Genomic DNA, 57,671 nt, shown 5'->3' on the forward strand with positions numbered 1-57,671 from the left:
GTCTGCTGACCTGGATATCCGTTTGCACATACGCCCAGTCTGCCATGAGCCCCGAATTGCTCTGGAAACTTGGAAGAGTATCCTCAATAGGATTAAGTCATGACAAAAACTTTGTCATCTACCGCGTCGGAACCCCCGATATCGCCAGCGATAAGATCCCTAGAAAAACCTACCGGATACCGGTAAATGGCGGAACTGCCGAAGAACTCGCCAGTGCAGAGGGACTGACGCCCAATAAAAACCTGTCACCCGACGGCCGCTACCTGATCAGTAGCAGGGACATAAAAATAGACAAAGTATCGGGGGCAGATTTTTACCCCGACCTCAAACAGTCTAACGTACAGGTCTATAACGACCTGATGTACCGGCACTGGGATACCTGGGCTGACGGGACATTCAGCCACCTCTTCTACGCACCGGCAAACCGGCCGGAAGAAGCAAGAGACCTCATGCCTGGTGAACGCTGGGACTCGCCCCTGAAACCATTTGGCGGTGCGGAAGACTATACCTGGAGCCCCGATAGTAAACAAATTGTCTATTCGTGCGAGAAAAAGTCGGGAAAGGCATACGCAGTAAGTACAAACACTGATTTGTATGCATTTGATTTAGCCACCGGACAGACCAGAAACCTGACCGAAGGCATGAAGGGGTACGATTTACAGCCAGCGTTTGCCCCAGACGGAACCCTGGCCTGGCTGAGCATGAAACGAGATGGCTACGAAGCCGACAAACAAGATATCGTAGTGATGAAAAACGGCAGAAAAGCAAATCTCACCGCTTTCAGAGACGATCTGCATATAAATAGTTTTGCCTGGAGCGACGATGGTAAGTCCATTTTCTTCGTAGCGCCGATTGATGGTACAGAGCAACTTTTCGAACTCAAATATACCGGCACCAGCACGACCAAACCCCAAATCCGGCAAATCAGTTTCGGCGACCACGATGTTACCGGTATCATTGGCCAGCATAGCAACCAACTACTGATTACCCGGACGGATATGAACCATGCGGCGGAAATTTTTTCAGTAGATATCTCAACCGGGAACATGAAACAGTTAACCCATACCAATGACAGCCTATATGCCGGCATCGGACTTAGCAGGATAGAAAAAAGGTATGTAAAAACGACAGACGGGAAAAAGATGCTCGTCTGGGTGATCTACCCACCTGATTTTAATCCCGCCAAAAAATATCCCACCCTGCTCTACTGCCAGGGGGGGCCCCAGTCGGCACTTACCCAATACTATTCGTTCCGCTGGAACTTTCAATTGATGGCTGCCAATGGCTACATTATCGTTGCGCCAAACAGGCGTGGAATGCCCGGACATGGTACCAAATGGAATGAACAGATCAGCAGGGATTGGGGCGGGCAGGTGATGCAGGACTACCTCGCAGCAATTGACGATATCAGTAAAGAAAATTACGTGGATAAAACGCGGCTGGGTGCGGTTGGGGCCAGTTACGGAGGGTACTCCGTGTATTACCTGGCGGGTATTCATCAAAACCGGTTTAAAACTTTTATCGCTCACGACGGCGTATTTGATTTAAGAAGTATGTACGGGACCACTGAAGAACTGTGGTTTGTAAACTGGGACCTGGGTGGACCTTACTGGGACAAAAAGAATGCTGCAGCACAAAAGTCTTATGAAAAATTCAACCCTTCAAATCTTGTCGGTAACTGGCATACGCCCATCCTGATCTTCCAGGGAGGCCGCGATTACCGGGTTCCCCCCGGACAGGGATTGCAGGCATTTCAGGCGGCGCAGCTCAGAGGCATTAAAAGCCGGCTGGTCTATCTGCCCGATGAAAATCACTGGGTGCTGAAACCGCAGAACGCACTTGTCTGGCAGCGCGAGTTTTACAAATGGTTAAAAGAAACTTTGTAGCATCCGAAAAACCGGAGCAAGTCAGTTAATTTAAATATTCACTATATAGTGATTTTTATAGTTTGCGGCTTACGTAATTGCGCCACTTCTCAATGACCTGTTCCATATCTTCCGGCAGTGGGCTCTCAAAAAGTATTTCCTTCCCTGTGGAGGGGTGGACAAAACCAAGGGTCCGCGCGTGAAGCGCCTGGCGGGGGCATATAGCAAAACAATTTTCCACAAATTGTTTATACTTTGTGTAGACCGTACCTTTTACGATCTTATCTCCTCCGTAGAAATCATCGTTGAACAGCGGATGTCCGATATGCTTCATATGCACCCTGATCTGGTGGGTACGACCGGTTTCTAGGGTGCAGGCCACCAGGGTGACATAGCCGAACCGCTCCACCACCCGGTAATGGGTGATGGCTTCTTTACCGTGATCGCCTTCGGGATAGGCTTCAAACAGTTTCCTGTGCCGCAGGTTACGACCCACGTGCGCGATGATCGTCCCTTCATCCTCAACCATATCGCCCCAAACCAGGGCCAGGTAGTTTCTGTTGACCGTATGATCAAAAAACTGTTTTGCCAGGCTCCTCAGTGCCAGGTCGGTCTTCGCAAGTACCAGTAACCCGCTGGTATTCTTGTCGATCCGATGAACCAGCCCGAACCGCGGCAGGGACTCCTCACTGATCACGGCATTTTGTTGCTGTAAGTGGTAAGCTACACCGTTGAGCAGGGTGCCCGAATAGTTCCCGCTGCCCGGATGAACAACGATGCCGGCTGCTTTATTAATGACCAGGACATCCTCATCTTCATAAACAATATTCAGCGGGATGTTTTGGGGGATTATAGTTGATTCATCGGGTGAGGTATCTGTATAGACGATTATTTCCTGAACGCCTTTAACCTTGAAATTAGGTTTAACCTCCCGTCCGTCCACCAGCACCATTTTATTGTGAATGGCCTGCTGGATCTTATTGCGGGTGGCACCTTCAATCCTGTTCATCAGGTACTTATCGATACGGTAGGACTCCTGACCTTTGTCGGTCCTATAGACTACTTTCTGATACAGTTCCTCTTCATTGTCGGCTTGTTGCTCTTTAATGTCCTGGTCGCCCTTATTCATCATAACGATCTGAAGATTTATGCAAAGGTAAGGCATGATTCGGGGTATCGCCCCGGGGCGGGGGTTGTCCGTATTTCGTAATTGATTAATTTTGGCCGATATGGATCCTCAGGTTGTATTATTCAGGGATCTTGGCAGCCTCCGTTACAAAGAAGCCTGGGATTACCAGGAAAGCCTGCTTCAGCAAAACGTACAGGTCAAGATCAGGTTAAGGGAAGCGGAAGAATCGGGCATCGCATCAAACGGGCTCGAAGCGACAAAGCACTACCTGCTGTTTGTTGAACATCCGCCGGTTTACACCCTTGGCAAGAGCGGGCACATAGAAAATGTGCTATTGAGCGAAACAGCCCTTGCAAAACGGGGTATTGATTTTTACCGAATTAACCGCGGTGGTGATATTACCTATCACGGACCAGGTCAGGTTGTCGGCTATCCGATCTTTGACCTGGAAAAATTCTATACGGATATCGGTAAATACCTGCGAAATCTGGAAGAAGCCGTCATTCGGACCATTGCAGAATACGGGTTGAAAGGTGAACGGTCGCTTGGTGAAACCGGTGTTTGGCTGGACCCATCAATAAGAGGCAGGGAACGAAAGATCTGCGCCATCGGTGTGCGCACGAGCCGGTGGATCACCATGCATGGGTTTGCGCTGAATGTAAACACGAACCTGGATTATTTCAACTTCATTATTCCCTGCGGCATACAGGGCAAACAGGTTACTTCCCTTCAGAAAGAATTAGGCGCTGACATCGATATGGAAGAAGTAAAAGAAAAACTCAGGAGAAATTTCGAAATAGTATTTGGCATCAAACTCAGCAATGGCTGAGAGTTCCAGGCCCCGGATTAAAATTCCCTGGGGAGATACAATTTATTCTTTTCAACCAGGGTATTGTTCGCGTATAATTCAAAATTAATATACCCTGCCGAAAGGAAATAGGAACGATCGAGTTTAAAACGTCTTTCCTTAAATTTATTCAGCTCAAACAAGGGTTGCATATTATCACTGAAAAACTTGATCGTATATTGTTTGTTATCTGCAGGCAGTTCCACCCTGACATAACGGTCAGCCGAGGTAAACACATATTTCGAGGGTACAAATCCGGCGGGCAGGAAATTGGTTGGTTGATTTGTGGCTTTTTCCTCGACGCTATATGCATCTGCGAGCCCCAGAGAATCAATCGAAGGCCTTTTAGATTTCGTAAACACAAACTTCCCCTGGTCCATCAGGACGAATATTCGGTAGAACATGTTGTCAGACGGTGCGGTATTATCGGCAAAGCCATTTTGCTTCATATTCGGATCCGGCATAGAGACAATGGTTTTGAAGAAATTGACACTATCTGTAGACCGCTGAATATAGATTTGCTTGATAAGAGGATAGTTCTGTGTCCATGAGATTACTGTCCGGCTTCTGCCCTCTCCTACTTTGTAAACCGAAAAATCGGGCAGTTGCTCCTGGGCTGCTGCTGCTATGGAGAAGAAAATACCGGCCACTAAAAAAACTACGATTCTATTCATTCAAATACGGAATTAAGCCCGGCAAAGATAGTGGAGCGACCGGTTTATCCTTAAAACATTAACGTTCCTTTTCGCTGCGAACGGCTTCTCTGTAAACCGCCGTGAATAATCAGCAAATTTGATCCGGTTTAAAATAACCCCGGCGATTAAGGGCATTTACGCCATAAAGCAATTTGGCGGTGTATACAAAATCAGTGGGAATGCGGGTCCCCGCGTACAGTTCACTCATAACCCTGATGAACTCGTCGTTTTTCTTGGCATATCCGTCAAAATGAAACTCCTGTTTGCTGCGAACATGGATAGGGAATAGTTGGTTAATTTGTTTATTTTTGGAGCCTCAAACCAGAACATTTAAAAATTCAATTTTAGAAGCATGAACCCAACGTTAGTGATCCTCGCAGCCGGAATGGCTTCCCGTTATGGCAGTATGAAACAGGTTGAAGGATTTGGTCCTTCGGGAGAAACTATTATGGATTATTCGATAGCTGATGCCACCCGGGCAGGGTTTGGCAAGATCGTCTTTCTGATCAGGGAGCAGTTTGAGGAGAACTTCCGGAGCAAATTTGCAGAGAAACTAAATGGCAAAGTCAATTATGAGTTCGCGTTCCAGGAACTGGATATGTATCTCAATGGTCTGCAAATTCCTGAGGAAAGGACCAAGCCCTGGGGGACCGGACATGCCGTCCTTTGCAGCAGCAGCAAGGTACATGAACCCTTTGCCGTGATCAATGCTGATGATTTTTACGGATATGATGCTTTTAAAAGGGCAGCAGATTTTCTGAACAACGAATGCAATGAAAAAACTTACGCAGTGGTTGGATATAACTTGTTGAAAACGATGTCTGAGCACGGTACGGTAAACCGCGGACTTTGCACCCTGGATGGTAAAGGAGATCTGGCTGGTGTGGTTGAGAGAATCGGGATCGGGTTTGAGGGCGATAAAATTACGGTGCATGATGGTCTGGAACCTGTTGAGTTAAAACCGACCGATGTGGTATCGATGAATTTTTGGTGTTTCCACCCGTCGGCATTCGCTTTATATGAAAAGGATTTTAATGCGTTTATCAAGGAAAATCTGAATAAACCCAAAGCAGAGTTCCTGATCCCTGCAGTCGTGGATAATTTCATAAAATCGGATGGCGTGGTAAAAGTGCTGCCGACTTCTGCTCAGTGGTTTGGCGTTACATACAAAGAAGATGCACCCGCTGTCAGACAGCAGCTTCATGAACTGATTGCGGCCGGAGAATATCCTGAAAAACTCTGGAGTTAAAATAATCTGACCTCTGTCGACAAAAAATCCCGCAGGCTGCGGGATTTTTTGTTCAACTTCTGAGCGGAAGACGGGACTCGAACCCGCCACCTACAGCTTGGGAAGCTGTCGCTCTACCGGATGAGCTACTTCCGCATTTGGGCGCTCAAAAATAATCGAAAAATAATTACCGAGGTTTAAAATTCCGGCATCTGCTTACTTCAGGATTTCCTTCCATTCAAGGAATATTTACGTACTGAGGTAGGTTGGAACGTCGAAAACCTAAAAAATCTGCTTTCCGTTGTTGCGTTGCTGCTATTATACCCGTCTAATTATAAATAACGGGGTTCCGGATACCCAAATTAGCAGCAATGAAAGATACACTGTACGCAATACTTATTCTGACTCTCGCCACGTGGATGGGTTGCAATAAGGGGTCTGTGCAGAAAACGCCCGAAGCAGCAGCGGTAACGACCATCGGTATCGTACTCACTTCCTACCCTGGCCCCCGGCAGATCAGGATGATTTGTGACCGGCCCTTTGGTATCGTCATCAGTGAGAAAACTTCGAATTCCATTTTATTTATGGGCAAGATACTCAATCCATGATATTATCAAAAACCAATATACCTAAGCAAGAACACCCTGTGATGGCGAAAACCTCACGGGGTTTTTCTTTTTCACGCCGGTTCAACAGATTTTGAGGAAGGGCGTTTCCCTAATACTATCTAAAACAAAATTCAAAATATGAATCGTGGAATAATTCTTGCAAAAGGATTTGTAGTGCTTCGGGAGGGCCGGCACCCGGGAAGAAAGGGATTTTGGTTTATATTCGCAGTTTAAAAAATTACCTGTTTACATGACAATTTCGTATAAGTGGCTGAGTGAATACCTTCCGGAGACCGTTTCTCCCGAAAGGCTCGCGCATATCCTGACTTCGGTAGGGCTGGAAGTGGAAAGTACAGAACATTATGAAGAATTTAAGGGTGGATTAAAAGGTTTGATCATCGGCGAGGTCCTGACCGTAACGCAACACCCGAACGCCGATAAACTCAAACTAACCACGGTGAATATTGGGAGGAATGAACCGTTGCATATCGTTTGCGGCGCACCAAACGTGGCTTCGGGGCAAAAAGTAGTTGTGGCTCCTGTCGGAGCGACCATTTACCCGCTGAAACAGCCACCCATGACCATGAAACTCGCTAAAATCCGGGGTGAGGAAAGCGAAGGCATGATTTGCGCGGAAGATGAGATCGGCATGGGTGATTCTCACGAAGGTATTATGGTTCTTCCGCAGGATGCGAAGCCGGGCACCGCGGCAGGTGTATACTTCGATACATATAGCGATATTTTATTCGAGATTGGCCTTACGCCCAATCGCATGGATGCAATGAGCCACTGGGGTGTGGCCAGGGATATTTGCGCTTACCTGACCCACCACGACAAAAAAGAAATTAAGCCAAAGATTCCCGAAAACAGGGACTTCAAAGCGCCTAAAAACAAATTCCCGCTCAAGATCAGGGTGGAAAATACACGGGCCTGTCCAAGGTATAGCGGAATCTGTATAGGCCATGTTACCATTGCCCCTTCCCCGAGCTGGCTACAGCACAAACTTAAAGCCATTGGTCTGAAACCGATCAATAACCTGGTGGACCTCACCAATTTCATCCAGCATGAAACTGGTCAGCCACTGCACGCTTTCGACTTCGATGCGATCAGAGGCGGGGAAGTGATCGTGAAGAATCTGCCGGAGGGCACTACGTTCGTGACCCTGGATGAAAAAGAACGGAAGTTGAGTGCAGAGGATCTGATGATCTGCGATGCCGAGGGTGGTATGTGTATCGCCGGCGTATTCGGAGGTCTGAAAAGCGGCGTTACCCAGACAACGAAAAATATTTTCCTGGAGAGCGCCTTTTTTGATCCGATCTCTATCAGGAAAACCTCCTTCAGGCACGGCCTGAGAACGGATGCGGCCGGAAGGTTTGAAAAAGGTACCGATATTTCAGCCACCGTAACGGTATTGAAGAGAGCTGCAACGCTGATCCGCGAAATATGCGGCGGAGAACTGATCTCAGATATTTACGATATCTACCCCGATCCAGAACCTAAAAAAGAAGTGTTACTGAAATATCATTATTTAAAAAAATTAAGCGGCAAGAACTACCATCCTGATGCCGTAAAAAACATATTGAGTTCGCTTGGATTTACCATTGAAAAGGATGGGCTGGATTCGTTGCTGCTCGCGGTACCGTACCACAAACCCGATGTGGCCCTGGCGGCGGATGTAGTAGAAGAGATCTTAAGGATTGACGGGCTGGATAATGTTGAAATTCCCAGCACCATCTCTATTACCCCGGCAGTGGACAAAACCCTGGACCTACAGCGCCTTAAAGAGAAAGCGGCGAATTATCTCGCCGGGCTTGGGTTTTACGAAATTATGACCAACTCAATCACAAACAACGCCTATTTTGACGAGGGAGAATTAAAGGAAACCGTTAAAATGAAAAACAGCCTTAGTGCGGATCTGAATATTATGCGTCCGAACATGCTGGAAACAGGATTGGAAGTGATTGCATACAATCTCAACAGAAAAAACGAGGATCTGAAATTTTTTGAATTTGGTAAAACCTACCGGGTAACCAACAAAGGGAAGTTTGAAGAACCCAACCATCTGAGCCTGTATATGACTGGGCGGCTATTACCCGACTCCTGGAAATCTAAATCCAAGGCTGTGGATTTTTTCAGCCTTAAAGGAATCGTGGAAAAAGTGATGCAGTCGGTTGGAGCGGTAAACTTTAGCTATGGCGAAGTGCAATCAGGGCAGTTTGGCTATGGGCTCGCCCTGAAACTGGGAACCCAGGTTGTTGGTCAGATGGGTGAAGTGAGCCCGGCTGTCCAAAAGCGTTTTAATATTAAACAAACCGTATTCTTTGCAGATCTGCAATGGGATTTAATTATGAAAACAGCTAGTAAATTTAAGACAGTCTTTCAGGCTGTTCCCCGTTTCCCGTCTGTACACCGCGATATAGCGATGGTCGTGCCCAGGCAACTGAAATACCAGTTAGTGACCGACCTGGTGCAGAAACTCAATCTTAAAAAATTGCAATCTGTTCATCTTTTTGATATATTTGAGAGTGATAAAATTGGTAAAGACAAAAAATCACTGGCGGTTAATTTTACATTCAGAGATGAAGAAAAGACCCTTACAGACGTTGAAATAGATGGCTGGATGCAAAAGATCATGGAAACCCTGGAAAAAGATCTGGAAGTGGAGATCAGGAAGCAGTAATTACGGATAGCAATTCCGTGAAATGCGCTTTGATTTTATCATAATATCCATTTATTACAATGACTCCGGAAATTGAAGGCAAAATAGAAAAGGTGCTGGAAAAACTAGCCAGGCTTTCTAAGCAGCACGCGGTGGTGCAAAAAGAAAACAGATCTTTAAAAGCCGCACTTGAGGAGGCTAGGCTGCAGGTCAAAAAAACGGCAGATGGCGCAGAAGCACTCCAGCATCAACTGGACGCCAGGAAATATGTAGGCGAACAAATGAGCGATGGGGACAAGAAAGCGTTTGAAAAAAAGATCAATCTGTATATCCGTGAAATAGACAAGTGCATCGCGTTGTTAAGCGTATAATATTGGAAAAATGAAAGAGAATCTCATTCCTGTAAATATTTTCATCGGAGACAGGCACTTCAGGGTGAAAGTATCTCCCGCGGATGAATTTATCATGCGTCAGACTGTCAAAATTATCAACGACAAGATCACGGAATTTAAGAAAAGTTTCCCGGGTAAGGATATGCAGGATTATATTTCGATGGTACTCATCTGGTATGCTACGGAAGAAACCACACGTGGGCTTTCCATGCCCGATGAGAAACTGATGCTGGAGAAACTCAGTCAGATTGAGAATCATATTGACGCTGCGCTGACTCAGGCGTAGCAGCAGACCGGAAAGTGCATCCGCCGGAATATAACGAGAACCTATCCGCAGCTCTTAGGTTGGAAAGGTTGAATTCCGCGCATTATTCAAGGTAATAACTTGCGTTTCAAGTATGCTTCGCCTGTTAAATTCCTGATACTTTTTCCTTCGTCTTTTGTATCTTCGCCCCCGCACGGAAAATATCTTCCGTCAATAGTTTGATATTTAACGAATTGTGTAATCTTTTCTTGAAAAAGAAAACAAATGAACATTAATGGACCCCATAATAATTACTCTATTATCTGCTGTGGCGGCGCTGCTCGCCGGCATCATCGCAGGCAAATTCATCTTTGCGAAAAATACCCGTCAGCGCGTTGAAGAAGCCGAAAATCATGCCAAAAACATTATAAAAGATGCCGAATTAAGAGCAAGTACTATCCGGAAGGAAAGAGAACTGGAAGCCAAGGAAAAATTTGTCTCTTTAAAATCTGCGCATGACAGAGAAGTAAATGAGCGTAACCGCAAGTTGGCAGACGCCGAAAATCGCATCAAACAAAAAGAGCAATCCCTGAGTCAGAAAGAAGGGAACGCCGAAAAAGCTGTTCGTGAGAATGAGGCGATCAAGCAAAATCTCACCCTCCAGATGGAGGTGGTAAACAAGAAAAAGGCAGAATTGGAGAAACACCAGGAGGAACACGTAAGCCGCCTTGAAAAGATCGCTGGTCTCTCGGCTGAGGAAGCCAGGAATCAGATTATCGAAAGCCTGAAAAGTGAGGCCCAGACCAGGGCGCTCGGCTTACAGCAGGAAATTATAGATGAAGCAAAGCTTAAGGCAAACAAGGAAGCGAGAAAAATCATTATCCAGACAATTCAAAGAACGGCTGCTGAGCAGGCAATCGAAAACTCAATAACCGTTTTCAATCTGGAAAGTGATGAAGTAAAAGGGCAGATCATCGGGCGTGAAGGCCGCAATATCCGAGCGCTGGAAGCGGCAACCGGTGTGGATCTGATTGTTGATGACACCCCCGAAGCGATCCTGCTGTCCTGTTTCGACCCGCTTCGCCGTGAAATAGCACGATTGAGCCTGCAAAGACTGGTAGCTGATGGAAGGATCCATCCTGCCCGGATCGAGGAAGTGGTTGAAAAAACGCGCAGGCAGATCGAGGAGCAGGTGATGGAAATTGGGGAAAGGACCGTCATTGACCTCGGAATTTACGGGCTTCACAAAGAACTGGTACGAATGGTGGGAAGGATGCGCTATCGCTCCTCATACGGACAGAACCTGCTGATGCACAGCCGGGAAACAGCCAACCTTTGCGCAATCATGGCTGCCGAACTGGGTCTGAACCCCAAACTGGCCAAGAGAGCTGGTCTTTTACACGATATTGGAAAGGTTCCTGATGAAGAGAGCGAACTGAGCCATGCCCTGCTGGGCGCCAAGCTGGCTGAGAAATACGGTGAAAATCCGGCCGTGGTCAATGCCATCGCCGCGCACCATGATGAAGTGGAAATGCAATATGTCATTTCGCCGATCATCCAGGCTTGTGATGCCATCAGTGGCGCCAGACCAGGAGCCAGGAGAGAGATCATGCAGCAATACCTGCAGCGGATCAAAGACCTGGAGACCCTGGCCATGAGTTATCAGGGTGTGGAAAAAGCTTATGCCATCCAGGCGGGAAGAGAACTCAGGGTCATTGTTGAATCGGATAAAGTAAGCGATCAGGACAGCGATAAACTGTCTTTTGAAATTGCCCAGAAGATACAAACAGAAATGACTTTTCCCGGCCAGATCAAAGTCACCGTGATCCGGGAGAAGAGAGCCGTTAATGTAGCCCGATAAATACAATTGCGGAGCAAAAATGCAGGGTCCCTTATATTAACTGTGTAAAAATATTTTCTGTACTGAAAGATGGTTTTCTTGGTTGATAATCATTAATTGACTACCTTTGCAATCCCTTAAAATAAGAGTTATGAGCAGCGCTATAGATTATGTTCACGGGCAACTGACCCCATCGAAGACTTTCCCCGCTTTTAAAGCAGGCGACAATATTACCGTTAATTACAGAATTATTGAGGGTAACAAAGAAAGAATCCAGTCATTTAAGGGTGATGTGATCAAAAAACAAGGCAGCGGGAGCACAGCAACTTTCACTGTCCGGAAGATCTCGGACGGAGTAGGTGTTGAAAGGCTTTTTCCGTTTACGTCACCAAACTTAGATTCCATAGTACTGAATAAAGTGGGCCAGGTACGCAGAGCCAAACTCTTCTACCAAAGGGAGAGAAGCGGTAAGAGCGCACGTATCCGTGAAAAACGTATGGCGGTGACTGCACAAAAAGCGGCAACCACCAAGGCTTAAAATATTTGGATGAATGAAGGAGTTTCCCGCCCATTGTGGCGGGATTTTTTTTGACTAAGTGTATCGGGCAGGAATGCCAACGTGTTTTGGCGACAGATCCTGATGCTTGCAAAAATTGATAAGCGCCTGGCTTGAAGCGTCTCCGGTGCCGGGCAACATCTCCTATCCTGATGCCGGCAAAAGACTATGCGCGCCCCTGCACAGCCGGTTTCCCAGTCTGAAAAATTTATTTTAAAAACTATAAATTCCCAAATAAAATACTTGGTGTATATTTGAAGACTAATTTATACTTTATGACAAATCTGTACTTACTAGGCGCCTTGGGAACGAATGAGATTATCGTTATCCTGGTAATTGTTCTCCTACTGTTTGGAGGTCGTAAAATTCCTGAATTGATGAGAGGTTTAGGCAAGGGAGTTCGCGAGTTCAATGATGCAAAGGACAATGTGAAGAGAGAAATCGAGGAAAGCGCTAACAATCTTAGCAGCCAACCTAAAAACCCCGAACAATAGGTTCTTTCGATCCACTTTTAGGCCCAAAACGAAAACTTATTGGTAGCATTCCAGTCAATTGCCCAATTCCAGGACAGTCTGGCCATTGGAACGACAAGTTGTCTTGAGACGGTAGATTATTATTTAAAACAGATCGAGGCAAAAAAGCACTTGAATGCCTTCGTGGAAGTCTACGAGGCCGAAGCGCGTGACAGGGCAAAGGAATTAGATGCTGCCACCTCTCCAACCGGCAGGTTACATGGTGTGGTTGTTGCCATTAAAGATGTTATCAGCCATGCAGGACATGGCCTCACAGCAGCTTCGAACATACTGGAAGGTTTTGAGGCTATATTTTCTGCAACAGCCGTTGAAAAATTACTGAAGGAAGGAGCTATCATTATCGGGAGGCTCAACTGCGACGAGTTTGCCATGGGCTCAACCAATGAAAACTCCTGTTATGGAGCCGTGCTTAACGCCGCCGATGAGACTAGAGTTTCCGGCGGATCATCCGGCGGATCGGCTGTGGCTGTGCAAGCCGGAATGTGTATGGTCGCGTTGGGAAGCGATACGGGAGGCTCGGTGAGGCAACCCGCTGATTTTTGTGGCGTTGTCGGGTTCAAGCCGGGATATGGCCGTATTTCCAGGCACGGACTGATTGCTTATGCATCTTCTTTTGATACAATCGGAATCTTTTCAACGAATATTAAAGACACTGCGCTGGTACTGGAAGTCATCGCGGGACATGATGAATTCGATAGTACGGTGTCATCGCGCGAGATTCCTGCTTATTCGAAAAATCTGGAATCCGGCAAAAAATACGCAATCGCCTATTTTCCGGAAGCACTGGAGCACCCATCCCTCGATCCGGTTATTGGAAATGCGATCAAAGGCAGGCTAAATGAATGGCAGGATGCAGGGCATGTCGTGGAAGCTGTCCATTTTGATTTAATGGATTTTGTTGTGCCCGCCTATTATGTCCTGACCACAGCGGAGGCTTCCTCCAATCTGAACCGGTACGATGGCGTCAGGTACGGTCGACGAACCATGCAACCGGTTGATAATCCCGATGACTTCTATAAACTAAACCGGTCGGAAGGTTTTGGGAAAGAAGTAAAAAGAAGAATCCTGTTGGGGAATTTTGTGCTAAGCGCGGGATATTTCGACGCCTATTTTACCCGCGCGCAGAAAGTCAGGCGAATTTTAACAGATACGATTTATCAAATCTTTAAAACTTTTGATTTTATCTGCCTGCCAACTGCACCCTCTGTAGCATTTCCGGTGGGCGAAAAAACGAAAGACCCCGTTGCCATGTATATTGCTGATATTTATACAGTTATTGCCAACCTTACTGGAATACCGGCGATCTCCTTACCCCTCTTCATACACCCCGAAAACGGCATGCCTTTTGGACTTCAGCTGATGTCCGGAAAATACAATGAGTTATCTTTGTTGCGTTTTAGTCACAATAATACCATCAACCGGGCGTTATAAAAGGTTGTATTGGCTATCAGAAAGAAAATAGGATCAGGGATTGTTCCGACTGCAGCTCCCTCACCCGCAATCATGAGTATACAGAAACAAATATGATTTTTCGCGCAACTGAACATAAACATTCCATTTTGCTGTGCACGGCCATCGTGTTACATATGGGCGTTTATGCTCAGCTGGATATGGTGAGGCAGGAACCTCTGACAACATCGACCCTTCTCTCAGGCAATGAAGAGGTACATCAAAAAACAGTCATAGCTGATCCCAAACAGAATTTCAGAAACCTCTTTGTAAAGGCGCCGTCTGCCGGTTGGGGTGGAACTTCCTTTGCACTCCGTACTGAGCATCTGAATCCAAGAGCTATTAGTTTTGTCCAGGATTATATGGAGAAACATTCGGCCCATCTCAGGGAAATGCGATCCTGGGCCAAGCCCTATTTTGATATGATGGACGATGTATTGATGCAAAACGGTATCCCGAAAGAACTGAAATACCTGGCTGTCATCGAGTCTAACCTGCGGGCTACCGCGGTTTCCTGGGCTGGAGCCGTCGGTCCCTGGCAATTTATGCCCGGAACCGCGCGACTGAACGGTCTCCATGTTGGCAGTGGCGTGGATGAACGCATGGATTACCTGAAAAGCACAAAGGCTGCAAGCCGCTATCTGAACCAGTTGTATGACTTGTATGAAGACTGGCTGCTGGTAGTTGCCGCATATAACTGCGGTCCCGGAAGAGTAAACTCAGCCATTCAGAGAAGCGGCAGCACCGACTTTTGGAATCTTCAGATGTATTTACCCGCTGAAAGTCGCAATCACGTAAAAAAGTTCATAGCCACACATTATATTATGGAAGGCCAGGGCGGACCAACAACCATGACACGGGAACAGGCGCTGGCTTTGACTCCGGTACTGGATGCGGCAACTCACCAGGAGGTTAAGGTACAGACTGTCTCCGGCAGGTACAATTCAAAGGCGGTGGCAAAATATCTGGAAATGACTCAGGCTGAGTTTAACAAACTCAATCCGAATATGGACAGGATTCTGGCGGGCAATAAGACCTACCAGCTTAAATTGCCGGTGGATAAGGTAGACCTGTTCTATGCCAAAAAGAATGAAATGCTGAATGAGTCCATCAAAATGATCCTTGACCCGGGATATAGAAATTAATAAAATCCTCCAATTAAATTGGACTCGGACTGATTTCAAGCCGCAAATGTTTTAACAGCCAACAGCCAACTGATATTTGACGCTTTTCGTCTTGCTGGAAAGGTGCCTTATGCAGATAAATCCAAGGTTATTTTTATTATCAATGGCGATCCTGGCGAGTGCTCCAGCTTTGCATGCGCAAGGGAAGGATTCCGTGAAGTACCGGTCTGCTAAGGATTACATCAGAGAAAAAGAAGAAACGGACCCGAATATGCAGCGGCATCCGGATGACCGGATCATAAAACTCGACGAAAAATTCCTGCAAAAGGAGATGAATAAAAGTAGAGTCAGAAAAGATTGCGTCAGAAAGAAGAAACGATCTTATCCGGCTAGAAAGAAACCCTGATCCATTTTCAAAATTTACGGTTCCTGGCTTTTGTTAAAAATTCTGGAAAAATGAGACTCCAAATGTGCCCTCATACCTTCCCGGAATTGATCTGGGGTACCTTTTTCAAGGATATCCACGAGTTGGCGGTGGGAGACATATCTCTCTATTTTCGCGGGCGTTTTTACGAGATTGCTTGTATGTACATAGGTGAAGATAGGTAAGAGCAGACTCTGAAACTTCTTCAAGGTTTCATTTCCGGTGATCTCGTATAATTTTCCGTGAAAGGCGGTTTCGTAATCAGCCTGAAACATCTGGTGCTTGCTTTCTTCCGGTTCCTCTGCTACGATATCGCGAAGATACTCGATGTCTCCCGGCTGTTTCCGGTTGAAAAGCAGGTCAGCCATCCCTACTTCCAACACCAATCTCAATTCAAAGATTTCAAGGAGCGTTTCATCGCTAAGTATGTAGGGGTTCATACTTTTTGTCAGTGTACCAAAAATATCAGGATTCGTGATAACCGATCCTTTTTTCTTTTTCGATTCAATCAGCCCCATCATTCTCAGCCTAAGCAGGGCCTCCCTGACAACAGTCCTGCTCACTCCCAGTGCTTCAGCCAGTTCCAGTTCTTTAGGTATCGAGTCACCCACCTTGAGCTTTCTTTTGTGAAGCAGTTCAACCAGGTTTGCCTCAACCCTGTCCACAAGCGTGTGATTATCAATAGATTTAAAAAGGTTATTCAAGATAGATTTCGTTAAAAAGTATTACTTAATACAACCGTGTAAAATTAACACGTAAAGATTCCAAAAAAAAATAAAAAAAAACTTAAAAATTTTATAATAATCAAAAACATTCTCATACCTTCATTATGTCATACATAATATTTGTCATAAAAAAATCTGATTGTTATGCGCTCTTACACACTAAAATGGGGGTTGCTCGTCCTGAGTTTCCTCTTTTACTTAACTGCCTGGTCCCAGACTAAAGCCGTCACCGGTACAGTCCTGGACGAAACAACAGGCGCAGCCCTCTCCCACGCGACCGTTGAAGTAGCCGGCAAAAATATAGCCGTCGAGACCAGCGAATCAGGAGAGTTTACTATTTCAGCCGCACCGGGAGACCTTTTGCGGGCTTCTTATGCAGGTTACTCCCCTAAATCCGTCACGATCGGGACGTTAAACCAACTGGTCATTTCGCTGACAGCAGCTGCCTCCACCAAACTCGATGAAGTAGTCGTGGTGGGATATGGCACGCAGAAACGCCGCGAATTTGCCGGATCATCTGCATCGCTGAATCAACTCGCTACGAAATTTAATCCAAGCTCTAACATTGGAACCGCACTGCAGGGAGCGATCCCGGGAGTTTTGGTAAGGCAACAGACGGGTGCTCCGGGCAGCACACCTAATATCATTTTCAGAGGTGGTACCGGATTCGACGGATCGGGTAGCCCGATGGTGGTAATTGACGGAGTGATTGTCCCCTCCCTGTACGGTATTGATATGAACGATGTGGAAGATATTCAGGTACTTAAAGACGCTGCATCAACGGCTATTTATGGAGCAAGGGCCGCCAATGGTGTTATCCTGGTCACTACAAAAAGAGGAAAGAAAGGTAGGACACAGGTTCAATACTCCGTCAAGCAGACCTATAACTATTACCGGAGTATCGGTGACAATTACCTTGATGCCGCCGATTATATCAGGATGAACCGTCTCGGAATCCGCGCCCGCTACTTAGCCGATTCGCTCGTCGGCGGAAACTTTGCCAGCGATAAGGGCCAGCTCAATGGTGGCTGGGGCTGGGCATTCGGCTCTACATTTGGATCTGCCGGCGGCGGACTGTATACTACCCAGAAGGTAAATAATGCCAACCGAAAATATATCAGCGACCCGGCATGGAGGCTAATGATCGATCCAAATCCGTTTAACCCGGCAGTAATGGACAGCATTCTGTTCAAGGACTTGTCAGCCGTAGACAGAGAAAAGATGATCGTCCAAAATCAGCCTACTACCCAACATAGCCTGAGTTTCTCCGGTGCTAATGATCAGGGAAGTTTTGCCCTGAACCTGAATGCGCTGAAGGACAACGGTACCATCATCGGTTCCCAGTTAAAACGGCTGAACATGAACTTCAACGGAGGCTTGAATGTAGGCAAGAACCTCAAATTAACGTTGAACACTTCGGCTTATACCGTCAACCAAACTGTTCCTTACCGTGAACCTGGCTACGCAGGTATAGGTACTTCTGTTTTATCCGCAGGCACCGGTGGCTTACTGCAACGTTTTGTTGGTGTTGCACCGACTGTGAGATACACAAATGATACCTCTGGAGCCATTCTCCCCGGTCCGAATGATGTTACGCTGGGTAATCCCTTGTACTGGAGCAAGCTTTACGTCAACAACACCAATGAACAACGTTTTACCGGGAGCCTGGGACTGGAATATTCCCTTACCTCCTACCTCAAATTCATTGCAAACGGCTCAGGATTTATGAGATATGGTAACAGCAATTATTTCACTAAATCATATACCCAGGGCAATGGAGGCTCATTAAATACGACCAGACCCGCTTCTTTCAGCAATTACAAGGATATCCAATATACGTATAATGGATTTTTACAATTTAATAAGGACTTCAATGGGCATAACCTGACACTGCTGGGTGGCGGCGAGTTCACTGAATACAAGAGATATACCTTTAGTGGCAGCGGCCAGGGAGCACCAACAGACATCGTTCCATGGGTGACGGCATCTCAAACGCCTACCGTAATCAACGGTGCACTGGCCTATCCGGGAAGAGCCTGGTCTGATTTCCCTTATTGGGAGCGGATCGCTTCGGCTATCGGACGATTCAACTACGTGTACAAAGAACGCTATTTTGTGAACGGCGTTGTAAGATATGATGGCTCTTCAAGGCTTGACCCCAGCAACTATTATGGATTATTTCCAGGTATAGCAGCGGGCTGGAACCTCCATAACGAGAACTTTTACCGCAACAGCAAACTTTACGACTATATCAGTTCAATCAAGCCGCGTATCAGCTACGGTGTAAACGGGAATCTGCAGAACTTCGGAAACGATTACTTCCCAACTGCACAGGTGTACGATAACGCAGGTGTCTACAATGGTCTGGGCGGGACCTACGCATCGGGATACATCAATCCAAATGTAAGGTGGGAACGGACAAACTCCCTGAACTTCGGTGCCGACCTGGGATTTTTCAAAAACCGGGTGACTGTAATCGCCGATTACTTTATCAGGAACGTGTTTGATAAACTGGCCAACCTGACCATCTCATCACAAACCGGCTTCTCTGGTTATACTACGAATCTCTCTCAGTTGCAGAACCGCGGCTTTGAAGTGTCATTCAATGCCAAGGCCCTGCTTCCGCAAAACACGAATGGCGTCAGTCTGGACGTTGGCGGTTCATTTTATTCGGTTAAAAGCTACGCCATCAAGCTTCCATTTAATGGTCTGCCGGGAAACAGAACTGGGCTGAACGGTTACAACCCCATCGAAGTCTGGGATCCCGCGAATCCCGGCAAAACCAAATTTGTAAGAGGTCTTGTTGAAGGACAAAGAATTGGCATGGATGAAGTCTGGGCTCCAAAATGGGCCGGGATCTATACCAGCCAGAGCCAATTAACCGCAGATGCAAATGTCTACAATGAATTCCTTCCTTACACGACCGGTATCGGAAAAAGATTCAAACAAATGGGCGATGCACAATGGTACCAGGTTTACAAAAATGATACAATCAACTCCAAACAATTTGTGTTTGTTGGACGGACAACACCTAAAGGATCGGGGAATTTTTATTTCAATGCTGGTTATAAAGGTTTACACCTGTACACCGCCGTTGATTATGCCTATGGATTTGTCATAGTGAATAATGAAAAACTAAGGGGTCTGAACCAGGTACAGGGATCACAGAATAGCACCAAGGCAGTCCTGAACACCTGGACTCCAACGAATACAAATGCTACCCTACCGTTGTACTACTGGGCAAATCAGGGTAGAAACTTCGCAACAGACGCCTCTGGGAACAACCCTCCCGCCAATTTGTGGGAAAAAGGAGATTATGCCATGCTCAGGGAAGTTTCTTTAAGTTACGACTTTCAGCAGGCATTACTGGGAAAAGTTCTGCGGGATAAAATCAAAGGGTTGAGTATTTATGTAAGTGGCAACAATCTTTGGTACTTCACGAAATATTCAGGAACCTTCCCTGAGGTTGGTGGATTTGACGAGGGTAGATATCCCTTGCCCAGAAGGATAACCTTTGGAGCTCAGATTACTTTCTAACAATTATATCAAATTCTAAAGAAATGAAATGTCCATAAAAATTTTCGAGCAGATTTATACCAACAGCGATGAACCGCGAAGCGCTCATAAGCGCTAAAAGAAATAACAGATAATGCTTATAAAATTTTCTATGGTAAATTACATGTGATTATTGAAAATATAAAAATCTACACATGAAAAGAAATAAATATTTATTGATCATACTGTTTGGCTGCCTGCTGTCCGTAACTTTTGTTTCGTGCAAGAAGCTACTGGACGAGGTGGTGCCCCAGGATGCGATCAGCAAACAACTGGCGCTTACCGATCCCAGCGCCACGCAGACACTTTATATTGGAGTCTACTCAAGGCTAAGGGCCTACAATAGCCCACTATTCTACCTCGGCGAAATGCGGTCGGAAATTTGGGCGGATGGTCTCTTTACAGAATCCGCCGAAGGGTTATCCCAACAATTGTCTTCACATAATATCAGCTCCCAGAATGTTCCCTATTCCAACTGGGCAGGATTTTATAACCTGTTGTATCAGGTTAATAATGTAATTGATGTATTACCTAAAAGTCCCGTGGCACAGGCTACGCAAACCAGGTGGCTGGCTGAAATGTACGGTATAAGAGCGTACTTGTATTATACTTTGCTGAAAACCTGGGGGGGTGTGCCGATCACCATTCAACCGGTCGTTACCATCAACAATGCCGCCGAAACATATAAAGCGCGAAGTCCCCAGGATTCGGTAATGCTGCAAATCAAGAGCGACATTAATAAATCGCTTGAATTATTTGCAGGCTCTAATGCGTTCCCAAGCGGTAACCGCGTTTTCTGGAACAGGGTCGCTTCACTGACACTGAAGGGTGATGTGTATATCTGGTCAGCGACCAACCTAGGCGGAGGCAACGCAGATCTGAACACCGCGCTGGGTGCATTGCAGGAAGTAAAAAACCTGGAAGGGGCTACTTTAAAACTCGATCCAAACTACGCGGATATTTTTGATGTAGGCAAGAAAGCTAATAATCCCGAAATTATCTTTGGACTGAGCTACGAATCCGGGCAGGCAACCCAGGGAACATTTGTTGGAATATTAACAGTCAATAGTATTCAGGCTTCAGGGCTTTCGTTTGCGCCCGCCGCCACTCCAACGGTTCAATCGGTTTATCCTTACGTAAATGGCGCAAGCCGTGTAGGCATGAGCCAGACGACGATCAACAGACTAACAGCCGGACCGGCAGATCAGAGAATTACAAATTCTTTTAAAGTAATGTACACTTCAGTAGCACCATATGCCGTCAGGGGTGTATTCCTGACAAAATGGGCGGGTTCTACAGTCGGCACCAGCCAGGTCTATAACAATGACTTCCCTATTTACCGCTACGCAGATGTGCTGTTGCTGTTAGCAGAAGCAAAGACCAAACTGGGGCAGGATCCATCAGCCGAGATCAACCAGATCAGGGCGAGGGCTTATGGCTCCGGAGTTTTACCTTTCACCAACGGATCAGTTACGGACAACATGAATGCTATTTTGGACGAATATCTGAGAGAGTTTATTGGTGAAGGTAAAAGGTGGTGGGCGCTCAGGCGGGCAGGTGATAGTTACGTGTATGCAAATATCCGGTCAAGCTATCTGTCGCCTTCAACCACAGCCAAGCTGCTGTTGCCCATTTCGCTGGCGATGTTGAACAATGATCCTTTGCTTAAGCAAACTCCGGGTTATTAATAAATTATCATGAGGTGCCCCGGCGCTGTCGGGGCCCTTTCTTAAAAGATTTCTTCTCATTATTTTTGCACCTCTGGTGAATTGAATTATTATGAATTATCAAAAACTTACCGGCCTGATTGCTGCGCCTTTTACGCCCATGGATAAGAACGGGGCCCTAAATCTAAAACTGATACCTGCGTATTACCAACTCTTGAAAAGAAACAAAGTCGTTGGAGCTTTCATAAATGGCTCCACGGGAGAAGGCGTATCGCAGACCAAAGAAGAGAAAATAGCCGTTGCAGAAACCTGGGCGGAAGCCACAAACGGCGATCCTGATTTTCGGGTGATCAACCTTGTTGGAGGCACTTCCCTGAAGGATTGCGAAGAAATGGCAAAGGTGACCGAGCGGCTGGGAATCTATGCAGTATCCTTTACTTCTCCATTCTATTTCAAACCGGATAGCCCGCAAGCACTGGCAGACTGCTGCAAAACTGTAGCTGCTGCAGCTCCGGATACCGCGTTTTATTATTATCACATCCCTGTGCTGAACGGATGTTATATCCCCATGTACGATTTGCTGAAAGCCGTCAATGGTAGCATCCCCAACTTCGCAGGCATTAAATACACCCACGAAGATTTCATGGATTTCCTGTCGTGCATGTACCTGGATAATGGTCGTTATGATATGCTGTGGGGGCGTGACGAGAATATGCTTTCGGCCCTGGTGTTAGGGAGTACTGGCGCGGTGGGAAGCACTTATAATTATGCAGCGCCTCTTTACTATGACATGATAGAAGCGTTTGAAAATGGAGAACTGATCAAAGCGCGTGACCTGCAGCAAAAATCGATCGACATGATTCGGCTGCTTGGTAAATACGGTGGTATAGCAACCGGAAAAGCTTACATGAAACTGATCGGCATGGATTGTGGCGGTTTCAGGTTACCTGTAACCAATATGACGACCGCGAATTTTGAACTTTTCAGGCAAGATGTAGAAAACCTGGATTTCGATCGTTTCAGGTCAAGATAAAGCGAGATTTAAAGGATTTCTTCGCTATGGCAGTAAAAGGCTAAATTGCCCCTGTTTTGGTTGGCAACGATTGATATAATTTGATAGATTAGACGGTCATGTCAAAATATTTTTTATTTATATACGTTTTTGTATTCATGATTAACGATCCTGAACTAATGGCCCAAAAAGGAACTGGCTGCTGCCTGAAATGGGAGACCGCGGCACAGTTGACGAATGGCGAAAAGCCTTCCCTTGGATTTGCCGGGATGATTGCCGGTGTGCACAAAGATGTGCTGATCGTTGCAGGAGGTGCAAATTTCCCTGAAGCTCTTCCCTGGCAAGGCGGTAAGAAGTATTACAGCAATGAAATCAGGGTACTCGAAAAAAACAAAACCGGCTACACATGGAATACCCACGTGAAGTCCCGGCTACCCTTCCCTATCGCTTATTCGGGTTCCGCAAGCACTGGCAAAGGCTTGTTCTGGGCAGGTGGTGACAACGCAAATGGTATTTCTGCGAAAACCGGTCTGCTGGTATGGAACCCTTCCCACCAGGAAGTTGAGGTTAAACCCTTGCCCGATCTGCCAGTAGCGGTTACATCACCCGCCGTGACCAGTCACGGGAACACCGTGTATCTATTCTGTGGAGATGAAGCCTCGAACTCGTCTGCCGGGACATTCTGTATGGATCTCGATGCGGCGGAACCGGCCTGGAAATCCTTACCAGATGCGCCATTGGCACTGGCAAACGGACTGGCAGTTTCCCAGAATGGAAAGATCTACCTGATTGGTGGCAGGACCAAAACTCCCTCCGGAATCAGTGAACTCCACGCAACAACTTTTGTATACGATATAAAAAATAAAAACTGGACCAGGGCTGCCGATATTTTTGACGGAAAGAAAATAACGCCATTCACGGCGGGAGCAGCGTTTGCCAATGGTTCAAAGAAAATCCAGGTAGCAGGGGGAGATAAAGGAGATATCTTTCACCAGATAGAGATATTTATTTCAAAAGCCGCTGCTGCATCGAATATTGAGGAAAAACAAAAAATCCTGAACGAGAAAAATCGTCTGATTGAACACCATCAGGGCTTTAGCACAGACATCCTTGAATACGATATTACTCAGAATAAATGGAGAAAGGCAGGTTGCCTGCCGGTAGCGGCGCAAGTCACAACAGCAGCAACAACCTGGGGAAAACGCATGGTTATCTGCAGTGGGGAAATAAGGCCCGGTGTGAGAAGCCCGAAAATTCTGATCGGCACACAATAAACAGATGCCCGGATAACGGGGCAAAGCCATACCGGCAGGATCATACACGGGAAACAAATTACATGATACACACCTTGACATGATTGACGATAAATCCAACTCAAATGCGGAATAAAACGCTTCGGGAAACCAGCATCGCTCCTAAAAGCTCAGTGTACTCCTGGGTGGTGGTGGGCCTTCTTTGGGTTGTGGCCCTGCTCAACTATATGGATCGCCAGATGCTTAGCACGATGCGCGATGCTATGCAAGCAGATATTGGCGAGCTGCAAAGCGCCGAAGCATTTGGTTTCCTGATGGCTATATTCCTCTATATCTACGGCTTCATGAGTCCGATCGCAGGAAGTATCGCCGATCGTGTGAACCGGAAATGGCTGATCGTCGGAAGTTTGTTTGTCTGGAGTGCGGTAACTTACGGAATGGGTATTGCCACCAGCTATGACCAGTTGCTTGTACTGCGGGCATTGATGGGCATCAGCGAGGCACTTTACATTCCGGCCGGGTTGGCCATGATAGCGGATTATCATACCGGCAGAACCCGATCGCTGGCCATCGGCGTTCACATGACTGGGTTGTATACCGGACAGGCACTGGGAGGATTTGGCGCAACAGTGGCTGCGGCTTATACCTGGCACACTGCCTTTCACTGGTTTGGCATTATCGGCATCGCGTACGCCGGGATCCTGCTGCTGTTTCTGAAAGACAAAAAAACTGAAAGAGTGGCAGGTACAAAATCACTTTCTGGTGATATTCATAAAATACCGCTATTGAAAGGTTTGAGCATCTTATTTTCCAATATCGCATTTTGGGTCATTCTTTTTTATTTCGCGGCGCCCAGTTTACCTGGTTGGGCTACGAAGAACTGGCTACCCACTTTGTTCGCCGATAGTCTCAAAATTCCTATGTCCGAGGCCGGTCCCCTGTCAACCATTACTATCGCGGCATCCTCGTTTATTGGCGCCGTCTTCATTGGGGGACCATTGAGCGACCGCTGGGTGCAAAAAAATATTCGCGGCCGCGTGTTTACCGGAGCTATCGGGCTTACGCTTACCATACCTTCCCTGATACTTTTGGGATATGGCAACAGCTTTGTCACCGTAGTAGGTTCAGCTATTCTTTTCGGTATTGGTTTTGGCATGTTTGATGCCAATAATATGCCCATCCTTTGCCAGTTCGTTTCTCCGAAACTCAGGGCCACGGCCTATGGATTTATGAATATGGTTGGCGTATTTTCAGGTGCTGCCGTTACGCAACTCCTGGGAAGATTCAAAGATGAGGGAAATTTTGGTTTTGGATTCGCGGCACTGGCGGCGGCCGTCGCGCTTGCTCTCGTGCTTCAATTGACGCTGTTAAAACCCAAAGTACAGAATATGGAATAAACTATTTAGTTACATATATTTAATTTATCGTTATGATGAAGTTTACTTGCCGGTTCAGGAAAATGACAATCAGGCTTTTTACATTTTTTATCCTCCTTTCCGTTTCGGGAGCGGGTCTAGCCCAAACGAATATCCCCGTATTTATTGCAGGACAGGAAGGCCACAAGAGTTACCGTATCCCGGCGATCATTTCCCTGCCCGGCGGCGAACTCCTGGCTTTTGCAGAAGGACGTGTGAACAACGCGGGGGATTTTGGCGACGTTAATATTGTTCTTAAAAAAAGTAGTGATAAAGGAAAGACCTGGGGCCCTATCCAAACCATCGTCGATTATGACAAGCTGCAGGCTGGAAATCCCGCGCCTGTCGTTGACCTCACCGATCCGGCTTTTCCTGGTGGAAGAATTTTCTTATTTTATAACACCGGCAACAATCACGAATACGAAGTGAGAAAAGGTAACGGTCTCCGGGAAGTCTGGTATAAAACTTCCTCAGATGGCGGTAAGACCTGGAGCGAGGCAGTAAATATCACCACGCAAACGCATCGTCCGAAACAACCTGCGATTAACCCTGCTTATAATTTCACTGAAGACTGGAGAAGTTACGCCAATACCCCCGGTCATGCGATGCAGTTTTCATCCGGCAGGTACCACGGGCGGATTTACGTTGCTGCTAATCATTCCGCCGGAAATCCACAATCCCATTTCAGGGACTACAGGGCCCATGGATTCTATAGCGATGATCATGGCAAAACGTTTCACCTGAGCGAGAACGTTAACCTCGAAGGAGGCAACGAGAACTCCGCCGCACAGATAAGCCATAACAGGCTGATGCTGAATTTGAGAAATCAGCAGGGCAACGTCAAAGCACGTTATATTGCACTCAGCAGGGACGGGGGACAAACCTGGTACAAATCTTATTTTGACCGAAGATTACCGGACCCTGTTTGTGAAGGATCCATACTTACCATTGGAAAAAGCTGGGGACGGAACGTGCTCGCATTCTGCAACGCGGCCGATACATCACAAAGAAATAACCTGACCCTGCGCATCAGTAAAAACAACGGTAAAACCTGGAAGAAACATTTTCTGGTGTATTCCAAACCTGGCAAAGGTGACCACGCAGCTTATTCAGACATAGTAAAAATCGATAATCGGCATATTGGTGTTTTTTACGAACAGGATAACTATTCAAAAATGGTCTTTACACTGGTGGATTGGAGGTAGCAGATGGGAATACAACGCTGAATGAACCCGGTAGCCCCTTAAACATGAATTAGTAAAGGGTATGAACAGATCATTGGTATAGATGCAGGAGGACCGGAAATATATTTCCCTATAATAACAACATCACTAAATTTGACTCATATGTATTCAAGAGAAGAACTCATCGGACTTAGAAATTTTTACAGGGACAGATTGCTGGGCGATACCGTGCCCTTTTGGTTCCCGCGAAGTGTGGACGAAAAGTATGGAGGTTATTTACTTATGCGCGACCGCGATGGTTCACTGATCGATGATGACAAAGCCGTTTGGATACAGGGTCGCGCGGCATGGCTGATGGCCACCTTGTATAATACGATTGATCAAAAACAAGAATGGCTGGATGCGTCCCGATCTGGAATTGATTTTCTGAACGACCATTGTTTTGATACAGACGGTCAGATGTTTTTTCACGTAACCCGCGAAGGTAAACCCATCCGGAAAAGAAGATATTTCTTTTCGGAAACTTTTGCCGTAATCGCCAACGCCGCTTACGCAAAAGCGAGCGGCAACGAACAAGCCGCCGTCAAAGCGAGAGCGTTATTCACAGCCTGTTTGCAATACATGAACGGAGAAAAAAAACTGGCACCAAAATTCACCGAAACCAGACCGGTAAGAGGCATTGGGGGGCCAATGATCATGATGAACACAGCACAGCAGCTCCGCGAGACGATTGGTGATGAGCGTTGCGATGAATACATCAGCAAATGGATCAGTGATATCGAAACTTATCATGTAAAAGATGATATCAGATGCGTCATGGAGCAGGTTGCGCCTGATGGCAGCATCATCGATCATATCGACGGACGGACCTTAAACCCCGGCCATGCTATTGAGGGGGCCTGGTTCATCCTGCATGAAGCGAAATACCGGAACAATGACCCGCATTTGATAGACCTGGGCTGCCGTATGCTGGATTATATGTGGGATCGCGGCTGGGACCAGGAGTTTGGAGGGATCCTATACTTCAGGGACGTTTATCGTAAACCCGTTCAGGAATATTGGCAGGATATGAAATTCTGGTGGCCACAAAATGAGGCCATCATCGCAACCCTGCAAGCTTACCTGATGACCGGCAATGAAAAATATGCTGTCATGCACAAGCACGCGCACGACTGGGCTTACAACCATTTTCACGATCCTGAATACGGTGAATGGTATGGGTACCTGCATCGTGATGGTAGAATTGCTCAAACGGCAAAGGGAAACCTGTTCAAAGGACCTTTTCACCTGCCAAGGCAGGAATGGTATTGCTACCTCACACTAAATGAATTTCTTTCCAAATAAAGAGACCAGTTAATATGAAATCCAAAAACCTGCAAATCGCCTCACTTGTCATCTTATTAATCTCTGTGCTTCACGTTGATGCGCAGATCAGGCTCAATCCTATTTTCACTGACAATATGGTGATTCAAAGAGAGAAGCCGATTGTCTTTTTTGGCAAAGCAACTCCCGGAACTACAGTTACAGCGAGCTTTGCGAACAAGTCCGCAAAGGCCGTGTCCGGAAAGGATTCCCTGTGGATGGTGGTCCTTCCAAAGCTTCCGGCGAGCAACACAGGACGGCAGGCTGTGATTCAGGGCAGGGGTAGCAAGATTGTCATAAAGAATATTGTTGTTGGAGATTTATGGCTTTGCATTGGCCAAAGCAATATGGAGTGGCCGGTCAAAAACGAATCGCATTACGATAAAGATCATGATTACAGCAATGCCAATATTCGTTTTCTTAACCCAACCTATGTTGGCAAAGGCATTTTCGCAACGAAGTACAATGATTCGCTGGTAAAGCGCCTGCAACAAAAACAGTTTTATAAGGGACAGTGGGAGGTCTGCGACAACAACAGTATCCGTGACATGAGCGCCGTAGGGTATTATTTTGCTGATGCTGTTTACGACAAGGTCAACGTTCCAATTGGTCTGATCAATCTTTCCATAGGAGGCGCACCCCTGGAGACTTTTATCCGGAGCGGCATGATGGGCGCTCATCCGGTGTTCAAGGAAAAGCTGAAAGGAAACTGGCTTTACAACGCATCGCTTCCCGTGTGGGTAAGAGAACGGGGCATTCAAAACGTAGGAGGTGTACCCGGGGTCCCAGCCGACGCACTGGGCCCGGATCACGCTTACAAACCAGGCTACGCATTTGAAAACGGGGTCGAACCGTTCACGCATATATCTATAAAGGGCATCCTGTGTTACCAGGGTGAAAGCAATGCACAGGAGATGGACCGGGTACAAGAATACCCATTATTACAAAAAATAATGATTTCCGATTATAGGAAATTATGGAGGGATGCACAACTCCCCTACTATTTTGTACAATTATCATCCATCGATACTCTTCACTACAAGGGTGGTCTGTGGCCCGAGTTCCGGGATGCGCAGCGGATCAGCCAGCTACAGATCCCTAACAGCGGTATGGCTGTCTGCAGCGATATGGGTGCGAAGAATGATGTACACCCGCGAAACAAAAAGGATGTAGGTGAAAGACTGGCGAGATGGGCATTAAACAGCACCTATAAACAAAACATCCTGCCATCAGGCCCCCTTCCTGTATCAGCAAATTATAAGGACGGAAAGATCATTGTTCGTTTCAGGTTTGTGGGTCAGGGTCTGAGAACGTCCGATGCCGGGGCGTTGCGTGGTTTTTCGACAGACGGTATTCATCCCGAAACGGCATTGATAAAAATCGACTATGTCGAAGTTCAAACACGGAAAAAACCCGCGTATATTTATTATGGCTGGGAGCCGTTCTCAACCGCGAATCTGGTGAACACAGAATTATTGCCGGCCTCAACTTTTAAAATCAAAGTGAATTGACAATCCGGGTTATCTGCCGCCGCAGCGGTATTATGTAAAACTTTTTATTGACAACAAACTTGTTTTCAATAAGCGGCTGCGGGTAGAACGTTAAAAGAATTCAGACAGTAAATATTTTTTTGATCCCTGTTTTCCTGGATCCGAAAATCACAGGAACGATAGAATATTGACCAGCTACTCGTTTGACCGGATCATACCTGGGAAATTCCTATCCCTCGGCGCTAATTGCAGCTCTGGATAGACGGACCTCGGCAAAGTTGAAACGGACCTTGGGGGATAGCTGCCGTTGTTAATATAGTACAGCGCGGCATACAGGCAGTCTTCTGTCTGGTCGCCCCAACTCTTGTCGACCCCGTCGTACATCGGTTGATCCGGCTTGAATCCGGTGTAATAGTCTCCCTGGTTGCTACGGTTATAAGTCCGGAAGGACACAGTATAGAACGTCACTTTATCAAACAGGCTGATACCAAAGAAACCCACGGGCTTCCCCTTCGTATTCTTGTCCCCGATAAGCTGAACATTCATCACCGGTTTCAGGTTATTGATCAGCAGTTCGGCAGAGGAGGCAGTATTGTCTGAAACAATAATAAACACCCTGCTCAGATTCAAGCTTCCTCTTTTGGCGAATTTTACGGTATTTTTTTCTTTTGAAAAGAAATTATCCGGCCATCCGAATTTTTTCTTCAGCAGGGGATAATTGTTGTTTTGTAATTGCTGGTTGTATTCAAAGGTGTACATAACTCCGCCGTTGGCAGAAGGAGGCGCAATATAATTTGCCAGGACTTCCTGTGTGGCGGTGAGTCCGCCCAGGTTGTAGCGGAGGTCCAATATCAAATCGTTGACCTGATTGTTTTGGAAATAGTTGAATAAATCATCTATCTCCGTACCCGTTATCTTAAAAAAGTGGTTGTACACCGCATACCCTACTTTCCCGCCGCCAGGCGTGTTAATTACATCCTGATACAGGATGGGATTAGCCGTGTATTTTTTCACCTGGAAAGTATTGATCTGGGTGCTGCCATCCGGTTTAATGAACTCAAAATCTGCCGATTTTCCCGAATTAACTTCATTTACCAGTACCCGGTTCAACAAATCCACGCTGGGCTGATCGTAATTCAACGTAGTTCCATTTAGCTTATTGATTTTCCAGCCTCTTTTCACTCCCACCAGGCCTGCATCTGAACCGGGGTACACGTAGGTTACATACCAGCCTTTGAATCCCGAAGGTGAAGGATAAGTCCGTGTAGCGTAATTGAATCCCGCCTTAACAAAAAAGCCATAGTCCGTCTCGTCCCCCGATTTCATCTCCTGCCCTGCCTCGTAGGATGTCGCAAAACTGTATTCATGTGTAGAGTCGTAACGGGCGTAACCCCGAATCCGGGTAATCACCGATTTTGCGGTTGAAAGCTCATCAGCCCCACTATATTGTCGTGGATTAAACGTTTTGTAATCGGGCAGAGAGTCATTCCAGTAATAAATTTCTTTGGAATACAGGTACACAGAGTCAGCAGTCAGTGCTACCTGATCTCCATTTGCCGGAGGCGGCGGAGCTGGCGGAGCAGGCGGCTCTGGCAGTTTCTCACGTGCACATGAAAAAAGTGTCACGATCAAAAAACTCAATGTGATCAGGTTGCCCGTTTTCAAACGCATATACATTTATTTTTCACTGCCCAAGGAAGGTCTGTTTGAAAATAGTAAATAGCTTCCGGGAAAATTATATTTCGAGTAACGTCCATCCTCGTTTCGCCTGAAAAGACTATGAATATTTGCCGGGCAATCTACCATCGAATTTCTTTCTAAACCAACCTATAAATTTAATACTTTTCGCTGTAATATCCTAATTATTCCCGCGTCAGATCTAACAAGGATTCTACCTTTCCGGCGATCATTTCCGGAGTGATTTCCTGCATACATCCAGCTTTCCCGTGAACGGGGCAGTCTTTATTCCCGAAAACCGACGATGGCCTGCAGGGAAGATCAGATTGCACGGCGTTGTTAAAATCCTGTCCCCATCCGTAGAATCCCAGGTATGGATGGGTACCACCCCAAACGGAGACCACCGGCACTCCAAACATGGATGCCAGGTGCATATTGGCCGAATCCATGCTGATCATTAAATCGAGCCGGGAAATAAGTTCCAGCTCGCGCGAAAAATCAAATTTACCGGCCACGACATGAATATTTAATGAATTCGCGATCCAGGATTTCAATCTGTCTGCTTCTGCAGGACTACCGAATAAAAAGAACTCAATTCCTTCATGCCGGTTTAATAACTGCAAGACTTGTTCCATTTTTTCCAAAGGGTACATTTTCGCGGCATGCCTGGCAAATGGCGCGATCCCTATTTTCAGTTTTTTCTCCAGGTTGTCAGGTAGCGCTCCCGACTCCTTATACGCCGGAAGGATCCCGTCGCCAGGGATGAGCGTAACGGGAAAGCCCAAGGTCTCAAATACATCTGCATAACGTTGGAAAGTAGACTTGAGCGGCCTCAGCAATTTGTTGTGTGGTCTGGTCAGCTCCCGCTTTTCCTTTCGCCCTTTGTCTATGATTGCCAGTCGCCTGGATGGTAATAGGTTGCGAATCACTTTAGATCTGATCACATCGTGCAGGTCCGCGATTGCGTCAAAGGAAACCGACTTTTTCAGATATCTGGAAAAACGCCAGAGTCCGGCGATCCCGCGCCATTCCTTCTTAAAATCCACGGGGATAAATGTCAGGCGTTCCAATTTAGCAAACAGGGGGCGGTGCAGGGGGGCAGAAACCACGGTAACTTCTAATCCGGGGTGTTGTTGCAGCAATAATTTTAACACAGGTACAACCATGGCCACATCACCAAGCGCTGAAAATCGAAATACCAGGATGCGAAAAGGCTTGTCCATCAGAATGTTTTCTGCTGGTATAATACCGGATTCAGCGTCTCGTCATTATACATTTTCATCTGCTTATAGACCTTCATATATTTTCTCCCGGCGGCGATGTCTTCCAGTAACTGCTGTATCGCCAGCGAAAGATCTTCTCTTTGTGTCTGCAATACGCTCAGCTTAAGCTGACAGGCCTGAATATGTTCTTTGGACGCTTCCGGGCGTTTTACTTCCTGGCGCATATGGTAGATCTTCAGCTCCAGGATGGAAAGCCTGTCAATAGCCCAGGCCGGGCTTTCTGTGTTGAGCGTTGCGTTTGGCATCGGCGATACATCAGCGAATTGTTGCAGGAACCAGGAATCAATATATTCCACCAGGTCTGTCCGGCGCTGGTTGGAACTGTCGATCCGCCTCTTGATCTTCAATGCTTCCGCAGGATTGATATTCGGGTCGCGGATGATATCCTCCAGATGCCATTGCACGGTATCCACCCAGTTTTTCAAATACATCAGGTGGTCCAGCGTATCTTCTCCATATGGGTTCTGTACCTGAGCATCCACATCATCACCAACATGATAATTCTGTATGCTTTGCTGAAATATCGTGATCCATTCTTTTACCTGCATATTATTCTCTTTAATCTGATAATCAAGCCTGGGTGTCTGGTATTCATTCAATCTGGTTTTTAGTCGTTTTCCCGGCTCAGCAGGAAATCTACAGCAAGTTTATATCCCTGAAGGCCCAGTCCGATAATGCTGCCTACCGCTTTGGCGCTGACATGGGAGATCTTCCGGAAATCTTCCCTGGTAAATATATTGCTTATATGCACCTCCACAACCGGTTTCTGTATCGATGCAATGGCATCACCTATTGCCACCGATGTATGGGTATACGCAGCAGGGTTAAGCACAATGCCATCCGCAGCTCTTCCAGATTCCTGGATGGCAGTCACCAACTCACCTTCAATATTACTTTGAAAATACCTGAACTCCACGCCAGGAAACTGCTTCTTTAACTCTTCGAGGAAAGTCTCGAAACTGGTAGAACCGTAAATTCCTGTTTCACGCTGACCAAGCAGGTTCAGGTTCGGTCCGTTGATGATAGCAATAATGCTCATTTGACTATTAATTCCTTTCATTGAAGGGGCTAATATAATATTTAGTTTTCTAACCAGAGACTAATTATTCCTTCAACGAAATTTGAACATAAATCTAATTGGGTGACGAGGGTAGGCATCTGCATACCGGCATGGACTTGAAGAGGCCGGGTGTGCAGTGATTTGAATCAATTGAATTTGGACGGCGCTACCATGTCAAACTCGGGAATTATGACGGTAAACACCTCCCGGTTATGCATATTCTCCATTTGGTAAGTACCTTTCATTTTGCCCATATCTGAGCGTAGGTTGCAACCGCTCATATATTGGTAATGTTCTCCGGGCGCCAGCACAGGTTGCACACCCACGACTCCCTCTCCTTCTACATTCCTGTAAGTGCCTGCACTGTCAAAAATGAACCAGTTGCGTCGCAATAATTTCACCGGAAAGGAATTATAGTTTTCAAGTGTTATCTGGTAAGCAAACATATACTCATTCTGCAACGGGTTGCTGTACTCTGACTGATAGTGTACTTCAACATTGACCAATATGCCTGCAGAAATAAGACTGTTCATATTCTCCATAGTAAAGTATTCGTAAAAGTAATGATTTTTACAAAAACCCGACCCGGATTTTGATTTAAGGGATATTTCCAATTTAAATGGTTTATCGCGGTTCTTACAGGCAGATGACGAAACTTCTGGGAGGGATTGCGCAGAGCTGCCGGAAACCTCTGCTGGGGAACTATTTTGTTTAAAGGATTTATTAAATTTAAAGCATTGCATGCCGTCTGGATAACATCAGATCAGTAATTACGTTATGAAGTGTAAGGTCCCTGACCTCATCGTGAAGATTACTGAAACGGAAACAGATTTTTATCATATCGCAACAATTCAAACAAAATATTATGATGACTATGCAGAAAAAAGAATTTAGTCTGGTTGGCCCCCTATCTGCCACCCAGGCCTATGAAAGTTGGGAAGCAGATAAACTTGCAGACCACATTGTTGAAAATTATCACCGGTACATCAGGCAGCAAGCCAGGGTGGTAAACAACCTGGTTCAAAAAGTTGCGGGGCAAAATACTGACTTTTCACCACGGCTTTCGCTGCTGGCAAATAAGACTTTCTATTTTATCCGGGATCTTCTCCATGAAATGGTCCGGGAAGAAAATGTTGTATTTCCGGCTATCAGGCAAATGGTGCGCACGCAGCGCGATAAAAATCAGAACAAATTATCCGACACTGGATCACCGGTTAAAATGATTCGCCTTGCATCGAGAGAAATAAAACTCTCGGTTCAAAACCTTCGTAATCTCAGAAAACTGACAAATAATTTTCAGGCCCCTCCCGGCAACGAAAAAGTCTATGACACGCTATATGACAAGATGAAAGAGTTTGAAAGCAAACTGATACCTTATTTCAAGTTAAAGCAGGAAGTACTGCTGCCAAAGGCTGTTGCGCTGGAAACCGTGACCGTTGAGGCGTTTGGAGAGGCTTCCCCGCAACACGCAGAACCATCAGCCGCAAAATAAGAAATAAGACCGGGTGTCGGCGATTGCGAACGGGATTAGCCTTATTCATAGTCTCATCTCAGCAGTCACAGCCCGCCTGAGCTTTTACCCTGCCTTTACAGATAGGAACCCGAACCATTTATTGTTCAGGTCCGTCGGTAATCGGCAGGTTTTTTTATGACACGACCTCATATCCCAGGGAAAAATAAATCAGGTTATTATTTTCCCTTGTCAGCGGCTATTTCCGGATTTCTTCATATTACCGTACCCATGGGTCAGGTTTTTGAATTACCGGCCGGAAGATACTTTCGCGGCGGGACTTGGAACGAACAGAGGCTATCGGAGATGGCTTATCCATATGACAAAGCCAAAAAAACGCAAAACAGCCCGGTTCATTCCGCCGTTTCAGGCAGGTAAGTCGCTGGCGGGTAGTAGGGTACAATAGCAAAAAAGATTGGATACCGTTTAAACCCTCAAAAAAAATCAAAGCCTTTGCATTTCATTTATACTTTTTAGTACAAATAGATATATCTTTGCAGTATGAGCATGGATACAGATCAAATAGATAACAAACAAGCCGAGATAGTCCTCGATCCCATTGAGCAACAGGTAAACGGTGAATATAAATACGGTTTCGTTACCGATATCGAAATGGAGTCGGCGCCGAAAGGTTTGAGCGAAGATACCATCCGGTTTATTTCTGCTAAAAAAAATGAGCCGGAGTGGATGCTGGAATGGCGACTGAAAGCATTTGCGCAGTGGCAGAAAATGACCGAACCCGGCTGGGCTAATATTAAATATCCTGAAATAGATTTCCAGGAAGTGATTTATTACGCGGCTCCCAAGCAGAAAGTGAAGCCGGCAAATCTTTCCGAAGTAGATCCTGAATTACTCCGGACTTTCGAAAAACTGGGGATATCGCTGGCTGAACAAAAAAGGCTTTCAGGCGTTGCGGTAGATGCCGTGATCGACAGCGTTTCCATTGGAACTTCGTTTAAAGAGCAATTGGCAGAACTGGGAATTATCTTCTGTTCCATGAGCGAAGCGATTCAAGAACATCCCGATCTGGTACGGCAATACCTGAGTACGGTGGTGCCGGTTTCGGATAATTTTTTTGCCGCACTTAACTCAGCCGTATTCAGCGATGGATCTTTCTGTTATATTCCCAAAGGGGTCCGATGCCCGATGGAGCTTTCAACTTATTTCCGGATCAATGCAGAAAACACCGGTCAGTTTGAGCGTACCCTAATCATAGCCGATGAAGGTGCATACGTTAGCTATTTGGAAGGATGCACCGCCCCAAGGAGGGATGAAAACCAATTGCATGCCGCAGTAGTGGAAATTATAGCACACGCGAATGCCGAGGTTAAATACAGCACGGTACAAAACTGGTACCCTGGTGATAAAGAGGGCAACGGTGGAATCTACAACTTCGTAACAAAACGTGGGATATGTAAAGGCTCCCATGCTAAAATATCCTGGACCCAGGTGGAAACCGGTTCAGCCATCACCTGGAAATATCCAAGCGTGATTTTACAGGGCGATTATTCCTCCGGCGAATTTTACTCCGTGGCCGTTACTAATCATTTTCAACAAGCCGATACAGGTACCAAAATGTTGCATCTCGGTAAAAACACCCGTAGCCGTATTGTGAGTAAAGGGATTTCAGCCGGTTTCAGTCAGAACAGTTATCGCGGGCTGGTAAAAGTAAGCAGGAACGCGAAGAACGCACGAAATTTCAGCCAGTGTGATTCACTGCTGCTGGGAGATAAATGCGGCGCTCACACATTCCCTTATATCGAAGTGAAAAACAATACGGGAATCGTTGAGCACGAGGCAACCACATCAAAAATCGGGGAAGACCAGATCTTCTACTGTAACCAGCGTGGTATTAACACCGAAAAAGCTGTGGCCCTAATCATCAACGGCTTTGCCAAGGAAGTGATGGATCACCTTCCTATGGAGTTCGCGGTGGAAGCTAAAAAGTTGCTGGAGATCAGCCTGGAAGGAAGTGTTGGGTAAGACCGTGAGTCCCGAAATTCAACAAATTTTTTCTGGCGCGTTCAATATCCTTTTCGCATTCCCATTCCGCGGGGATTTGCCGAAAAGAGGCTGGAGTGAATCCTGAACGCAGCGCCATCAAATTAGAACCTAAATAAAATCGTAAATAGTAACAATGTTATCAATTAAAAACTTACACGCCGGAATAGAAGGCAGAGAAATATTAAAAGGTATTGACCTGGAAATAAAGGCCGGTGAAGTTCATGCCATCATGGGGCCCAACGGTTCCGGAAAAAGTACACTGGCTTCCGTACTGGCCGGAAAAGAAGAATATGAAGTGATTGAAGGTTCGGTGGAATTTAACGGAAAGGACCTGCTTGAACTTGCACCCGAAGCCAGGGCCGGAGAAGGGGTTTTCCTGAGCTTTCAGTATCCGGTTGAAATTCCGGGATTGAGTACTACCAACTTCCTGAAGACTGCTGTAAACGAAGTGAGGAAATATCGTGGCGAGCAGGAAATGGATGCCGTTTCCTTCCTTAAAATGATGAAGGAAAAAATGAAGCTGGTTGAGATTGACCAATCCATGCTGGGCCGCTCCCTGAATGAAGGATTCTCTGGTGGTGAAAAAAAACGTAACGAGATCTTTCAACTGGCTATGCTGGAACCCAGGCTAGCGATCCTCGATGAGACCGACTCAGGTCTGGATATTGATGCCATTCGTATCGTAGCTAATGGTGTCAACCAACTCAGGCGCGAAGACAACGCGATCCTGGTGGTTACGCACTACCAGCGTTTGTTGAACTATATCGTCCCGGATTTTGTGCACGTTTTGTACGACGGGCGAATTGTAAAATCAGGCACTAAGGAACTGGCACACGAACTGGAAGAAAAAGGATACGATTTTATTAAACACGAAGTGGTGGCCTGAAACGGCGCATCCTGATGTATCAGGCCGTCCAACCAGTCAATTCATACAGCGATCAGACTGCACCGACCTTACATTAAATAGTTTCTGAGGTCGTTTGTTGATTGTTGGCGGGCATATCGAAATAAGAAATAATAATGGATACAATTACATATTTCAAAGAAAGATTTGAGCAAATGCAGGCGGACAGTGTGGATAATCATATCAAATCCATGCGGGACGAGGCTTTTAGCGAATTCAGTCAGAAAGGTATTCCCTCCGTTAAACATGAGGAATGGAAATATACCCGGATCAACGATTTTTTTAACCATGATTATCATTTTACAACAGATCTGACCGAACACAATTTTTCTGCACCTGACTTTGAAGCCCTGGAGCTTCCGGGGCACGAAGAATCGAACTCGCTCGTTTTTGTGAATGGTCACTATCATCCCGAGCTTTCAAAGCTGCGTTCCGGCGAGCTGGAAATAATGCCGCTGCGCGAAGCAGCGCAAAACCAATTCGCCCCCATCGTTGAAAAGCACCTCGGGCATAGTGCAGATTATCACCGTGATGGTATCAACGCCCTGAATACGGCGTTTATCCAGGAAGGAGTTTTCGTACATGTAATGAAGGGACGGACGGCTAAACATCCGGTTTACCTGTACAATATCACCGATGCGCGGAACGGCAATATTTTTGCACAGCCGCGCGTATTGGTGCACGTGGATGAAAACGCGCATATACAAATGGTCGAAACCTTTGCCACTATTGGATCTGATGAGAGTTTCACCAATCAGGTTATTGAAATAGCTGTTGAAAAGGATGCGGTGCTGGAGTTTTATAAGATCCAGAACGATGCGCCCAATTCAACCGTTGTCAGCACGACCCATGTACACCAGGTGGGAAAAAGTATCGCCAATGTTATTACGATCTCTCTGAGTGGCGGGCTCGTACGCAACAACCTGAACATGGTCATGAGCGCACCTCACAGTGTGGCTAATTTGTACGGACTTTATCTTCAGAATGGTCACACTCACGTGGATAATCATACAGTGGTGGATAACCGTGAGCCAGACTGCCTGAGTAATGAGCTTTATAAAGGGATTCTGAATGATCATGCTACCGGGGTGTTCAATGGTAAGATATTTGTGAGGCAGCCGGCTCAAAAGACCAATGCTTACCAGAGCAACCGGAATATCCTGTTGTCCGAAAACGCATCCGTAAATACAAAGCCACAGTTGGAAATATTTGCCGATGATGTAAAATGTTCGCATGGATGCACCGTTGGTCGCCTGGACGAGGAGGCGTTGTTTTATCTCAAATCCCGCGGGATTTCGGATAAGACCGCCAAAGCCCTGTTGCTGCACAGTTTCGCACTGGATGTCCTGCAAAAGATCAAACCCAGTGAGATCAGGTTATATGTGGATGACCTGATCGCAAAACAGTTGGCATTATAGAAGGAAGCACAGAACAAAAAGCGCGGGTACAACATTTTCTAATTAATTATTTTATCAACGATAAACATGAACCTGACCGAAATACGTGAACAGTTTCCGATTTTAAACCGGCTGGTAAAAGGAAAGCCACTGGCATACTTCGACAATGCAGCTACCACGCAGAAACCGAAGTGCGTTATTGATGCCCTTGTGAAGTATTATTCCGAAACCAACGCCAATGTGCATCGGGGTATTCACAGCCTGGCAGAGGAAGCCACAGCCGATTTTGAAGCAACCCGCGAGGCGGTCAGAGAGTTTATTAATGCATCTGAAACTGCCGAGATCATTTATACCCGGGGAACCACGGAAGGTATAAACCTCGTAGCCTATACCTGGGGCAGGCAAAATATCGGGGAAGGCGATGAAGTGATCATCACCGGAATGGAACATCACAGCAATATTGTTCCCTGGCAAATAATATGCGAAGAAAAGAAGGCTATTTTGAAAGTAGTCCCTGTTAATGATGCCGGTGAACTGCAAATGGAGGATTACAAAAATCTCCTGACCAGTCGCACTAAACTGGTATCCGTGATGCATGTCTCCAATGCGATGGGTACTGTCAACCCCGTGAAAGAAATTATTGAACTGGCACATCAAGCAGGAGCGAAAGTACTGATTGATGCAGCACAGTCTGCGCTGCATCTTGATATTGACGTAAAGGAGCTGGACTGCGATTTTCTGGTTTTTTCGTCGCATAAACTATTTGGCCCCACGGGAGTTGGAATACTCTATGGGAAAAAAGAAATTTTAGACACCATGCCTGTCTTTCAGGGTGGTGGCGAAATGATCCGGGAAGTCACCTTTGAAAAGACCCTGTATAATGAACTGCCTTACAAGTATGAGGCTGGAACTCCAAATATCGCGGATGTGATCGCGTTCAAACCCGCAATTGATTTTATTACAGAGATCGGGAAAGAGAATATCCGGAGGCAGGAAGAAGAACTACTAACCCGCGCAACTAAAGGTTTGTCGGAGGTTGAAGGGCTCCGGATCATCGGGACGGCAAGCGACAAAATAAGCGTGGTTTCCTTTGTCATTGATAACGTGCATCCGCAGGACGTGGGCATTTTGCTAGACAACAAAGGCATTGCCGTACGTACAGGGCACCACTGTGCAGAACCCCTGATGAGCAGGTTTGGTGTGCCGGGTACCATCAGGGCATCCTTCGCGGTATACAACACCCCGGAAGAAGTAGACCGGTTAGTGGACGGTGTAAAACACGCGGTGCGGCTTTTAAGATAATAAACAATCAGGCCGGAAGCATATTTGAAGTTGAGAACCGAAAATTTTGGAAAAAGAAGTTTATATGACCATTCAGGAAACTGAAAATGAAATAGTAGAGGAATTTTCGCTGTTTGATTCCTGGGATGATAAGTATGAATACATTATCGACCTGGGGAAAAAACTACCCCCATTGGATGAAGTCCATAAGAGGGATGAAAATAAAGTGAGGGGATGTCAAAGTACCGTGTGGCTGGTAGCGGACTTCAGCGATGGCCTCGTCCATTTTCATGCTGAAAGCGATGCGGTGATTGTGAAAGGACTGATCAGTATGCTTATCCGGGTGCTGAGCGGACATACTCCGGACGAAATACTGGAGGCTAAAATGGATTTTATTAACCGGATTGGTATGACGAGCCATCTGGCGCAAACCCGCTCAAACGGTTTGCTGGCGATGGTGAAACAAATGAAACATTACGCGCTGGCTTTCAAATCAGGAAATTAACCGGAGAGAAAGTCCCGGAATCCTGTAAAAGAGTAAATTAAAAAACAAGACCCTATGGATGATACATTGGAAGAAAAAGTATTGAAGGAGATCCAAACCATTTATGATCCTGAAATTCCCGTAAACATTTACGAACTGGGATTGGTCTACAAAGTGGAGGTGCAACCGGGAAATAATGTTGAGATCCTGATGACACTGACCGCTCCTTCATGCCCGGCAGCCCAGTCGCTACCGGTTGAAGTGGATCAGAAATTAAGGGCTATTGAGGGTGTAAATGATGTATCCGTGATTGTTACCTGGGATCCGCCGTGGGACAGAAGTATGATGAGCGATGCTGCCCGGCTGGAACTGGGCTTCATGTGATCCGGATAAATCAGATCTATCATACGGCGAAAACTCCCTGGACATTCGATAGGCCGGGAAGGCAACATGGTAAACATTTGCCGAACTGAATGAAGTAAACAAATTATGAAAATAACCGCACAGGAAGAATACGGATTAAGGATTCTGATTCGAATCGCATCCTGCCACGAAAACAAAGGCATGAGCATACCCAGCCTGAGTGAAGCGGAAGGGCTCGGAAATCATTATGTGGCCAAACTTTGCCGGTCGCTGCGGATGGCTAACTTTATTCGTAGTACGCCGGGCAACAAGGGGGGATACGTACTTGCCAAACCAGCTTCGGAGATCATCATCAGGGAGGTGTTGGAAGCACTGGGAGGCGTGCTGTTTGACACAACCTTCTGCAGTGCACATACAGGTATAACCCGCTTTTGCACGCATTCTGTCGATTGTTCTGCACGTTCACTTTGGCAAATTGTTCAGCTTACGCTGAATAATCTGCTTGACAAGATTACACTGGCCGACCTGGTCGCGACTGAGTCCACGGCCTTAAACGCATTCAACCGGATATACGAACAGATCCGGGTGCACTAACCTATTCTTTTTCCGGGTTTCACGGAACGCTATCAATCTGAAAATCAATATAAATTCTATGCTACATCTTGCCGTTCCGGGAATTTTGAAGCTTTTTTAGGATTTTTTTTACCGATAGGGTTACCTATTTTCAGTTTGCGTATAAATACCAAATTATAATTTTTAAATTTAAAAGACAAACAATGAAGAAATTATTAGTAATTGCTCTGGTTGCTGTATCCTTTGCAGCTTGTAACAGTGGTGAAAACAAAACTGAAGCTGCTCCTGCTGATTCTGCTGTAAGTGCAACCGTAGATACTGCAGCTGCTCACGTTGACACTGCAGCCGCTCACGTGGATACTGCAGCTCATGCCGCTGTTGATTCAGTTAAAAAATAATTAGACCTTCAATAATCTAATTGACGAGCTCGTTAAAACCATCAATCCTGATGGTTTTTTTTATTTTCGGGGAATTGTATAACGCAAGGGTCGTACCGTATAACCGGCTTTTCTAAGCATATTGATCAGTCCCTCGGACCCGGGCAAATGACCAACCCCTACTGCCAGCAAAATCGACTGTGAAGGAAATATCTTTGTCACCTTTTTCAGCCATTCCCGGTTACGGTTATATACGACCAGGTCAATGAACCGGTGCAGGCTCCAGCTTTCATCGTAAGTGATCTTCTGTATCTGCCGCAGATCCTGTGCCCTGTATGCACTCATCAACTTCTGCATTTCGCTATTGGCGTCATAGGTGTTATTAACAATCTCCAGCAATTGCTTCGCCTGGTCACGGTATGGAATACTATCAAAAATAGATGCCTGGAAAGCCAGACTCTCCAAGCCTTCTACCGGCGTTCCTATAGATGAAGCTTCCTGTTGTATAACCTGCTCCAGCGAAGTGATGGGTGCGCAGCCGGGAGCGTTAAACTGCACCATGGAAGCCAGCAACATCGGTTTGTAATTCTCAATCTCCGCAAAAAACCGGCTTCCCAGCAGGTTGACAAAATAATTCTTTACTTTTTCATATTCTACTGGTTGTAACACACTTGCAAGCGTTGCATGATCTTTCATTTTAAACAAGCCCAGCAGGCTGTCGCCCTCAGGTTGTGCGGCCAGGTCGGCCTCAAAGAAGATCTTATCTACATTCCGGATAACCTTCTTGAGCTCATTGCCAAGTGCGGCATCTTTTGCACAAAGAACATGTATGGTACCAAAGAGATAGGAAGGCTTCTTCAGCGTTCTTCCTGTGATCTCCCAAAGAAATGTCTGTCCCTGGTTTGCAGCTACCTGGCTTCTCCCCGGTTGAGCGTATAACAAATAGCCGGTAAGGAACCCAAACAGAAATGTGCCGGTGTACTTCATAAATCAATATTAAACACTGGCAACTGCCTTGTCTCCATACATCTGCCCTTTAAAGCGCAATGATGGCGACGAAATGAACGCCCCAATTCCCAGCTCCTGCCATTTTTCATCGACACTCCGGATCGTTTCGTCATCGGAAACAATGATATTAGGCCAATCCCGTTGAAAATCATCTAAATCTTTGGTCTTGATAGTGCCATCTAACCCAATAATCGCCAGATACTTATCACCACTTAACTGTTTTGAAATTATATGATCTCTTTTCGGGTCCATATTATTGCAAAACCGCCACAAGGCAACGGGGAGATCATTCGCATCCACGGTGTGCTCTACATAAAGTATCAGCTTTATGCCCAGCATCTCCTCCAGGTCGACCAGTTTGTTATGCAATTCGCGGACATGCCCTTTGTATTTCTTCTCTACCGAGACGATCAAGACAGGTATACCCATATCCGTTAATGAAATATTGATGTGGTGAATATCGGGAAAGGCGCTGCGAATCTGGTCTGCATCGATTTCGGGAATAGGGTGATCGAAGTCATAGGCATCATCCTTTTCCTCTTCAAACTTCTGCGTTCCGTCAATGCAGAGCTTACCTCCAAAACCCATTTTTGAGCAACTATGATCCAGCACGTCCATGGGACCCTGCGAAAAATAGATATCTGTTAAAGGATTCAGATTCTGAAATATCTCCACAGCAAGGGTTTTGTAATCCGATATTTTAATTTGCTGATTATCCTTATTTTGAGATGACAGAACTAATATTTTATTAAACATCATTTGCCCTGCACCCCACATCGCGTTCATCACTTTTTGACCCTGGCCGGCATAATCTTTTTTGATTTGGGCAATAACCAGGTTGTGGAAAACGCCTTCCACCGGCATATCCATATCGGTTATTTCGGGGACCATGGTCATTTTGATGGGAGCAAGGAAAATTCTTTCTGTGGCTTTTCCTATCCATGCATCTTCCTGAGGGGGAATCCCCACGATGGTCGCAGGATACACAGGGCTCCTTTTATGGGTGATCGCTGTGATATGGAACCTGGGATACCAGTCTGGAAGCGAGTAATAACCAGTATGATCACCAAAAGGTCCTTCCCAGATCATTTCATCGTTGGGATCAACATATCCTTCAATAATGAAATCAGCATCTGCCGGTACCTCAATCTCCGGCTGGCTAATACACTTTACCAGCTCCACCTTTTTCTTCCGGAGAAAACCTGCCAGCATATACTCATCCACGTTCTCGGGAAGCGGCGCCGTTGCCGAATAGGCATAGACCGGATCTCCCCCAAGCGCCACAGCTACGGGCATGCGCTTGTTCAGCTTTTTATATTCGTTGAAATGTTTTGCAGACACTTTATGTTTATGCCAGTGCATGGCGGTCAGCCTGGGTCCAAAAACCTGCATCCGGTACATCCCCACATTTCGTGTTCCCGTTCCCGGTTCTTTGGTATGAATGACCGGTAGGGTTACGAACGGACCACCGTCCTGCGGCCAGCAGGTAATCACGGGCAATTTGGTAATATCAGCATCAGCCATTACCACCTCCTGGCACTCGCCTCTCCCCTTGATCACTTTGGGCATCCAGGAAGCAAACTCGTTAAGACGGGGCAGCAGCTTCAGCTTGTCCATCATACTCTCTTTAGGAGATGAAATAAGATGGAACAAGGACTCAATATCCCGCGCCACATCATCCAGCTCATTTACGCCCAGCGCCATACACATTCTTTTTTGACTACCGTAGGCGTTCATGATCACCGGAAAATCGTAGCCGGTATTTTCAAACAGGATCGCTTTGCCGCCGCCGGGCTGTTTGCTGATCCGGTCGGTTATCTCCGTCATCTCCAATTTCGGGTCTACAAAGGCGCTGACCCTTATCAGCTCGCCAGCCTTTTCCAGCGCCGAAATAAATTCCTGTTGATTTTTGTATGCCATAAGTACAATTTCCAGTTTAATTGATCCGATATTTTCCGCTGCCCGGTTGGCAGATATTCTATTTTGTATCCGGATGGGCTGACCCTACACAAGAGGGACCCAGCCATCAGGGCAGCCTTTGCTGAACTTCATCTTTTGAAAAGAGTCCGGTGAAACGGATACCCAAACCTGGCTCATCACTAAAAATAACCCGGCCATTATCGAAGGTGATACCTGTCGCCAGATCATCCTGCAGCAGCAGGGGACCGTCCATATCTACGTGATCAATAAATGGAAGGAGATGTGCCACCGCCGCGGAGCCCAGCGTACTCTCATTCATCGAGCCCACCATAACTCCCAGGTTTAATTTACGGGCCTCGGAGATCATCCGTAATGCCGGTGTAATTCCCGAGCATTTTGTCAGCTTAATATTGATCCCGTGAAAATACCCCGGACATTTTGCTACGTCCTCCTCCGAAACACAGGATTCATCAGCATAAAGAGGAAGTGGTGATCTCGCGTACAATTCCTTCATGCCTTCCCAGTTGTCTTTCGCTAAGGGTTGCTCTACGAACTCAACGCCCAGTTCTTTCAGTTGCGGTATGATATTCAGCGCCGTTTCAACATCCCAGCCCGCATTCGCATCTACTCTAAATACAGCGTCAGTCTCCTGTCGCAACGCCTTCAAAATGGAGATATCATCCGCGGTTCCCACCTTGATCTTATAGATTGGCCAGGGTTTCTCTTTTAATTTATGGACCATTTTTTCGATGCTGTCAATACCAATGGTATAATCGGTGGAAGGGTTTCTTGCAGGATCACCTTTCCACATCCGGTAAAGCGGCCGACCGTTCATTTTCCCAAATAAATCCCATCCTGCCATATCGAGCGCACAAACCAGGAACGGGTTTTTGGGAAAAAGGTGATGCAGAAAATGCCAGAAACGATCTGGTTCAATAAACGCAAAGCGTTTTATCATCTCCTGTTTCGCTGTCAAATCCCGGATCATATCTTCCACGGTAATATGATAATAGCTAATTGCCGGAGCTTCTCCATATCCAACAATCCCCCGGTGATTAAGTTCGACGATCAGCGTCGGCTGATGCGTCTTGGTTCCCTTTGAAATGGTGAAAGGGTATCTGAATTTTAGTTGAAAGGGATAATAATTACATTCCAAAATAACAATGACCGATCTAACCTACGGTCAGGTTTCTCCAAAAGTACGTGATACCGCCGAATGACTGAAATCCCGGGCTTCCACAGCCCCCGGGAAGCGCTGACAGTCATTCAATTTTTTGCGCCGCAGAACCCTGATCCAGAGGCCATCCCGACAGATTTTTCCCGATTCCTGCTTAAAGTGTGTCCCATTCTGATTAGGTTAATTTGAGAACTGTGCCTAATTTTGGCAGACCATTTAGCTGCATTTTGAGTTCTTAACATAAATTCCATATTGAAAATGAAAAAAAGTATATCAAGGAGACAATTTGTTTCCACCGGCCTGGTGGGTCTGTCAGGCCTTGCTCTTTCCGGACTGCCCTCTTTTGCCAGTACCTCGTCAAACTCCGCGAACATCAGGGTTGGCCTTATCGGTGCCGGCCAGCGCGGGCAAGGGCTTGCCACAGTGATGAAGGATATTCCAGGTCTTGAGTTGGCAGCATGCTGCGATATCCTGCCCGAAAACCTGAATGCGGGCATGAAGCTTTGTGCGGCAAACAGCAAGAGCTATACCGACTACCACAAACTGCTGGCTGATAAAACCATCGATGCGGTGATCATCGCAACACCGCTGTACCTGCACTATGCTATGGCCCTGGATGCCATCAGCGCGAATAAGCACGCTTATGTAGAGAAAACCATGACCTACGATATTGCGCAGGCGATCGCTATTGCGAAAAAATTGAAAGCATATCCCAAGCTGGTATTCCAGGTGGGACATCAATACCGGTACTATGATATGTATCCTAAAGTAAAAACGCTGATTGAAAACGGTCTGATCGGGAAAGTGACTCAATTTGAATCGCAGTATAATCGCAATTCAAACTGGAGGCGCGCGGTCAAAGATCCAAAAATGGAAAAGCAAATCAACTGGCGGATGTACAAAGAGTATTCCGGCGGTGTGCTTGCCGAGCTTTCGGCACACCAGATCGATGTGGTGAATTGGCTCACAAATGCCCATCCCACAAAGGTTCTGGCCATGGGTGATGTGAATTTCTGGAAAGATGGCAGATCCACGTTCGACAATGTACGTGCTATTTATGAATATCCGGGTGGCGTTAAATCCAGCGTTACATCTATCCTCAGCAATGAGTACAATGGGTATATGATGCGCATCCTGGGTAGCGATGGCACCATTGAAATGGGCAGGAACTACGCGAAATTATTCCTTGAACAAAAGAAAAAGGAACAGGTTTTGGTTGATGGGGTGACCGGCGCCACGAAAGAAGCTATTGCAAAGGGAGAACCAGTGAAGATCTATACCGATACGGAAGGTATTGAACCCACCGTATTCGCACTGACGGCATTTGAAGACTGCATCCGGAACAAAAAGAAGGCTGTTTCAAATGAGCTGACGGGCAGGGATACCGCCATCGCGGTTCACCTGGGTAACCTGGCTACTGAATCAGGGAAGACTGAAGTCTGGAAACCTGAGTATTCGAAAGTCTGAGAGAAAATAGCATCTGAATCATAAAAAGGAAACCGCCTGGTGACATTTTGCAGTGTGCAACCAGGCCTGCCGACGAGGGAGAGTCTGTCGACCTTAAGGGGAGCCTGTCGTGTGATGCCAACCGCGCTTCGCAGGCGGCAGCGTCTCCCGATCTTCGCCGTTATAACCTAAAAACGGTATCCCGGCAATTATTTGACCTTTTTTTCGATTAACTTTTTAACTTTAGCCTCAAAAATCCACGCCATGTACACAACGATCATCACTCTTGCCGTCATACTCGTGATCGCCGTCGTATTGATCGGGATCTTCAACCGCTTTGTCAGGAACAGAAATACCGTAAAGGATGCCTGGGCCAATATCGACGCAATGCTCAAGCGCCGTCACGACCTGATCCCTAACCTGGTCAACACCGTTAAAGGTTACGCCGCTCACGAATCCCAAACTTTTGAGAAGGTTGTAGCCGCCCGTAATCTGGCCATGAATGCGCCGAAAAGTGATATTAACGCACAGATCGCCGCCGAAAATCAGCTCCAGCAAACGCTGCGAAGCATTTTCGCGCTGAGCGAGAATTATCCCGAGCTCAAGGCCAATACCAACTTCCTCGACCTGCAGGCGAAACTAAGCGAGATCGAAGAAGGTCTTGAACGCAGCCGGCGGTACTACAACGCTACTGTCCGGGATAATAATAATTATGGGGAAAGCTTCCCGGGTGTACTGTTTGCCGGAATATTCGGCTACAGGCATTTTGAATTTTTTGAGGCTGCCGCCGAAGAAAAAAACGTTCCCAATGTTCAGTTCTAACCTTCAAAGCTGCAGGACAAAACTGATATCGCGTTGCGCCGGGAGGGACTCTGCTGTTAGTGTGGATAGCAGATAAACCTAAAACCTGCACTATGAACCATTATCTGGTCCTAATTTACGTACACCTGACGGGGCTCCTGACTGGCATACTAACCATGCTGCAGCCTGTATCTGCACAGGATTTCGCGGTGAACAATTATAATGTAGAGATAGCAATCAGGAGAAACGGTTCGTTCCAGGTGACAGAAAATTACGATGTTACTTTTACAACACAAAAACATGGCATCTGGCGTAAGATTCCATTGGATTATAAGTTCAAGACGTCGAAAGGGAATATTGAAAAAAGATCAATCTCAGTTACAGGTATTGATGTCCCGGATTGGGATTACAAGACCGAAAGGGGATGGTCAAACCTGGGCATTAAGATTGGCGATCCTGATAAATACGTCAGCGGGAGCCAGCATTACACCATTCAATACCTGGTTGACAGGGCATTTATCCGGGAGGATAGTCTGGACGCTTTTTACTGGAACCTGTTAGGCACCGAATGGCAGGCCATTTTTGAAAAGGTCCGGTTCAAAATCACCCTGCCTGACGGACTGCCGCTGGACAATAATAGTTATGCTGTTTATACCGGAGAGCGCGGTAGCACCACCGGTAAAGCGGAATATCATTACACTGGCGGCGTACTCTCCGGTAAATCAACCGAAGAACTGGGAAACGGAAAAGACATGACCGTTTTGCTTAAACTACCTAAAGGTTACCTGAATATTAAGTCTGATAGCAGGCAATTGTGGGAAGATTATCAATGGTTATTGCTGCTCCTGCCACTGATCTGGTTCTATTACAGGATCTGGAATAAATTTGGCAAAGACGATAAACTGGTCGTAGCGGTAGAATACTTTCCACCAAAAAGTATTGATCCGGTAAAGGCAGGGTATTTGGTCAATGACCGGACTGACACGCATGACCTTACATCGCTGATTCCGCATTGGGGATCGGGTGGCTATCTGACGGTAACCGAGAAAAAGAAAGAATGGTTGCTAGGTCATGGCGATACCATTCTGCGGAAAATGAAAGATCTTCCTGCCGGTTTGGAACCTTATGAGTACACTATTTTTAAGGGACTATTTAAAGGGGGTGATGAGGTCGCGATCAGCAGCCTGAAAAATAGTTTTTACAAAACGATGGAGCTCGCCAAACGCGACTTGTCCAGCGTGATTCGCTTAGAGAATTTCTATGATATGAGGTCGGGGCATTAAGATATATCATGGCGATTGTATTTATACTTCTCGGCGTAGCCGGAGCCGCTGCACTGTTTTATTTCGTCGGGATTCCCGCCGCGATCATCTGGGGGGTTGTCTGCCTGGTACTCGCCATTCTAAGTGCCGCCTTTATGGGAAAACCCACGGTAAAGGGTGACGAAGCCAAACGACAGGTGCTGGGTTTCAAGATGTTTGTGCAAAAAGCTGAAAAGACGCAGCTTGAAAGAATGTTAAAAGAAGACCCTTCCTATTTTGACAAAACACTGGCTTACGCCGTAGCCTTTGGTATGGCCGCTAAATGGGCCGGAAAATTCAACGGACTGGATGTGCCGCCTCCGGGATGGTATTCCGGGTCGTCTGGTTATGCGGCTGGACAGGCTTTTAGCACTGCGGCGTTTGCCGATAGTTTTTCCAGGTCAATGTCCAAAATGTCGGAAACGATGGTCAGTTCGCCCTCCTCTTCAGGAGGGGGTTCATCGGGCGGTGGCTTTGGAGGCGGAGGCGGCGGAAGCTGGTAAAACACGGGGGTAAAAAATTTTTTTTATCTTCCGAGCTCTTAAAACATTTTTGCGGATGGGTCATTTACCGAAACTTATAGAAGATTTAGCACTGATACTGATTGTTGGCGCCTTTGTAACACTTCTGTTTAAGGCCATCAAACAACCGTTGGTATTAGGTTATATCATCGCGGGTTTCCTGGTAGGTCCTTATTTCAAACTGACCCCCACGGTTGCGGATTCAGAAAATGTCAAGACACTCGCTGAGATCGGTGTTATCTTCCTGTTGTTTTCCCTGGGTCTTGAATTCAGTTTTAAGAAATTAATGCGTGTAGGTGGATCAGCCTCCATTACCGCCTTCGTCGAAATAATATTTATCACCATAACGGGATATTTTCTGGGGATCGCCATGGGATGGTCCACCATTGACAGTATGTTCCTGGGCGGTATGCTGGCAAGTTCTTCCACAACCATTATCCTGAAAGCATTTGACGACCTTGGCGTAAAGACCAAGAATTTCGCGCGGATCGTGTTTGGCGTACTCATCGTGGAAGACATTGTAGTCATTCTTTTGATGGTATTACTGTCCACCATTTCCGTCACCCGTGCCTTTGAGGGATCTGAAATTATTTTCACCATTCTTAAACTGATGTTCTTTTTGATCATCTGGTTTATCCTGGGTATTTTTTTGTTACCCACCCTTTTGAAAAAGGCCCAAAAGTTTTTGGATGATGAAATGCTGCTAATACTTTCACTCGGCTTGTGTCTGGGCATGGTCATACTGGCCACCAGTGTTGGGTTCTCGGCAGAACTTGGTGCTTTTATCATGGGCTCTATTATTGCGGAAACCACTTTCGCCGAGCGCGTTGAACATGTTATCAAACCAGTTAAAGACCTATTCGGCGCCGTGTTTTTTGTCTCGGTGGGTATGATGATCGATCCACAAGCAATGGTAACCTATAAATGGCCGATCCTACTGGTAACCCTACTGACACTTTTCGGTAAATTTTTCAGCACAACACTCGGCGCGTTGATTTCTGGGCAGTCTCTGAAACAATCAATCCAGGTAGGTATGAGCATGGCACAGATAGGGGAATTTGCTTTTATCGTCGCTACGCTGGGACTTTCACTGGGTGTGATCTCCGATTTCCTGTTTCCTGTGGCTGTTGGCGCCAGTGCGATCACTACATTTACTACACCCTACATGATTAAATACGCCGATAACTTTTACAACGCCATCACGAAATGGTTACCGGCGGAATGGGTCGAGAGAATGAACCGTTACTCGTCGAGCACGCAACAGATACAGGCTGAGAACGACTGGAAGATCGTACTCAAATCTTATGGGAGAATCGTATTGACAAATGGTATCATTCTGGTTGCCCTTTATTTATTTTCTAGTCACTTCCTGGCACCGTTCATTATAGAAAGAGTCCCCCCCGGCCCCCTGCAACTCTATTTAATTGTGATCATCACCCTCGCCCTTGCTGCCCCGTTCCTCTGGGGATTAATGGCCCGCAAACCGCAGGTGCAGGCTTACAAGGAGCTTTGGATGGATAGTAAGTATAACCGGGGACCGCTTTTAGCGATAGAATTCCTCAGGATTGTTGTTGGAATCCTGTTCATCGGTTTTTGGGTGGATAGCCTGGCAAGCAAAACCGTGGCGATTTTTGTTGTAATCCCTATCACGATACTGTTGCTGATCCTTTTTTCAAGATATATTCAGAAATTCTATAACCGGATCGAACGGCGTTTTATCACTAATCTCAATGAACGTGAAGCCGATGCTGCCCGGCAAGCTAAGGGCGCGGTTCTCCCCCAAAGCAAAGCCGATCAGGTCAACCTGTCGGATTGGGATGCCCACCTGGTGGAACTGCTGGTCAACCCACTGGCCGCTTATGCAGGTGTACCCCTGGCCGAATTGCAATGGCGCGAAAAATATGGTATTAATATCGCATATATAAAACGGGGGGAGCAGCTCATCCATGTCCCCGGCAGATATAACCGCCTGCTCCCCTATGATTACGCTGGTATCATCGCGACTGACGAACAGCTCAAAGTCTTTAAGCCAGTCTTCGATGCGGGTGAATCCATTCCTTTTGCGCAAATTCAACTGGATGATATTTCACTTCAGAAAGTGCTGGTTGACGAGCACACAAAACTAAAGGACAAAACGATCTACGAATCAAAAATCAGAGAGCAAACTAATGGTCTGATCATAGGCATTCAGCGCGGAGATGAAAGGATCCTGAACCCGGAATCTTCTACCGTCCTCCACTGGGGTGATATCCTGCTGATCTTTGGCGACAGGAAGAAAATTGCTGCGTTGAATAAGGCAACGTGATCTCAGCCATTCATTTAATTTACTTAAAAACTTCCTGTTCCGACCCTTTTAAGATCCGTCCGTTTCATAACTTATCCCCTGTCACATGAGTAATGGCGGTTCATTCGATTCCGAGTCCGTCAGGTTTTTGGGAAGTTGTTTCTCGGCTTTGACGCCCAGTTGTTTTAGCTGATCGGCCTGGCGGACCAGGTTACCCGGACCTGTGGTCAATTGCGCGTAAGCCTTATCGTAAGTCGCGTGCGCCTTCTGAATTGTGCCGCCCAGTTCAGTCATTGTACTCACGAAATTCACGAACTTGTCGTACAGTCTGCCTCCTCGTTCTGCAATTTCCAACGCGTTTCGGTTCTGATATTCCCGTTTCCACAGATCGGCCGTGATTTTGAGGACGGCCAGTAAGTTCGATGGACAGACCAGAATAATCCTCCGGGAATAAGCGTATTGCCAGAGATCCGGATCTTTTCGCAAAGCCACCAGGTATGCGGGTTCTATGGGAACAAACATCACCACCCAGTCCAGTGATTGTACGTAAGCATGGTATCTCCTGGCGCTCAGCCCGTCGATGTGGGCACGGAGTGATTGAATATGTGCTTTCAATTCTGCTTCCTGCTGGTCCGGGTCATCGGCGTTCGCGAATCGTTCATACGCATTTAAAGAGACTTTAGCGTCTAGGATCAGGCAGCGCTTGTCGGGGTAATAGATAGTAACATCCGGACGCATAGCCTGACCAGCTTCATTTTTAATGATTCTTCCTTCATCATCTTTTAAGGTCTCCTGTAAAAAATATTCCCGGTCTTTCACGAGCCCTGACTTCTCCAGCACGCTCTCCAGGATCATTTCGCCCCAGTCGCCTTGCTTTTTCACGTCGCCTTTCAGGGCTTTGGTCAGGTTATTGGCTTCGTCGCTGACCCGCTGGCTCATATCCACCAGGGTTTTAATTTCTTTCTCCAGGGAGAACCGTTGTTTGGATTCCTTGTCATAGGTTTCCTCCACTTTTGCTTTAAACTGGCTAAGCTGTTCTTTCAGGGGTTCCAGGATTCCTTTGAGGTTTACGGCATTCAGGTCGGTGAATTTCTGGGACTTCTTGTCCAGCACTTCCTGGGCCAGCACTTCAAACTCATTCTTCAGCCGGGTATTCATCGCCTCCAGGTCTCTGAGGTATTTCTCCTGTTGCTCCGCCTGGTATTTCAGTTGTGCTTCCTGCCTGGTCAGTTTCGCGTTCAGTTCAGCAATTTCCAACCTGCCTTTCTCCAGGCTCTCATCGCGCTGCGTCAATAAATCCTGTGCAATATTTTTATCACTAGTGAGCGATATTATCCGCTCTTCATTTCTGGCATTAGTATCACTCAGTTCCCGAAAGTTCGTTTGCAGGGACTGATGTTCCTCTGCCAGTTTCATCTGGCTGCCCGACAAAGCCTGAAACTTTTCCAGAAGTACGGCGTGATCCTTTTCCGTTGCCGCCAGCTGGTCCGCTACTCTTCGTAGATCGGCCGTCGGTACATGATCCTTTTCAAACAACAGTTTGCGTATGATCCAGGTTACGATAGCGCCCGCTAACAGCGCAATAAGGGCAACTATAAACAGATTTTCCATCGGGTAAATTTACGGGTTGTGATCAACTTTATAATCTGAGACAGCCTCACAATTTTCGCAATCCAAGGGCCTGTACACCAAATCTACCTTCAACCGTCGCTCGCTCATACAAGGATTGTACTGTATTTGGAGCTTTTCGGACCTTCGGCATTCGCAGTTTTCCTTAGCCATCAATATCTCAAAATTATTAAACTCATTTATCCAGCGTTGGAATTTCCCTGAAAAATATGGGTACAGCATGAGTAGCGCAACTAATTTTTATCTTTACCACCCGTGATGAAGCTAAAACCATCTGTGATGATTCCTAAAAAACTCTCAAAGCATATGAAGATCCATATCGGTCTTCTGCTTATTTTCAGCCATTCATTCGCGCAGCAATCGGTATCCGGCATCCAATCAGCGCGGTCGATAAACAACACGACTGTTGAACTGACTTATCAAAATAACCAGCATTGCTACATTGACTTTTACGGTGAAAATATCTTCAGGGTTTTCGCAAGCACAAATAATATCAAACCACAGGACCCTGTTGCAAATCCACCAGCTAAAATACTGGTAGATCAGCCACGCGCGAAAATTGCAACATTGCAAATGGAAGATCGGGCGGGCAAGATCAAAATCCAGACCCGGTCGGTTTCCGTTTCAGTCAACAAAAAGGCCGGGATCATCCAGGTTCTTAATCTGCAGACCGGCAAAACGGCCTGTAGCTTCTTGACACCCATCATGCTGGAAAACAACAGATCCAGCCTTGTCCTCAAAGAATCGACGGACGAATACTTCTTCGGCGGTGGCGTTCAAAACGGACGCTTTTCGCATAAAGGAAAAACAATAGCCATTGAAAATCAAAATAGCTGGACCGACGGCGGCGTCGCATCCCCTACCCCGTTTTTTTGGAGCACGAACGGGTACGGCGTGATGTGGTATACTTTTAAACCGGGCAGGTATGATTTTGGCGCAACAGAAAAAGGCAAAGTAAAATTGTTCCATAACGAAAATTATTTTGACGTTTTCTTTATGATCGATGACACACCGAAGGCACTTCTGAATGATTACTTCCAATTGACCGGGCACCCTATCCTGCTGCCTAAATTCGGTTTTTATGAGGGTCACCTTAACGCCTACAACCGCGACTACTGGCGTGAAGACAGTACCGGTAACAAGGGAATCCTTTTCGAAGACCATAGGCGTTACCTGGAAAGCCAGACAAACAACGGCGGAGTTAAAGAATCACTGAATGGTGAAAAAAATAATTATCAGTTTTCAGCCAGAGCGGTGGTGGACCGGTACAAGAAACACGATCTTCCGCTTGGGTGGATTCTTCCCAACGATGGGTACGGCGCAGGTTACGGCCAGACCAGTACGCTCGACAGCAATATTCTCAACCTCAAATCATTCGGTGACTATGCCCGCAAAAACGGGGTGCAAATTGGTTTATGGACACAAAGCGACCTCCACCCCAAGCCAGGAATCAGTCCGTTACTTCAAAGAGATATCGTGAAGGAAGTCAGGGATGCCGGTGTACGCGTTCTGAAAACCGATGTCGCCTGGGTGGGCGCAGGCTATTCCTTCGGATTAAGCGGCGTGGCCGATGCAGCGCAGATCATGACTAAATACGGCAACAACGCACGGCCCTTCATTATATCGCTGGACGGATGGTCGGGCACACAGCGATATGCCACCATTTGGACCGGCGATCAAACCGGTGGAAACTGGGAATATATCCGTTTTCACATTCCTACTTACATCGGTTCAGGACTCTCAGGACAACCAAATATCACGTCCGACATGGACGGAATTTTCGGCGGTAAAAATGTTCCGGTGAATATCCGCGATTTTCAATGGAAAACTTTTACCCCAATGCAATTAAATATGGACGGATGGGGCGCCAATGAGAAATATCCAAGCGCATTGGGCGAGCCGGCTACATCCATCAACCGGATGTATCTGAAACTAAAAAGTGAATTGCTGCCCTATTCGTACAGTATCGCACGCGAAGCCATTGATGGCCTGCCGATGATTCAAGCGATGATGCTCTCGGATAAAAACAAGTACACGCTTGGCACCGCAACACAATACCAATTTATGTATGGGCCCTTCTTCCTGGTGGCGCCTGTTTATCAGAATACCAGGGCGGATGACTCCGGCAATGACATACGAAACAATGTTTATCTGCCCCCCGGCGAATGGATCGATTATTTTACGGGTGAGATTTACTCCGGAGGGAGAGTCATTAACTCAATCAGTGCCCCGTTTTGGAAACTGCCGGTATTTGTAAAGGCCGGCGCGATCATCCCGATGGCTAACGCAAATAATCATATTTCCGAAATAAATAACCGGTTGAGAATTTTTGAACTTTATCCTTCGGGGAAAACTTCTTTTACCGACTTCGACGATGATGGTTTTACAGAAGAGTATAGACAAAACAAGACCGCAACAACCCTGATAGAAAGCGAAGCAAAAAATGAAACTGCCGTCATCACGGTACACTCGACAAAAGGCAGCTTCAACGGGCTTGAGAAAACAAAAACGACGGTGTTTAAAATCAATGCAACCTCAAAACCCAAAAAAATAACCGTCACCATTAACAACGAAAAGGTCGTCCTACGGGAGGCCTTATCGGAAGATGATTTTAACGGTAAAGACAATGTCTATTTTTATACCAGCCCTGAACTGAACCGGCTTGCAACTCCTGGTGGCAGGTTCGAAAAGATCCGAATCAGGAAAAATAAACAGATCTGGGTAAAGATTGCACCCGTCAATATTTCCACCACAGATATAAAACTATCTATCGAAGGTTATGCATTCAGACCTGAAGATTTTTCCAAAGTCAGGACTGGCAAACTGCCATTAGTGCGGGAAAACATGCCTGACTCCAATCGCGGTCCTTTCAGTCTGAAACCCACCTGGCAATCCATCCCTGCCGCTGATTACTATGAAATTGAATTCAACGGGATGCTTTATAGTACCATTCGGGACAGCTCCTTTCTGTTCGATGGTCTGCAACCCGAAACAAATTATTCTTTTAAAATAAGAGCTATCAATAAAACTACCAGCTCGTCCTGGGTAACTTTCAGTGCAATCACCTTATCCAATCCCCTTCAATTTGCCATCCGGGGGATCACGGGTAGGGTTAGTGTAAAAAACCAGCCGGGTGAAGGCATTGCCAATTTATTCAATTTTGATGAAAATGATTTGTGGCATACGCGATGGGATTCAGCGGCCGTGCCGTTCAATATGGTCATAGACCTGAATAGCATCAATCAGGTAGAAAAGTTCCAATACCTTCCCAGGAAAAACGCCGGCAACGGCACCCTGCTTAAAGGCACCGTCTTCTATAGTTATGATAAAACGCACTGGAACGAAGCGGGAAGTTTTGACTGGAAACGGGATGACCATGTTAAGGAGTTTCTATTTAAAGACAAACCGACGCTGC

48 protein-coding genes and 1 tRNA gene (2 of these 49 only partly in view) are annotated in these 57,671 nt (G+C 46.4%); 36 read left to right on the forward strand and 13 right to left on the reverse strand.

Translation table 11 applies throughout. The annotated features are described in order from the left end of the window. Window positions 1-1,886: the 3' portion of a S9 family peptidase gene (locus AC3WS5_RS08840; protein WP_492466938.1), read on the forward strand. It extends 19 nt beyond the left edge of the window; 1,886 of the gene's 1,905 nt are visible here — the last part of the coding sequence; the start codon falls outside the window, past its left edge; its stop codon occupies window positions 1,884-1,886. A gap of 55 nt (window positions 1,887-1,941) precedes the next feature. Here AC3WS5_RS08840 and AC3WS5_RS08845 read toward each other — a convergent pair whose 3' ends face one another. Then, window positions 1,942-2,997: an RluA family pseudouridine synthase gene (locus tag AC3WS5_RS08845; protein WP_492466939.1), complete on the reverse strand. Its 1,056-nt coding sequence runs from the start codon at window positions 2,995-2,997 to the stop codon at window positions 1,942-1,944. A 97-nt stretch (window positions 2,998-3,094) separates the two neighbouring features. Here AC3WS5_RS08845 and lipB point away from each other — a divergent pair, with 97 nt between their 5' ends. After that, the gene (gene lipB / locus AC3WS5_RS08850) at window positions 3,095-3,823 is read left to right on the forward strand and encodes a lipoyl(octanoyl) transferase LipB (RefSeq protein WP_492466940.1); all 729 of its coding nucleotides are present in this window, start codon (window positions 3,095-3,097) and stop codon (window positions 3,821-3,823) included. Between the two features lie 17 nt (window positions 3,824-3,840). Here lipB and AC3WS5_RS08855 read toward each other — a convergent pair whose 3' ends face one another. Continuing rightward, complete coding sequence (locus AC3WS5_RS08855; RefSeq protein WP_492466941.1) at window positions 3,841-4,515, reverse strand: hypothetical protein; 675 nt, start codon at window positions 4,513-4,515, stop codon at window positions 3,841-3,843. 373 nt (window positions 4,516-4,888) lie between these two features. On the opposite strand from AC3WS5_RS08855, the gene AC3WS5_RS08860 reads away from it, so the two are divergent. Next, on the forward strand, window positions 4,889-5,785 hold the full coding sequence (locus tag AC3WS5_RS08860) for a nucleotidyltransferase family protein (protein WP_492466942.1): 897 nt from the start codon (window positions 4,889-4,891) through the stop codon (window positions 5,783-5,785). Between the two features lie 62 nt (window positions 5,786-5,847). On the opposite strand, the gene AC3WS5_RS08865 is transcribed toward AC3WS5_RS08860, so the two are convergent. Next, window positions 5,848-5,920: transfer RNA gene (locus AC3WS5_RS08865), tRNA-Gly, on the reverse strand. A gap of 215 nt (window positions 5,921-6,135) precedes the next feature. Here AC3WS5_RS08865 and AC3WS5_RS08870 point away from each other — a divergent pair. The 10 genes from AC3WS5_RS08870 (at window position 6,136) to AC3WS5_RS08915 (ending at window position 15,575) form a co-directional block, all read left to right on the forward strand. Next, window positions 6,136-6,372, forward strand: coding sequence for a serpin family protein (locus AC3WS5_RS08870; protein ID WP_492466943.1), 237 nt, complete (start codon window positions 6,136-6,138; stop codon window positions 6,370-6,372). A gap of 250 nt (window positions 6,373-6,622) precedes the next feature. Further along, entirely contained in the window at window positions 6,623-9,052 is a 2,430-nt protein-coding gene (gene pheT, locus AC3WS5_RS08875; RefSeq protein ID WP_492466944.1) for a phenylalanine--tRNA ligase subunit beta, read from the forward strand. Window positions 9,053-9,111: 59 nt separating this feature from the next. Then, the gene (locus tag AC3WS5_RS08880; protein WP_492466945.1) at window positions 9,112-9,402 is read left to right on the forward strand and encodes a hypothetical protein; all 291 of its coding nucleotides are present in this window, start codon (window positions 9,112-9,114) and stop codon (window positions 9,400-9,402) included. Between the two features lie 10 nt (window positions 9,403-9,412). Next, on the forward strand, window positions 9,413-9,709 hold the full coding sequence (locus AC3WS5_RS08885; protein ID WP_492466946.1) for a cell division protein ZapA: 297 nt from the start codon (window positions 9,413-9,415) through the stop codon (window positions 9,707-9,709). Between the two features lie 253 nt (window positions 9,710-9,962). Beyond that, a complete protein-coding gene (rny, locus tag AC3WS5_RS08890) occupies window positions 9,963-11,528 on the forward strand; it encodes a ribonuclease Y (RefSeq protein WP_492466947.1) in 1,566 nt (521 codons plus the stop codon). Window positions 11,529-11,658: 130 nt separating this feature from the next. After that, complete coding sequence (gene rplS, locus AC3WS5_RS08895) at window positions 11,659-12,045, forward strand: 50S ribosomal protein L19 (protein WP_492466948.1); 387 nt, start codon at window positions 11,659-11,661, stop codon at window positions 12,043-12,045. 293 nt (window positions 12,046-12,338) lie between these two features. After that, complete coding sequence (locus AC3WS5_RS08900; protein WP_492466949.1) at window positions 12,339-12,557, forward strand: Sec-independent protein translocase subunit TatA/TatB; 219 nt, start codon at window positions 12,339-12,341, stop codon at window positions 12,555-12,557. A gap of 39 nt (window positions 12,558-12,596) precedes the next feature. After that, a complete protein-coding gene (gatA, locus tag AC3WS5_RS08905; protein WP_492466950.1) occupies window positions 12,597-14,027 on the forward strand; it encodes an Asp-tRNA(Asn)/Glu-tRNA(Gln) amidotransferase subunit GatA in 1,431 nt (476 codons plus the stop codon). A gap of 92 nt (window positions 14,028-14,119) precedes the next feature. Then, a complete protein-coding gene (locus AC3WS5_RS08910) occupies window positions 14,120-15,190 on the forward strand; it encodes a lytic transglycosylase domain-containing protein (RefSeq protein WP_492466951.1) in 1,071 nt (356 codons plus the stop codon). Between the two features lie 109 nt (window positions 15,191-15,299). Continuing rightward, complete coding sequence (locus tag AC3WS5_RS08915; protein ID WP_492466952.1) at window positions 15,300-15,575, forward strand: hypothetical protein; 276 nt, start codon at window positions 15,300-15,302, stop codon at window positions 15,573-15,575. Between the two features lie 14 nt (window positions 15,576-15,589). Here the strand turns inward: AC3WS5_RS08915 and AC3WS5_RS08920 are convergent, their stop codons facing one another. Continuing rightward, entirely contained in the window at window positions 15,590-16,297 is a 708-nt protein-coding gene (locus AC3WS5_RS08920) for a FadR/GntR family transcriptional regulator (protein ID WP_492466953.1), read from the reverse strand. Between the two features lie 165 nt (window positions 16,298-16,462). On the opposite strand from AC3WS5_RS08920, the gene AC3WS5_RS08925 reads away from it, so the two are divergent. The 8 genes from AC3WS5_RS08925 (at window position 16,463) to AC3WS5_RS08960 (ending at window position 29,277) form a co-directional block, all read left to right on the forward strand. Next, window positions 16,463-19,855, forward strand: a complete 3,393-nt coding sequence (locus AC3WS5_RS08925; protein WP_492466954.1) for a SusC/RagA family TonB-linked outer membrane protein — start codon at window positions 16,463-16,465, stop codon at window positions 19,853-19,855. A 173-nt stretch (window positions 19,856-20,028) separates the two neighbouring features. Then, complete coding sequence (locus tag AC3WS5_RS08930) at window positions 20,029-21,561, forward strand: RagB/SusD family nutrient uptake outer membrane protein (protein WP_492466955.1); 1,533 nt, start codon at window positions 20,029-20,031, stop codon at window positions 21,559-21,561. A 91-nt stretch (window positions 21,562-21,652) separates the two neighbouring features. Then, window positions 21,653-22,573, forward strand: a complete 921-nt coding sequence (locus AC3WS5_RS08935) for a dihydrodipicolinate synthase family protein (protein WP_492466956.1) — start codon at window positions 21,653-21,655, stop codon at window positions 22,571-22,573. 98 nt (window positions 22,574-22,671) lie between these two features. Then, complete coding sequence (locus AC3WS5_RS08940) at window positions 22,672-23,826, forward strand: hypothetical protein (protein WP_492466957.1); 1,155 nt, start codon at window positions 22,672-22,674, stop codon at window positions 23,824-23,826. A 104-nt stretch (window positions 23,827-23,930) separates the two neighbouring features. Continuing rightward, the gene (locus tag AC3WS5_RS08945; protein ID WP_492466958.1) at window positions 23,931-25,202 is read left to right on the forward strand and encodes an MFS transporter; all 1,272 of its coding nucleotides are present in this window, start codon (window positions 23,931-23,933) and stop codon (window positions 25,200-25,202) included. A gap of 32 nt (window positions 25,203-25,234) precedes the next feature. Continuing rightward, window positions 25,235-26,425, forward strand: a complete 1,191-nt coding sequence (locus AC3WS5_RS08950) for a sialidase family protein (RefSeq protein ID WP_492466959.1) — start codon at window positions 25,235-25,237, stop codon at window positions 26,423-26,425. 141 nt (window positions 26,426-26,566) lie between these two features. Continuing rightward, window positions 26,567-27,748: an AGE family epimerase/isomerase gene (locus AC3WS5_RS08955; RefSeq protein ID WP_492466960.1), complete on the forward strand. Its 1,182-nt coding sequence runs from the start codon at window positions 26,567-26,569 to the stop codon at window positions 27,746-27,748. 14 nt (window positions 27,749-27,762) lie between these two features. After that, window positions 27,763-29,277 (forward strand): sialate O-acetylesterase, encoded by a 1,515-nt coding sequence (locus tag AC3WS5_RS08960; protein ID WP_492466961.1) that lies wholly within the window; start codon window positions 27,763-27,765, stop codon window positions 29,275-29,277. Between the two features lie 174 nt (window positions 29,278-29,451). Here AC3WS5_RS08960 and AC3WS5_RS08965 read toward each other — a convergent pair whose 3' ends face one another. From AC3WS5_RS08965 to apaG, 5 genes are all read right to left on the reverse strand, one after another. Next, entirely contained in the window at window positions 29,452-30,927 is a 1,476-nt protein-coding gene (locus AC3WS5_RS08965; protein ID WP_492466962.1) for a S41 family peptidase, read from the reverse strand. A 191-nt stretch (window positions 30,928-31,118) separates the two neighbouring features. Further along, window positions 31,119-32,156: a glycosyltransferase family 9 protein gene (locus AC3WS5_RS08970; protein ID WP_492466963.1), complete on the reverse strand. Its 1,038-nt coding sequence runs from the start codon at window positions 32,154-32,156 to the stop codon at window positions 31,119-31,121. Further along, a complete protein-coding gene (locus tag AC3WS5_RS08975) occupies window positions 32,156-32,815 on the reverse strand; it encodes a DUF4254 domain-containing protein (RefSeq protein ID WP_492466964.1) in 660 nt (219 codons plus the stop codon). The genes AC3WS5_RS08970 and AC3WS5_RS08975 overlap by 1 nt, the downstream gene beginning before the upstream one ends. Window positions 32,816-32,823: 8 nt before the next feature. Continuing rightward, the gene (gene aroQ / locus AC3WS5_RS08980) at window positions 32,824-33,255 is read right to left on the reverse strand and encodes a type II 3-dehydroquinate dehydratase (protein WP_492466965.1); all 432 of its coding nucleotides are present in this window, start codon (window positions 33,253-33,255) and stop codon (window positions 32,824-32,826) included. 167 nt (window positions 33,256-33,422) lie between these two features. Further along, on the reverse strand, window positions 33,423-33,809 hold the full coding sequence (gene apaG / locus AC3WS5_RS08985) for a Co2+/Mg2+ efflux protein ApaG (protein ID WP_492466966.1): 387 nt from the start codon (window positions 33,807-33,809) through the stop codon (window positions 33,423-33,425). A gap of 341 nt (window positions 33,810-34,150) precedes the next feature. On the opposite strand from apaG, the gene AC3WS5_RS08990 reads away from it, so the two are divergent. The 9 genes from AC3WS5_RS08990 to AC3WS5_RS09030 all read left to right on the forward strand — a co-directional run bounded on the left by AC3WS5_RS08990 (window position 34,151) and on the right by AC3WS5_RS09030 (window position 42,190). Then, window positions 34,151-34,768 carry a hemerythrin domain-containing protein gene (locus AC3WS5_RS08990; RefSeq protein ID WP_492466967.1) on the forward strand — a complete coding sequence of 206 codons (618 nt, stop codon included), beginning with the start codon at window positions 34,151-34,153 and terminating at the stop codon, window positions 34,766-34,768. Between the two features lie 525 nt (window positions 34,769-35,293). Continuing rightward, complete coding sequence (sufB, locus tag AC3WS5_RS08995; protein ID WP_492466968.1) at window positions 35,294-36,769, forward strand: Fe-S cluster assembly protein SufB; 1,476 nt, start codon at window positions 35,294-35,296, stop codon at window positions 36,767-36,769. A gap of 154 nt (window positions 36,770-36,923) precedes the next feature. Beyond that, window positions 36,924-37,676 (forward strand): Fe-S cluster assembly ATPase SufC, encoded by a 753-nt coding sequence (sufC, locus tag AC3WS5_RS09000; RefSeq protein WP_492466969.1) that lies wholly within the window; start codon window positions 36,924-36,926, stop codon window positions 37,674-37,676. A 134-nt stretch (window positions 37,677-37,810) separates the two neighbouring features. Beyond that, entirely contained in the window at window positions 37,811-39,112 is a 1,302-nt protein-coding gene (gene sufD / locus AC3WS5_RS09005) for a Fe-S cluster assembly protein SufD (RefSeq protein ID WP_492466970.1), read from the forward strand. Between the two features lie 66 nt (window positions 39,113-39,178). Then, window positions 39,179-40,393, forward strand: a complete 1,215-nt coding sequence (locus AC3WS5_RS09010; protein WP_492466971.1) for a SufS family cysteine desulfurase — start codon at window positions 39,179-39,181, stop codon at window positions 40,391-40,393. 64 nt (window positions 40,394-40,457) lie between these two features. Continuing rightward, window positions 40,458-40,877: a SufE family protein gene (locus AC3WS5_RS09015; protein ID WP_492466972.1), complete on the forward strand. Its 420-nt coding sequence runs from the start codon at window positions 40,458-40,460 to the stop codon at window positions 40,875-40,877. 54 nt (window positions 40,878-40,931) lie between these two features. Continuing rightward, a complete protein-coding gene (locus AC3WS5_RS09020) occupies window positions 40,932-41,240 on the forward strand; it encodes a DUF59 domain-containing protein (RefSeq protein ID WP_492466973.1) in 309 nt (102 codons plus the stop codon). A 105-nt stretch (window positions 41,241-41,345) separates the two neighbouring features. After that, complete coding sequence (locus tag AC3WS5_RS09025; protein WP_492466974.1) at window positions 41,346-41,813, forward strand: Rrf2 family transcriptional regulator; 468 nt, start codon at window positions 41,346-41,348, stop codon at window positions 41,811-41,813. 182 nt (window positions 41,814-41,995) lie between these two features. Continuing rightward, a complete protein-coding gene (locus tag AC3WS5_RS09030) occupies window positions 41,996-42,190 on the forward strand; it encodes a hypothetical protein (RefSeq protein ID WP_492466975.1) in 195 nt (64 codons plus the stop codon). Between the two features lie 60 nt (window positions 42,191-42,250). On the opposite strand, the gene AC3WS5_RS09035 is transcribed toward AC3WS5_RS09030, so the two are convergent. The 3 genes from AC3WS5_RS09035 to AC3WS5_RS09045 all read right to left on the reverse strand — a co-directional run bounded on the left by AC3WS5_RS09035 (window position 42,251) and on the right by AC3WS5_RS09045 (window position 46,253). Further along, the gene (locus tag AC3WS5_RS09035; protein WP_492466976.1) at window positions 42,251-43,156 is read right to left on the reverse strand and encodes a TraB/GumN family protein; all 906 of its coding nucleotides are present in this window, start codon (window positions 43,154-43,156) and stop codon (window positions 42,251-42,253) included. Window positions 43,157-43,165: 9 nt separating this feature from the next. Continuing rightward, window positions 43,166-45,097 carry a menaquinone biosynthesis decarboxylase gene (locus AC3WS5_RS09040; RefSeq protein ID WP_492466977.1) on the reverse strand — a complete coding sequence of 644 codons (1,932 nt, stop codon included), beginning with the start codon at window positions 45,095-45,097 and terminating at the stop codon, window positions 43,166-43,168. 106 nt (window positions 45,098-45,203) lie between these two features. Then, entirely contained in the window at window positions 45,204-46,253 is a 1,050-nt protein-coding gene (locus AC3WS5_RS09045; RefSeq protein ID WP_492466978.1) for a dipeptide epimerase, read from the reverse strand. Between the two features lie 279 nt (window positions 46,254-46,532). Here AC3WS5_RS09045 and AC3WS5_RS09050 point away from each other — a divergent pair, with 279 nt between their 5' ends. From AC3WS5_RS09050 to AC3WS5_RS09070, 5 genes are all read left to right on the forward strand, one after another. Next, window positions 46,533-47,741, forward strand: a complete 1,209-nt coding sequence (locus tag AC3WS5_RS09050) for a Gfo/Idh/MocA family protein (protein WP_492466979.1) — start codon at window positions 46,533-46,535, stop codon at window positions 47,739-47,741. 243 nt (window positions 47,742-47,984) lie between these two features. Then, complete coding sequence (locus AC3WS5_RS09055; protein ID WP_492466980.1) at window positions 47,985-48,542, forward strand: LemA family protein; 558 nt, start codon at window positions 47,985-47,987, stop codon at window positions 48,540-48,542. Between the two features lie 92 nt (window positions 48,543-48,634). Then, entirely contained in the window at window positions 48,635-49,804 is a 1,170-nt protein-coding gene (locus AC3WS5_RS09060; protein ID WP_492466981.1) for a DUF2207 domain-containing protein, read from the forward strand. A gap of 8 nt (window positions 49,805-49,812) precedes the next feature. Continuing rightward, window positions 49,813-50,325 carry a DUF2207 family protein gene (locus AC3WS5_RS09065; protein ID WP_492466982.1) on the forward strand — a complete coding sequence of 171 codons (513 nt, stop codon included), beginning with the start codon at window positions 49,813-49,815 and terminating at the stop codon, window positions 50,323-50,325. A 55-nt stretch (window positions 50,326-50,380) separates the two neighbouring features. Then, the gene (locus AC3WS5_RS09070) at window positions 50,381-52,648 is read left to right on the forward strand and encodes a monovalent cation:proton antiporter family protein (RefSeq protein ID WP_492466983.1); all 2,268 of its coding nucleotides are present in this window, start codon (window positions 50,381-50,383) and stop codon (window positions 52,646-52,648) included. An 81-nt stretch (window positions 52,649-52,729) separates the two neighbouring features. Here the strand turns inward: AC3WS5_RS09070 and AC3WS5_RS09075 are convergent, their stop codons facing one another. Further along, window positions 52,730-54,238, reverse strand: a complete 1,509-nt coding sequence (locus tag AC3WS5_RS09075) for a DNA recombination protein RmuC (protein WP_492466984.1) — start codon at window positions 54,236-54,238, stop codon at window positions 52,730-52,732. Between the two features lie 297 nt (window positions 54,239-54,535). Between AC3WS5_RS09075 and AC3WS5_RS09080 the strand changes: the two genes are divergently transcribed. Continuing rightward, on the forward strand, window positions 54,536-57,671 hold the 5' portion of the coding sequence (locus AC3WS5_RS09080) for a TIM-barrel domain-containing protein (RefSeq protein ID WP_492466985.1). Its footprint extends 683 nt past the window's final position; the window shows 3,136 of its 3,819 coding nt (coding positions 1-3,136); it begins with the start codon at window positions 54,536-54,538; its stop codon lies off the right edge, out of view.

This window comes from Niabella sp. CPT15-335-S11 (assembly GCF_058792415.1).

Bases quoted from the DNA above. Each gene is read 5' to 3' on its own strand.
- AC3WS5_RS08845 (WP_492466939.1), bottom strand. From the start codon at position 2,997: ATGATGAATAAGGGCGACCAGGACATTAAAGAGCAACAAGCCGACAAT.
- lipB (WP_492466940.1), top strand. From the start codon at position 3,095: ATGGATCCTCAGGTTGTATTATTCAGGGATCTTGGCAGCCTCCGTTAC.
- AC3WS5_RS08855 (WP_492466941.1), bottom strand. From the start codon at position 4,515: ATGAATAGAATCGTAGTTTTTTTAGTGGCCGGTATTTTCTTCTCCATA.
- AC3WS5_RS08860 (WP_492466942.1), top strand. From the start codon at position 4,889: ATGAACCCAACGTTAGTGATCCTCGCAGCCGGAATGGCTTCCCGTTAT.
- AC3WS5_RS08870 (WP_492466943.1), top strand. From the start codon at position 6,136: ATGAAAGATACACTGTACGCAATACTTATTCTGACTCTCGCCACGTGG.
- pheT (WP_492466944.1), top strand. From the start codon at position 6,623: ATGACAATTTCGTATAAGTGGCTGAGTGAATACCTTCCGGAGACCGTT.
- AC3WS5_RS08880 (WP_492466945.1), top strand. From the start codon at position 9,112: ATGACTCCGGAAATTGAAGGCAAAATAGAAAAGGTGCTGGAAAAACTA.
- AC3WS5_RS08885 (WP_492466946.1), top strand. From the start codon at position 9,413: ATGAAAGAGAATCTCATTCCTGTAAATATTTTCATCGGAGACAGGCAC.
- rny (WP_492466947.1), top strand. From the start codon at position 9,963: ATGGACCCCATAATAATTACTCTATTATCTGCTGTGGCGGCGCTGCTC.
- rplS (WP_492466948.1), top strand. From the start codon at position 11,659: ATGAGCAGCGCTATAGATTATGTTCACGGGCAACTGACCCCATCGAAG.
- AC3WS5_RS08900 (WP_492466949.1), top strand. From the start codon at position 12,339: ATGACAAATCTGTACTTACTAGGCGCCTTGGGAACGAATGAGATTATC.
- AC3WS5_RS08910 (WP_492466951.1), top strand. From the start codon at position 14,120: ATGATTTTTCGCGCAACTGAACATAAACATTCCATTTTGCTGTGCACG.
- AC3WS5_RS08915 (WP_492466952.1), top strand. From the start codon at position 15,300: ATGCAGATAAATCCAAGGTTATTTTTATTATCAATGGCGATCCTGGCG.
- AC3WS5_RS08925 (WP_492466954.1), top strand. From the start codon at position 16,463: ATGCGCTCTTACACACTAAAATGGGGGTTGCTCGTCCTGAGTTTCCTC.
- AC3WS5_RS08930 (WP_492466955.1), top strand. From the start codon at position 20,029: ATGAAAAGAAATAAATATTTATTGATCATACTGTTTGGCTGCCTGCTG.
- AC3WS5_RS08935 (WP_492466956.1), top strand. From the start codon at position 21,653: ATGAATTATCAAAAACTTACCGGCCTGATTGCTGCGCCTTTTACGCCC.
- AC3WS5_RS08940 (WP_492466957.1), top strand. From the start codon at position 22,672: ATGTCAAAATATTTTTTATTTATATACGTTTTTGTATTCATGATTAAC.
- AC3WS5_RS08945 (WP_492466958.1), top strand. From the start codon at position 23,931: ATGCGGAATAAAACGCTTCGGGAAACCAGCATCGCTCCTAAAAGCTCA.
- AC3WS5_RS08950 (WP_492466959.1), top strand. From the start codon at position 25,235: ATGATGAAGTTTACTTGCCGGTTCAGGAAAATGACAATCAGGCTTTTT.
- AC3WS5_RS08955 (WP_492466960.1), top strand. From the start codon at position 26,567: ATGTATTCAAGAGAAGAACTCATCGGACTTAGAAATTTTTACAGGGAC.
- AC3WS5_RS08960 (WP_492466961.1), top strand. From the start codon at position 27,763: ATGAAATCCAAAAACCTGCAAATCGCCTCACTTGTCATCTTATTAATC.
- AC3WS5_RS08965 (WP_492466962.1), bottom strand. From the start codon at position 30,927: ATGCGTTTGAAAACGGGCAACCTGATCACATTGAGTTTTTTGATCGTG.
- AC3WS5_RS08970 (WP_492466963.1), bottom strand. From the start codon at position 32,156: ATGGACAAGCCTTTTCGCATCCTGGTATTTCGATTTTCAGCGCTTGGT.
- aroQ (WP_492466965.1), bottom strand. From the start codon at position 33,255: ATGAGCATTATTGCTATCATCAACGGACCGAACCTGAACCTGCTTGGT.
- apaG (WP_492466966.1), bottom strand. From the start codon at position 33,809: ATGAACAGTCTTATTTCTGCAGGCATATTGGTCAATGTTGAAGTACAC.
- AC3WS5_RS08990 (WP_492466967.1), top strand. From the start codon at position 34,151: ATGCAGAAAAAAGAATTTAGTCTGGTTGGCCCCCTATCTGCCACCCAG.
- sufB (WP_492466968.1), top strand. From the start codon at position 35,294: ATGGATACAGATCAAATAGATAACAAACAAGCCGAGATAGTCCTCGAT.
- sufC (WP_492466969.1), top strand. From the start codon at position 36,924: ATGTTATCAATTAAAAACTTACACGCCGGAATAGAAGGCAGAGAAATA.
- sufD (WP_492466970.1), top strand. From the start codon at position 37,811: ATGGATACAATTACATATTTCAAAGAAAGATTTGAGCAAATGCAGGCG.
- AC3WS5_RS09010 (WP_492466971.1), top strand. From the start codon at position 39,179: ATGAACCTGACCGAAATACGTGAACAGTTTCCGATTTTAAACCGGCTG.
- AC3WS5_RS09015 (WP_492466972.1), top strand. From the start codon at position 40,458: ATGACCATTCAGGAAACTGAAAATGAAATAGTAGAGGAATTTTCGCTG.
- AC3WS5_RS09020 (WP_492466973.1), top strand. From the start codon at position 40,932: ATGGATGATACATTGGAAGAAAAAGTATTGAAGGAGATCCAAACCATT.
- AC3WS5_RS09025 (WP_492466974.1), top strand. From the start codon at position 41,346: ATGAAAATAACCGCACAGGAAGAATACGGATTAAGGATTCTGATTCGA.
- AC3WS5_RS09030 (WP_492466975.1), top strand. From the start codon at position 41,996: ATGAAGAAATTATTAGTAATTGCTCTGGTTGCTGTATCCTTTGCAGCT.
- AC3WS5_RS09035 (WP_492466976.1), bottom strand. From the start codon at position 43,156: ATGAAGTACACCGGCACATTTCTGTTTGGGTTCCTTACCGGCTATTTG.
- AC3WS5_RS09040 (WP_492466977.1), bottom strand. From the start codon at position 45,097: ATGGCATACAAAAATCAACAGGAATTTATTTCGGCGCTGGAAAAGGCT.
- AC3WS5_RS09050 (WP_492466979.1), top strand. From the start codon at position 46,533: ATGAAAAAAAGTATATCAAGGAGACAATTTGTTTCCACCGGCCTGGTG.
- AC3WS5_RS09055 (WP_492466980.1), top strand. From the start codon at position 47,985: ATGTACACAACGATCATCACTCTTGCCGTCATACTCGTGATCGCCGTC.
- AC3WS5_RS09060 (WP_492466981.1), top strand. From the start codon at position 48,635: ATGAACCATTATCTGGTCCTAATTTACGTACACCTGACGGGGCTCCTG.
- AC3WS5_RS09065 (WP_492466982.1), top strand. From the start codon at position 49,813: ATGGCGATTGTATTTATACTTCTCGGCGTAGCCGGAGCCGCTGCACTG.
- AC3WS5_RS09070 (WP_492466983.1), top strand. From the start codon at position 50,381: ATGGGTCATTTACCGAAACTTATAGAAGATTTAGCACTGATACTGATT.
- AC3WS5_RS09075 (WP_492466984.1), bottom strand. From the start codon at position 54,238: ATGGAAAATCTGTTTATAGTTGCCCTTATTGCGCTGTTAGCGGGCGCT.